The sequence below is a fragment of the Rothia sp. HMSC065D02 genome (assembly GCF_001815285.1).
GTDB lineage: Bacteria > Actinomycetota > Actinomycetes > Actinomycetales > Micrococcaceae > Rothia > Rothia dentocariosa.
The window spans coordinates 352,084-409,754 of the sequence record NZ_KV820092.1 but is presented as its reverse complement, the minus strand read 5'-3'; the positions used below and the strand labels follow the sequence as shown (position 1 = coordinate 409,754).

The 57,671-nt window shown below is 51.8% G+C and carries 48 protein-coding genes and 1 tRNA gene (2 of these 49 only partly in view); 11 read left to right on the top strand and 38 right to left on the bottom strand.

All coding sequences use genetic code 11. The features are described from left to right. Positions 1 to 281, bottom strand: partial view of a DUF6318 family protein gene (locus HMPREF3016_RS09255; protein WP_070448465.1) — the 5' portion only. The gene continues 460 nt to the left of window position 1, outside the view; 281 of the gene's 741 nt are visible here — the first part of the coding sequence; its start codon is at positions 279 to 281; its stop codon lies beyond the left edge, outside the window. 510 nt (positions 282 to 791) lie between these two features. Here HMPREF3016_RS09255 and HMPREF3016_RS11170 point away from each other — a divergent pair. After that, a complete protein-coding gene (locus HMPREF3016_RS11170; protein WP_004004779.1) occupies positions 792 to 962 on the top strand; it encodes a hypothetical protein in 171 nt (56 codons plus the stop codon). Positions 963 to 1,069: 107 nt separating this feature from the next. On the opposite strand, the gene HMPREF3016_RS09245 is transcribed toward HMPREF3016_RS11170, so the two are convergent. From HMPREF3016_RS09245 to HMPREF3016_RS09235, 3 genes are all read right to left on the bottom strand, one after another. After that, positions 1,070 to 1,393 (bottom strand): ArsR/SmtB family transcription factor, encoded by a 324-nt coding sequence (locus HMPREF3016_RS09245; protein WP_246828531.1) that lies wholly within the window; start codon positions 1,391 to 1,393, stop codon positions 1,070 to 1,072. Positions 1,394 to 1,782: 389 nt separating this feature from the next. Further along, positions 1,783 to 2,673, bottom strand: coding sequence for a fumarylacetoacetate hydrolase family protein (locus HMPREF3016_RS09240; protein ID WP_070741796.1), 891 nt, complete (start codon positions 2,671 to 2,673; stop codon positions 1,783 to 1,785). Positions 2,674 to 2,832: 159 nt separating this feature from the next. Further along, entirely contained in the window at positions 2,833 to 3,531 is a 699-nt protein-coding gene (locus HMPREF3016_RS09235) for a lipoate--protein ligase family protein (RefSeq protein ID WP_070524026.1), read from the bottom strand. A 252-nt stretch (positions 3,532 to 3,783) separates the two neighbouring features. Between HMPREF3016_RS09235 and HMPREF3016_RS09230 the strand changes: the two genes are divergently transcribed. Continuing rightward, positions 3,784 to 5,283, top strand: a complete 1,500-nt coding sequence (locus HMPREF3016_RS09230; protein WP_070741793.1) for an anion permease — start codon at positions 3,784 to 3,786, stop codon at positions 5,281 to 5,283. A gap of 339 nt (positions 5,284 to 5,622) precedes the next feature. Next, positions 5,623 to 7,098, top strand: coding sequence for a glycoside hydrolase family 1 protein (locus tag HMPREF3016_RS09225; protein WP_070741791.1), 1,476 nt, complete (start codon positions 5,623 to 5,625; stop codon positions 7,096 to 7,098). Between the two features lie 111 nt (positions 7,099 to 7,209). On the opposite strand, the gene HMPREF3016_RS09220 is transcribed toward HMPREF3016_RS09225, so the two are convergent. Then, positions 7,210 to 8,268: a GNAT family N-acetyltransferase gene (locus HMPREF3016_RS09220; RefSeq protein ID WP_070741788.1), complete on the bottom strand. Its 1,059-nt coding sequence runs from the start codon at positions 8,266 to 8,268 to the stop codon at positions 7,210 to 7,212. Further along, a complete protein-coding gene (gene uvrA / locus HMPREF3016_RS09215) occupies positions 8,265 to 11,153 on the bottom strand; it encodes an excinuclease ABC subunit UvrA (RefSeq protein WP_048752037.1) in 2,889 nt (962 codons plus the stop codon). The genes HMPREF3016_RS09220 and uvrA overlap by 4 nt, the downstream gene beginning before the upstream one ends. Positions 11,154 to 11,329: 176 nt before the next feature. Here uvrA and HMPREF3016_RS09210 point away from each other — a divergent pair, with 176 nt between their 5' ends. Continuing rightward, complete coding sequence (locus HMPREF3016_RS09210; protein WP_070742060.1) at positions 11,330 to 12,103, top strand: MBL fold metallo-hydrolase; 774 nt, start codon at positions 11,330 to 11,332, stop codon at positions 12,101 to 12,103. 612 nt (positions 12,104 to 12,715) lie between these two features. Here the strand turns inward: HMPREF3016_RS09210 and HMPREF3016_RS09205 are convergent. Continuing rightward, the gene (locus tag HMPREF3016_RS09205) at positions 12,716 to 14,428 is read right to left on the bottom strand and encodes a formate--tetrahydrofolate ligase (RefSeq protein WP_048755301.1); all 1,713 of its coding nucleotides are present in this window, start codon (positions 14,426 to 14,428) and stop codon (positions 12,716 to 12,718) included. A 227-nt stretch (positions 14,429 to 14,655) separates the two neighbouring features. Next, positions 14,656 to 15,702: a zinc-dependent alcohol dehydrogenase family protein gene (locus tag HMPREF3016_RS09200; RefSeq protein ID WP_048755300.1), complete on the bottom strand. Its 1,047-nt coding sequence runs from the start codon at positions 15,700 to 15,702 to the stop codon at positions 14,656 to 14,658. Between the two features lie 180 nt (positions 15,703 to 15,882). On the opposite strand from HMPREF3016_RS09200, the gene HMPREF3016_RS09195 reads away from it, so the two are divergent. Next, on the top strand, positions 15,883 to 16,263 hold the full coding sequence (locus HMPREF3016_RS09195; protein WP_048752873.1) for a MerR family transcriptional regulator: 381 nt from the start codon (positions 15,883 to 15,885) through the stop codon (positions 16,261 to 16,263). A 182-nt stretch (positions 16,264 to 16,445) separates the two neighbouring features. On the opposite strand, the gene HMPREF3016_RS09190 is transcribed toward HMPREF3016_RS09195, so the two are convergent. The 7 genes from HMPREF3016_RS09190 to HMPREF3016_RS09160 form a co-directional block, all read right to left on the bottom strand. After that, the gene (locus tag HMPREF3016_RS09190; protein WP_238382356.1) at positions 16,446 to 16,934 is read right to left on the bottom strand and encodes a CTP synthase; all 489 of its coding nucleotides are present in this window, start codon (positions 16,932 to 16,934) and stop codon (positions 16,446 to 16,448) included. A 230-nt stretch (positions 16,935 to 17,164) separates the two neighbouring features. After that, complete coding sequence (nrdF, locus tag HMPREF3016_RS09185; RefSeq protein WP_070741785.1) at positions 17,165 to 18,142, bottom strand: class 1b ribonucleoside-diphosphate reductase subunit beta; 978 nt, start codon at positions 18,140 to 18,142, stop codon at positions 17,165 to 17,167. A 126-nt stretch (positions 18,143 to 18,268) separates the two neighbouring features. After that, positions 18,269 to 20,449 (bottom strand): class 1b ribonucleoside-diphosphate reductase subunit alpha, encoded by a 2,181-nt coding sequence (gene nrdE / locus HMPREF3016_RS09180; protein WP_037230970.1) that lies wholly within the window; start codon positions 20,447 to 20,449, stop codon positions 18,269 to 18,271. Beyond that, the gene (gene nrdI, locus HMPREF3016_RS09175; protein WP_070741782.1) at positions 20,422 to 20,952 is read right to left on the bottom strand and encodes a class Ib ribonucleoside-diphosphate reductase assembly flavoprotein NrdI; all 531 of its coding nucleotides are present in this window, start codon (positions 20,950 to 20,952) and stop codon (positions 20,422 to 20,424) included. Before nrdI ends, nrdE begins: the two co-directional genes overlap by 28 nt. Before the next feature lie 69 nt (positions 20,953 to 21,021). Then, positions 21,022 to 21,249, bottom strand: coding sequence for a glutaredoxin-like protein NrdH (gene nrdH, locus HMPREF3016_RS09170; RefSeq protein ID WP_004004799.1), 228 nt, complete (start codon positions 21,247 to 21,249; stop codon positions 21,022 to 21,024). A 789-nt stretch (positions 21,250 to 22,038) separates the two neighbouring features. Further along, a complete protein-coding gene (locus HMPREF3016_RS09165; RefSeq protein ID WP_070741780.1) occupies positions 22,039 to 23,142 on the bottom strand; it encodes an App1 family protein in 1,104 nt (367 codons plus the stop codon). A 270-nt stretch (positions 23,143 to 23,412) separates the two neighbouring features. Beyond that, complete coding sequence (locus tag HMPREF3016_RS09160) at positions 23,413 to 23,904, bottom strand: hypothetical protein (RefSeq protein ID WP_048752876.1); 492 nt, start codon at positions 23,902 to 23,904, stop codon at positions 23,413 to 23,415. A gap of 144 nt (positions 23,905 to 24,048) precedes the next feature. On the opposite strand from HMPREF3016_RS09160, the gene HMPREF3016_RS09155 reads away from it, so the two are divergent. Continuing rightward, on the top strand, positions 24,049 to 25,005 hold the full coding sequence (locus HMPREF3016_RS09155; RefSeq protein WP_070627846.1) for a polysaccharide deacetylase family protein: 957 nt from the start codon (positions 24,049 to 24,051) through the stop codon (positions 25,003 to 25,005). A gap of 192 nt (positions 25,006 to 25,197) precedes the next feature. On the opposite strand, the gene HMPREF3016_RS09150 is transcribed toward HMPREF3016_RS09155, so the two are convergent. The 5 genes from HMPREF3016_RS09150 to HMPREF3016_RS09130 all read right to left on the bottom strand — a co-directional run bounded on the left by HMPREF3016_RS09150 (position 25,198) and on the right by HMPREF3016_RS09130 (position 29,546). Next, positions 25,198 to 25,845 (bottom strand): DsbA family oxidoreductase, encoded by a 648-nt coding sequence (locus HMPREF3016_RS09150; protein WP_070741777.1) that lies wholly within the window; start codon positions 25,843 to 25,845, stop codon positions 25,198 to 25,200. Positions 25,846 to 25,914: 69 nt separating this feature from the next. Then, positions 25,915 to 26,820, bottom strand: coding sequence for a polysaccharide deacetylase family protein (locus HMPREF3016_RS09145; protein WP_070627850.1), 906 nt, complete (start codon positions 26,818 to 26,820; stop codon positions 25,915 to 25,917). Positions 26,821 to 26,929: 109 nt separating this feature from the next. Then, positions 26,930 to 27,508, bottom strand: a complete 579-nt coding sequence (locus HMPREF3016_RS09140; protein WP_048752892.1) for an excalibur calcium-binding domain-containing protein — start codon at positions 27,506 to 27,508, stop codon at positions 26,930 to 26,932. A gap of 269 nt (positions 27,509 to 27,777) precedes the next feature. Continuing rightward, complete coding sequence (locus HMPREF3016_RS09135; RefSeq protein ID WP_048752882.1) at positions 27,778 to 28,245, bottom strand: P-loop NTPase family protein; 468 nt, start codon at positions 28,243 to 28,245, stop codon at positions 27,778 to 27,780. 23 nt (positions 28,246 to 28,268) lie between these two features. Then, entirely contained in the window at positions 28,269 to 29,546 is a 1,278-nt protein-coding gene (locus HMPREF3016_RS09130) for a glutaminase (protein WP_070741774.1), read from the bottom strand. A 306-nt stretch (positions 29,547 to 29,852) separates the two neighbouring features. On the opposite strand from HMPREF3016_RS09130, the gene HMPREF3016_RS09125 reads away from it, so the two are divergent. Further along, a complete protein-coding gene (locus HMPREF3016_RS09125; RefSeq protein ID WP_070697653.1) occupies positions 29,853 to 30,626 on the top strand; it encodes an SDR family NAD(P)-dependent oxidoreductase in 774 nt (257 codons plus the stop codon). A gap of 246 nt (positions 30,627 to 30,872) precedes the next feature. Here the strand turns inward: HMPREF3016_RS09125 and HMPREF3016_RS09120 are convergent. The 10 genes from HMPREF3016_RS09120 to HMPREF3016_RS09075 form a co-directional block, all read right to left on the bottom strand. Next, positions 30,873 to 30,945 (bottom strand) — tRNA-Ala (locus tag HMPREF3016_RS09120). A gap of 161 nt (positions 30,946 to 31,106) precedes the next feature. Further along, entirely contained in the window at positions 31,107 to 31,538 is a 432-nt protein-coding gene (gene rsfS / locus HMPREF3016_RS09115) for a ribosome silencing factor (protein WP_070534971.1), read from the bottom strand. Positions 31,539 to 31,609: 71 nt separating this feature from the next. Then, positions 31,610 to 33,568: a hypothetical protein gene (locus tag HMPREF3016_RS09110; protein WP_070741771.1), complete on the bottom strand. Its 1,959-nt coding sequence runs from the start codon at positions 33,566 to 33,568 to the stop codon at positions 31,610 to 31,612. Further along, positions 33,561 to 34,310 carry a nicotinate-nucleotide adenylyltransferase gene (gene nadD / locus HMPREF3016_RS09105; RefSeq protein WP_037230975.1) on the bottom strand — a complete coding sequence of 250 codons (750 nt, stop codon included), beginning with the start codon at positions 34,308 to 34,310 and terminating at the stop codon, positions 33,561 to 33,563. Before nadD ends, HMPREF3016_RS09110 begins: the two co-directional genes overlap by 8 nt. Positions 34,311 to 34,327: 17 nt before the next feature. Next, positions 34,328 to 34,558: a hypothetical protein gene (locus tag HMPREF3016_RS09100; protein WP_004004816.1), complete on the bottom strand. Its 231-nt coding sequence runs from the start codon at positions 34,556 to 34,558 to the stop codon at positions 34,328 to 34,330. A 142-nt stretch (positions 34,559 to 34,700) separates the two neighbouring features. Further along, positions 34,701 to 36,299 carry a GTPase ObgE gene (gene obgE, locus HMPREF3016_RS09095; protein ID WP_048751438.1) on the bottom strand — a complete coding sequence of 533 codons (1,599 nt, stop codon included), beginning with the start codon at positions 36,297 to 36,299 and terminating at the stop codon, positions 34,701 to 34,703. A gap of 159 nt (positions 36,300 to 36,458) precedes the next feature. Further along, complete coding sequence (gene rpmA / locus HMPREF3016_RS09090; protein ID WP_004004819.1) at positions 36,459 to 36,716, bottom strand: 50S ribosomal protein L27; 258 nt, start codon at positions 36,714 to 36,716, stop codon at positions 36,459 to 36,461. Between the two features lie 40 nt (positions 36,717 to 36,756). Further along, positions 36,757 to 37,068, bottom strand: coding sequence for a 50S ribosomal protein L21 (gene rplU / locus HMPREF3016_RS09085; protein WP_006887214.1), 312 nt, complete (start codon positions 37,066 to 37,068; stop codon positions 36,757 to 36,759). 400 nt (positions 37,069 to 37,468) lie between these two features. Continuing rightward, entirely contained in the window at positions 37,469 to 41,083 is a 3,615-nt protein-coding gene (locus tag HMPREF3016_RS09080; RefSeq protein WP_070741768.1) for an Rne/Rng family ribonuclease, read from the bottom strand. A gap of 470 nt (positions 41,084 to 41,553) precedes the next feature. After that, entirely contained in the window at positions 41,554 to 41,793 is a 240-nt protein-coding gene (locus HMPREF3016_RS09075) for a nucleoside-diphosphate sugar epimerase (RefSeq protein ID WP_238382412.1), read from the bottom strand. A 159-nt stretch (positions 41,794 to 41,952) separates the two neighbouring features. On the opposite strand from HMPREF3016_RS09075, the gene ndk reads away from it, so the two are divergent. Beyond that, positions 41,953 to 42,366, top strand: coding sequence for a nucleoside-diphosphate kinase (gene ndk / locus HMPREF3016_RS09070; protein WP_070697649.1), 414 nt, complete (start codon positions 41,953 to 41,955; stop codon positions 42,364 to 42,366). A gap of 79 nt (positions 42,367 to 42,445) precedes the next feature. On the opposite strand, the gene HMPREF3016_RS09065 is transcribed toward ndk, so the two are convergent. From HMPREF3016_RS09065 to ileS, 4 genes are all read right to left on the bottom strand, one after another. Beyond that, positions 42,446 to 43,120 carry a vitamin K epoxide reductase family protein gene (locus HMPREF3016_RS09065; RefSeq protein WP_070697648.1) on the bottom strand — a complete coding sequence of 225 codons (675 nt, stop codon included), beginning with the start codon at positions 43,118 to 43,120 and terminating at the stop codon, positions 42,446 to 42,448. Positions 43,121 to 43,320: 200 nt separating this feature from the next. Beyond that, positions 43,321 to 43,761 (bottom strand): DUF4233 domain-containing protein, encoded by a 441-nt coding sequence (locus HMPREF3016_RS09060; protein WP_239653040.1) that lies wholly within the window; start codon positions 43,759 to 43,761, stop codon positions 43,321 to 43,323. 24 nt (positions 43,762 to 43,785) lie between these two features. Beyond that, the gene (locus HMPREF3016_RS09055) at positions 43,786 to 45,354 is read right to left on the bottom strand and encodes a bifunctional folylpolyglutamate synthase/dihydrofolate synthase (RefSeq protein WP_070741762.1); all 1,569 of its coding nucleotides are present in this window, start codon (positions 45,352 to 45,354) and stop codon (positions 43,786 to 43,788) included. A 191-nt stretch (positions 45,355 to 45,545) separates the two neighbouring features. Further along, on the bottom strand, positions 45,546 to 48,893 hold the full coding sequence (ileS, locus tag HMPREF3016_RS09050) for an isoleucine--tRNA ligase (RefSeq protein ID WP_070741759.1): 3,348 nt from the start codon (positions 48,891 to 48,893) through the stop codon (positions 45,546 to 45,548). 1,054 nt (positions 48,894 to 49,947) lie between these two features. Here ileS and HMPREF3016_RS09045 point away from each other — a divergent pair. Then, positions 49,948 to 50,460 (top strand): DUF3995 domain-containing protein, encoded by a 513-nt coding sequence (locus tag HMPREF3016_RS09045; RefSeq protein ID WP_246828530.1) that lies wholly within the window; start codon positions 49,948 to 49,950, stop codon positions 50,458 to 50,460. Positions 50,461 to 50,721: 261 nt separating this feature from the next. Here HMPREF3016_RS09045 and HMPREF3016_RS09040 read toward each other — a convergent pair whose 3' ends face one another. Both HMPREF3016_RS09040 and nirD read right to left on the bottom strand, forming a co-directional pair. Continuing rightward, the gene (locus HMPREF3016_RS09040) at positions 50,722 to 51,525 is read right to left on the bottom strand and encodes a DUF6318 family protein (RefSeq protein WP_070741750.1); all 804 of its coding nucleotides are present in this window, start codon (positions 51,523 to 51,525) and stop codon (positions 50,722 to 50,724) included. 135 nt (positions 51,526 to 51,660) lie between these two features. Continuing rightward, a complete protein-coding gene (gene nirD, locus HMPREF3016_RS09035) occupies positions 51,661 to 52,002 on the bottom strand; it encodes a nitrite reductase small subunit NirD (protein ID WP_070448485.1) in 342 nt (113 codons plus the stop codon). Between the two features lie 516 nt (positions 52,003 to 52,518). Here nirD and nirB point away from each other — a divergent pair. Both nirB and cobA read left to right on the top strand, forming a co-directional pair. Further along, the gene (gene nirB / locus HMPREF3016_RS09030) at positions 52,519 to 55,206 is read left to right on the top strand and encodes a nitrite reductase large subunit NirB (RefSeq protein WP_070741747.1); all 2,688 of its coding nucleotides are present in this window, start codon (positions 52,519 to 52,521) and stop codon (positions 55,204 to 55,206) included. A gap of 10 nt (positions 55,207 to 55,216) precedes the next feature. Beyond that, positions 55,217 to 56,110 carry a uroporphyrinogen-III C-methyltransferase gene (gene cobA, locus HMPREF3016_RS09025; protein WP_070534422.1) on the top strand — a complete coding sequence of 298 codons (894 nt, stop codon included), beginning with the start codon at positions 55,217 to 55,219 and terminating at the stop codon, positions 56,108 to 56,110. Positions 56,111 to 56,247: 137 nt separating this feature from the next. On the opposite strand, the gene HMPREF3016_RS09020 is transcribed toward cobA, so the two are convergent. Further along, on the bottom strand, positions 56,248 to 57,009 hold the full coding sequence (locus HMPREF3016_RS09020; RefSeq protein ID WP_070534423.1) for a sirohydrochlorin chelatase: 762 nt from the start codon (positions 57,007 to 57,009) through the stop codon (positions 56,248 to 56,250). A gap of 178 nt (positions 57,010 to 57,187) precedes the next feature. Beyond that, positions 57,188 to 57,671 carry the end of an LPXTG cell wall anchor domain-containing protein gene (locus HMPREF3016_RS09015; protein WP_070741744.1) on the bottom strand. 1,298 nt of this gene lie beyond the right edge of the window, so the window shows 484 of its 1,782 coding nt (coding positions 1,299-1,782); the start codon falls outside the window, past its right edge; the stop codon is at positions 57,188 to 57,190.

Genomic DNA, 57,671 nt, shown 5'->3' with positions numbered 1-57,671 from the left:
ACATTCTGCGCAGGACCATACACATCAGCGGCACGAAATTCTCCATCTGGTGCTTTCGAGTTCCCCGAATAATGCGGCGGCACACTCGACGACGGCGATGGGCCATTACTGGATGAAGCAGAGGCAACGACAGTCGCAGAAGAGAAAGAACTCGAACTCTCAGTAGCCATTCCAGCAGGCTTCGAGTCCTCCCCACACGCAGATAGCAACACAGCAAACCCAGAAACGCCCAAAGCGCTCATAAGGGCACGACGAGACAAACCAGGGATACGAGTATTCATCGGTGAACACATCCTCAAAAAAATTGTGGCTGGGTGAATAAGATAAGACCAACTCTGAAAACCACACGTTCCATGCGCCATTCCTCCGATGGAACAGCTTATTCGCACGTACTAAATGGACTCAGAAGAAGTCATATCTATTACTCTACGATGATTCAAAATATTTAGCGATTCACCCGCGACATATATAACCATTTATCAATAAACAACTCTGTGGATTTTATTCAAAACATTAAAGATATTAGACTTTCGAGTTTACATTTAAAAACTCAACTTCCACGCAGAACCACTCTTAAGAATTGCACCCAAAAGACTATATTTAGATAACGCACACAATGACACACGCCCTATACACTCTGAATACAACAGAGACCCTTATACAAAACCCGCCCGGCGCCTCCTCATAGAGTACGCCGGGCGGGTTTATAGTCTAAAAATTGCTTATGCTGCGTGCTGGCATGTGGGGCATGCGCAGTCATCACATGCGCAGTTGGCGCAAGAATCATTGCAGTGTGCGCATTCGCAAACCGCATGGTTACAGGTCGGGCAGGTGCAGTTATCGCAGGTGCAGTTGACGCACAGGTCAGAGCAGTTGCCGCAGGAGCATACGTTGCACTCATCGTAGTGCCCTTCGTGCTCGCGGTGCGCGTGCCCGTCATGCAGGTAGTCTACGTGATCTAAGTGAATAACTGCCTGGTGACCGCATGAAGGCCCGTGGGTATGTGCGTGGCTTTCGGAATGACGGTGGGGTGCAACGGTGGTCATGATCTCTCCTCAGATAAACCGAGCTAATCGCCGGTGTGTTTCGTATGTTCGTGCACATCCTTCACAATGTGACTGATGTGGTGGTCTAACAATTTGTAGATAGTGGTTCTGCCGTGCTGCTCCCCTTCAACAACATGCGCCTCTCGAAGGATGCGCAAATGATGCGAGGCGAGCGGCTGCGAAATACCCAAGCAGGTATGCAGTTCGCTCACACTATGTGGACGCTCCACCAAATGGTGTGCAATCGCAAGTCTTAACGGATTAGCGAGTGCTGAGAAAATTGCTACGGATGCGCCGAATTCTTGATCCCAGTCTCGTGGTTCCGTCTGACCCGAACCGTTATCCATAAACATAATTTTATATAAACGCCTTTTTATAAGTCAATACGCTACAAACTTCTCACCAAATTGTGACATTAACGTACTGACTAGGCGTTTTCCTCCTTTACATGAAATATAGGCTGTCCCAAGACGTCACAGTCCTCTTAGACTATGTGCCCCATCGTTTCCGTTTATTCTCACTCTAGCAGGCTCCCTTCTCCGTCAAACCTTAGGTTACGTTTCCTAACACCCCCTTATCGCGCACAAAGGTTCAGGTCAACAAAAGTACCTGCATCCTCTCCTTTACATGGGTGAGGATGCAGGTACCTTAAATACAAAGCGGGGAACGAAAGCGCAGACCATACGGTACTGCACTTTTTTGCAGCGTTTACCCAGCCATCTGAATAAACCTTGTGTTATCCGCTATAAGGCTGCGAGCACCTATTACTGATAGCGCCAATTCCTTCAATGCGGGTTACGAGAGTCTGCTCAGGCTTAAGCCAGTTCCGTGGGTGCAACGAAAGCCCTACTCCGGCGGGAGTTCCGGTAGCGATGAGGTCGCCAGGTTCTAGGGTCATGAACTGCGAAATATATGAGATAAGCTGTGCAGAAGTAAAAATCATGTCAGAGGTATTACCGTGCTGACGTACCTCGCCGTCAACTTCGCAGGTAAGCTCTAATCCGCGAGTCGGGTCAAGTTCGTCCGTCGCAACAATATAGGGACCAAACGGTGTCATGCTATCCCAGTTTTTACCTTGAAACCATTCGCTAGTACGTCCCTGCCAGTCGCGCACCGAAACATCGTTAAGAATGGTGTACCCCAACAGTCCAGCGAGCGCATCTTTTTCATCTACCCGGCGCATCTTTTGCCCAATAACAAGGCAAAGTTCGACCTCCCAATCTATTTTTGTGCTTCCGGTTTCGTTTGCAGAAGGCATTTGAATTTCTTCGTTGGGGCCGATGAGCGCATTCGGATATTTCGTGAAGATGGTGGGATATTTTGGGATTTCGAGTCCCATTTCTTCGGCATGATCGCGGTAGTTGAGCCCGGCACAAAGGACTTTTCCAGGGCGGTCCAGCGGTCGTACGAAAGGTAGGGTATTCCAGAGTTCTTCGCCATGTCCTAGAGTTGTAGCACCGTTTTCGCGGAGGATGCTCACCGCGTTGGCAGGGTTGCCGAAGTTGGTGCGGTAACGGCTGTAGAACTGGAGTAGGGGTGAGAGTTTTGCGGGGAGTTCATAGATGGTTTCTTCGTGCATGCAGACGGCGCGGCGGCCTTTGTCGTCTTGGATTTGTCCCCAGCGCATATGCTCTCCTTGAGGTGTGAGGGCGGTCGTATTACCAGTCTACGGTGAACTTGTCTTTATTGTCTCGCTAGGGGTGCCGTGCAGCTGCATGGATTATGTGGGAACCGCCGGATGTCTTAGCTAGTCATAAGGCGGGAACGCCGCCTTGGTGCATAACGGCTATTTGAAGCCGTTCTGTGCATAAATCTCTAAAATCGCGTCTTCCAGGTCTTCCATGAGCAGAGCGGGGTTTGCGTCTTCGGCGGCACCTACAGTTGCAGGGTTAAGAGGCATGCCTAAAGCATCGTATACTCGCAAGGTAATCTCGCGTAGAGATGCCGAGTTATATACAACGATTCCGGTGCTGAACCACCAGCCACCCTGAATAACGCGCTGTGCGGTCCCCACAAGTTTGATGCGCTCCCCAGAGTGTTCGCCGCCTAGCCGAGCGTATACGGAGTATTCACCCGGGCAGTATTCTTGGGGGATTTCGCCGACTGCCGCATCCACCCCGACGAGTTGCAGGGCTTGGGCGTACATTTCTCCGAAAAGTTTGTAACGCAGGTTGTTGCCGGTTTTTGCGTCTTCGGCGGGCTGAAAATGATCGATGACGAGGCAGCCGGTGTGGTAGGCGGCCGCGTGACCGCCTACTTTACGCACGAGTATGTCGTACCCGAGATCACGGCACGCCTGCGCGGCAGCGGTAAATCCTGGATTGAGCTCATCGCGACGGCCGAAGGCGACGGTAGGGTTCGGTTGGTAGATGCGCAGGGTTGCGGGGCGTTTTCCCGCAGCGACCTCGCGCAGCATTGCCACGGTATCGTCGTGGTGCATCAGAAGTTCACCGGATTTTGGGCCTTGTTCACGAAGGATTTCCACGGATTTTATTCTACCGGGTTGGCCCATCATTCCCGACTGTTCAGCGAAAGTAAGGGAAACCAAAGCAGCCCTGTGTTTTTGCGGGCAAACCCTTTTCTGAAAGGTGAGTCTAGACGTAAACTTAAAACGTCTGAACGGTATTCCCACATAAACCATCAGATACCAACACATTCACAGCATAAGAACGCTGACGAAACCGTATGCACACTGCACGTGTGTGCCTATCAAGTTTCGTTTCAAAGGAGTACGGACATGAGCCAATCGTCCTCGACATCCGAGCCCGATGCCACCGCTCGCCATGAGCAATCGCAACCTCCCGAAAAACCCAAGCAGGCTAATACTGCTCTCATCGTCAAAGTTGCGGTGATTCTCGCCATTACTATAGCCATCTGGTTTATTCCCGTACCTCCAGGGGTGGAACCACGTGGCATGCATATGCTCGCTATCTTTGCCGGTACTATCCTAGGTCTTATCTTCCAGCCGCTGCCAACCCCATCAGTGGCGCTTATTGGTCTCGGCGCCGCAATGATCACCGGTACCATGAACGCTAAAGAAGAGGCGCTTAAAGGCTTCGGCAACGACTCAATCTGGATTATTGTTGCCGCGTTCTTTATTGCCGATGGGTTCCTCATTACCGGGCTAGGGAAGCGCATTGCCCTATTGTTTGTGCGCATGCTCGGTAAGTCTTCCCTCGGGCTTTCTTACGGCATGGCGATCACAGACCTCGTGCTTGCACCGGCGACTCCTTCAAATACGGCTCGCGCGGGTGGCGTGATTTACCCAATTATTCGCTCTCTTGCTGAGGTGAATGGCTCTACCAACGAGACCCCCGAGAAACGCCGCAAGCTAGGCTCTTATCTGCTCATGACTGAGGCGCAGGTCAATACCATCACTGCCGCAATGTTCGTGACAGCAATGGCTGGTAACCCGCTGGCTCAAAAATTTGCTCAAGAAAAAGGACTGCATCTGGACTGGGGCACCTGGGCGCTTGCCGCATTAGCCCCCGGTTTGGTCGCCCTTGCCGTTATGCCTTGGTTTATCTCGAAGGTATACCCGCCGACTATCAAGCACACCCCTGATGCTCCCGACCATGCGCGCAAAGAGCTTGCCGAGATGGGCCCCTTAAGCGTGCCGGAGTGGATTATGCTCGGTACCTTCGTACTGCTGTTAGCCCTATGGATTGGCGGCACGTCCTGGGGTATTAGCGCGACCAGTGCAGCCTTCTTCGGCATCGCAATTCTTCTCGTGACTAAGGTGCTCACCTGGAAAGATATGGCGAATAACTCCAGTGCTTGGTCCACCCTCATTTTCTTCGCGGTGCTTGTGGGCATGGCGGATCAGCTCAAGAAGCTCAAGGTTGTTGATTGGGTAGGCGATCGCGCCGCGCACAGCGTTGCGGGTATGTCCTGGCCGCTTGCCTTCGGCATTCTGATTCTGGTGTACTTCTACATTCACTACATGTTTGCTTCTAACACCGCGCAGATTGTCGCCCTCTATGCTGTATTCCTGGGGGCAGCAATTTCGGCGGGTACTCCCCCAATGTTCGCCGCACTTTTCCTCGGCTTTACCGGCAACCTTATCGGCGGTATCACTCACTATGCCTCTGGACCGGCAGGGGTGTACTACGGATCGGGGTATTTCAGTGTGGGTGAATGGTTCAAGCTGGGTTTCTTGTCTTCGCTCATAAATATGATTATTTGGGGTGTTGTGGGCACCGCGTGGCTATTCGCTCTCGGATACGCTACACCCTAGTGAGCGCTCGCTAAGCTCTTCCGGTCTATTCAGCCACATAAGCTCCGGGCGCTGAATCCTAGAAAAGGGTTCACGCCCGGGGCTTTTTATTTCTACCGACATTCTGCATGCTGCCTGCACACCCAAAAAGCGCCCGATACAGCGCGGCGTAAACAAAGCCGATACACCAGGGTTCTAGCGTTGAAACTTAAGCCATCTTCCGTAATCTTACTGCTCATCTCTGCAGGAATATGCGCTAAAACTGTTAGGGTTGTTGTACAACAACGGCGATGTGTTCTATCCGCCATATACGTATTCCCCATCTAAGCATTAACTGTCCGCCATCTACGGGAGAGCCCCATGCATCAAGACCAGCATTTCACGCATGACACCCAATCGCTGCCCATCATCAAACCCCACCTGCACGGTGCGTTTCCCCCAAATTTTCTGTGGGGAGGCGCTTCCGCAGCCAACCAGTGTGAAGGTGCCTGGGATGAAGGCGGCAAGGGTCCCAGTATTCAGGATGTACTCCCTCACGGAGGGCTGAGCCCACGAAGTGCCGCGCCCACACCCGATAACCTCAAACTTGAGGGCACCGATTTCTACCACCGCTACCCCGAAGACATCGCTCTCCTTGCGGAAATGGGGTTCAAAGTATTCCGGTTCTCCGTCGCTTGGTCACGTGTCTTCCCAAACGGTAACGAAACAGAACCAAATGAGGAAGGCCTCGCCTTCTACGACCGTGTGCTTGATGAACTTGAAAAATACGGCATCGAACCGCTCATCACTATCAGCCACTACGAAACACCGCTTTACCTTGCAGAACAATACAACGGCTGGGTAAGTCGCGATCTTATCGACTTCTACGAACGATACTGCCGGGTACTCTTTGAACGCTACGGCCACCGCGTAAAATACTGGCTCACCTTCAACGAAATCAATTCGGTGCTGCACCTACCGTTTATGTCTGGCGGTATTAACACCCCCAAAGAACAGCTGAGTGAGCAAGACCTTTACCAGGCAATTCATCATGAGCTTGTCGCCTCAGCGCGCGCTACCCGTGCTGCCCGTGAGCTCGTACCTCAAGCCCAGATTGGCTGCATGATTTTAGCAATGCCCACCTATCCGCTCACACCATCACCCCAGGATGCGCTCGCCACCCTGCACGCCGAACACGCGAACTTTGCCTTCGGCGACGTGCACGTTCGTGGAACCTACCCCGGATATTTCCTACGCATGCTCCACGAAAAAGGTATCGAGCTCAACATTACCGAACGAGATCGGGAAGACCTCAAAAATACGGTCGATTTTGTCTCGTTCAGCTACTACATGTCCACCTGTGCCAGCAGCGACCCAAGCCGCGGCGAAAGCAACGAAGGGAATATTCTCGGTGGAGTATCTAACCCAACATTGACCGCTTCCGAATGGGGATGGCAGATCGATCCTGTCGGGCTGCTTATTGTACTCAACCAGTACTGGGACCGCTGGCAGAAACCTCTTTTCATCGTCGAGAACGGCTTAGGCGCACGCGACGAACTTGTTGAGGTCGATGGTGAAATGACTGTGATCGATGATTACCGTATAGATTATCTGCGGGCACACCTGGAACAGGTGCGCGAAGCTATTGCCGACGGTGTGCAGCTACTCGGTTACACTACGTGGGGCTGTATCGACATGGTTTCAGCGTCTACAGCGCAGATGTCGAAACGCTACGGTTTCGTCTATGTAGATCGTAATGACGATGGTTCGGGATCGCTCTCCCGCTACCGTAAGAAGTCTTTTGAATGGTACCGTCGAGTGATCGCATCTAACGGTGCGGAGCTTGAGAACTCCTAGTAAATCTTGTGAGAAATGCAGGGTTGGTCTTCGGGTAAGTTTCCGAAAGACCACCCCCGTGTTGTGGGCGCTCACTGAAATTCTCTGACTCTCACCAAAAATTTACGAACCTTACGATGCTTCATCGAGCGGCATATCGTGCATGCTCGTTGAGACAAACTCCCACCATGTAGGGATGAATCCGGCTGCCAAAGCCACGCGCTGTGAGAGCACATGTGAAGGACTGGTTCCATAAAATGGAACACGCCCATCGGCAAGAACCATTCGGGAAAGTTCATATACAAGATGCGTAGCAAGCCCTCGTTGTCGTACCTGTGGCAGCACATCAATACCGATTTGACGCATCAGTGGCGAATCGTCGCTTGCACCCGCCATTGCTAAAGGATCTGCCAAAGCAGTGGCGGCGTCAGGGTCAAATGCGGCAAGGACCATAATATCGGGGCGACGATCGCTAAACCCTAAGGCGTTCGAATACCGTGGATCGCCACGAAAACGCTCGTACTGCTCGGGTTGAAGGAACTCTATTCGCACCGAGAATTCCGAAACCGCCGTATCATCTTCATCTGCCCCTAAAGCATCTGCCGAGGCGTTCGGTACTTTCGTCACCGTGTGAAGACTGCAAATATGTTGCCGTAAGGATTCGCGAAGCGCCCCGCTATCCACCCGGCGCATCATGCCGATTCCGGGTACCGCGCATTTAACCTCTTGCGCCGGAACATCCGGCGGAACCACAGATTCAAGCAGGTTGCGTGAAGGCGTGTAATATACGCTTGTTCCGCTCACCTGCTGGCTGTAAGGGGTCAAGAGTTCATTCAGCTGGCGTAACGGTGCATAATCGCCCAGCCAATTTGAGAGATCCCCACGCATATACTCAGTGGCCGTTTTCAAAACCCGGGGATACTTTGCGCAAAGCAACCCCACGCCCAGATAGTTACCTACCCGAAGTTCCCAGGTATCAGCGTTGCGGCGGCGGGATGCGCTCATCTCTTCCGCTGGAAGCTGCAGTGCACTCAAGACCTCAGCACCCAGATTCTGTGCTTGAGAGATAGCTCCCGCAGGTAAACAGAAATCTGCCTCTAACTGAGCAGCAAGAATATGGCGTACTCTGTCGAGAGTTGTTACAGCACCGCGCATTTGCGCTCGCGGATGATTACCTGAAATATGACTCACACCAAAAGTTCCTTGATGAAACGTCCGGTATGAGATTCCTCAACCTGTGCGACGTCTTCAGGCGTTCCTTCGGCGATTACGGTGCCTCCACCATCGCCACCCTCCGGACCCATATCAATAATCCAGTCGGCACATTTAATGACATCAAGGTTGTGTTCAATTGTGATAACGGTATTGCCCTTATCAACGAGAGACTGAAGCACAGTTAAGAGCTTACGGATATCCTCAAAATGCAGACCCGTTGTAGGCTCATCAAGCACATAGATCGAACGACCGTTAGAACGCTTCTGCAGCTCTGCGGCAAGTTTCACGCGCTGCGCCTCACCACCTGAAAGCGTGGTTGCGGGCTGCCCTAGACGAATGTAGCCAAGCCCCACATCAACCAGCGTGTTCAAGTGCCGAGCGATCGGGGTGAAGGCCGCAAAAAATTCTGCAGCTTCCTCCACCGGCATTTCAAGCACATCAGAAATAGTCTTACCTTTGTAATGCACTTCGAGGGTTTCGCGATTATAGCGTTTTCCCTGGCAGGTTTCACAGGGCACATACACATCCGGCAAGAAGTTCATCTCAATCTTGAGGGTACCGTCACCCGAGCATGCTTCGCATCGACCGCCTTTAACGTTGAACGAGAACCGCCCGGGCGTATATCCGCGCACTTTAGCCTCATTCGTCTCGGCAAAGAGCTTACGAATATGGTCGAACACGCCGGTGTATGTCGCAGGATTCGACCGCGGAGTACGCCCAATAGGCGATTGGTCAACGTGAATAACCTTATCCAGATGTTCCAGACCGTCTACCTTCTTGTGCCGTCCTGGAACCTGTTTTGCACCGTTGAGTTTATTCGCCAGTGAGGTATAGAGAATATCGTTCACGAGGGTTGATTTACCCGATCCCGATACGCCTGTGATCGCGGTAAAAACACCTAGGGGGAAGGTAACATCAACATTTTTGAGGTTGTTCTCGCGAGCTCCATAGACCTTTAACACACGTTTACGGTCATGTGGGCGGCGTTTCTTTGGAACTTCAATAGAGCGCCGACCCGCCATATAATCACCGGTTATCGACTTTTTATTGGACAAAAGTTCTTTGTAAGTGCCCGAATGGACGATTTCACCGCCGTGTTCGCCCGCACCTGGTCCGACATCAACAATCCAGTCGGCTTCCCGCATCGTGTCTTCGTCATGTTCCACTACGATGAGGGTGTTTCCCATATCGCGTAGCTTTGTCAAGGTATCGATTAGACGTCGGTTGTCGCGCTGGTGCAAACCTATAGAGGGCTCATCCAACACATAAAGCACGCCAACGAGCCCGGAGCCAATCTGGGTTGCCAGTCGTATGCGCTGGGCCTCACCGCCCGAAAGCGTGCCAGCAGAGCGTGATAACGTCAGGTAATCGAGCCCTACGTCCAAGAGGAATTGCAAGCGTGCATCAAGCTCTTTAAGTACCTGGTCGGCAATCTTAGCCTCACGAGGAGTCAGCTTTAGGGCGCGCATAAAATCTAAGGCGGTACGAAGTGGCATAGCGGTTACATCCGCAATGGATTTACCCTCAATTTTGACGCTGAGAATAGTAGGGTTCAGCCGCGCACCGTGACATACCGGGCATGCAACCTGACGCATATATTGTTCGTAGCGATCACGCGCAAAATCAGATTCAGTTTCTTGATGTTTACGCATGATATTGGCTTTAACACCCTCAAACCCGGAAGTATAGCGGCGTTCGCGTCCAAAACGGTTGCGGTACGAGACCTCAACTTTAAAATCTTTGCCCTCCAGAATTGCTTTGCGAACTTTGGCAGGAAGATCTTTCCACGGAGTGTTAAGATCAAATCCGAGCTCTTCGCCGAGACCTGCAAGAAGACGCAGCCAATACTCGGTGGTAGATTTTCCCTGCGACCACGGAGCAATAGCACCTTCACCCAGAGTCATGTCTGGGTTGGGTACTAAAAGATCTTCATCAACTTCAAGCCTGGAACCAATACCATCGCAAGCTTGGCATGCGCCGAAGGGCGAGTTGAAGGAGAAGGCACGCGGCTCAATAGTGTCCACCTGCAGGGGGTGATTGTTGGGGCAGGCAAGGTTTTCACTAAATGTTCGGGTGCGTTCGGGTGAATCTGCCTGTACATCTACGAATTCGATGAGCAAGCGGCCATCGGCTAGTCTGAGTGCGGTCTCCACGGAATCGGTCAGTCGCTGGTGAATACCCTCCTTAATCACGATACGATCTACCACAACGTCAATGGTGTGTTTGTATTGTTTCGCTAGTTTAGGAGGATCCGAGAGTTGAACTGTTTTTCCGTCCACCCGGGCACGCGAATAGCCCTGTGTCACCAAGTCTTTGAACAGATCAACAAACTCACCTTTGCGAGCTGATACCACGGGGGCAAGAACCTGCAAACGCGTACGTTCGGGGTATTCCAGCAGTGCATCGACAATCTGCTGCGGGGTTTGCTTGGTAATTTCTTCACCACAGACAGGGCAATGCGCACGTCCTACACGGGCCCACAGCAGGCGCATATAATCGTAAATCTCGGTGATGGTGCCTACCGTCGACCGCGGGTTTTTCGAAGTAGATTTCTGGTCGATAGAGACCGCTGGCGATAGCCCCTCAATAAAATCAACATCAGGCTTATCTACCTGCCCAAGGAACATACGTGCGTAGGAAGATAGTGATTCAACGTACCTGCGCTGTCCCTCTGCGAAGATGGTGTCAAAAGCAAGTGAAGATTTACCCGATCCCGATAGACCCGTAAAAACTACCATTGCGTCACGTGGAATCGTAAGATCAACATTTTTGAGGTTGTTCTCACGGGCACCCTGCACACGAATGCTACTCAAGTCGTTTGACTGCAAAGGGGTGGTTGCTGATCCAGCGCGGGGAGGCATCGAAAATCCTTTCGTCTATCTTCGAATCTACATTCTACGCTCTTTCGGCGGGGATAGCATGCTTTATGATGCAGGTTTGACTCGTGGCGAACTTTTTCCTGGTGACTTTCATTCCCGTTACCCCCTTATACCTGCCGCTAGAAACGGGATATACACCGCATCAGTACACTGGATATATGGCTACTTATCCCGAATCAACTCTTATCTTCGAAAATCCGGAATTTACGGTACGTGCCCTAAGCGTCTCAGACATGGATAACAGCGTCTACCTGATCACGATTCGCCATACTGGTGAGCAAATGCTGATCGATCCCGCTTATGATGCGGAAGCACTGTATACCTTCACGCTTGAGGCAATCATGCAGGACTGTCCAAACCTAGCCCTTACAGAAGAGAACGACCGCCGAGTGCGCATTCTCGAATCTGAAGAAGATTTCGAACCTATCCCCCGCCGTGCTCTTGGCGTGACGGGTATTATGGTCACCCATGGGCACTGGGACCACATTCGTGCTCTGCGCGAGCTTGAATCTCTCACCGGTGCCATTACTTATGCAGGATCCGCGGACGCCGAGGCCATTCGTGCGCAAGAAAATTTCACGGTCGAAAACGAGTTAAACGGCGGCGAAGTTTTTGATTTTTGCGATACAGAGCTGCAGGTGCGCGCTATTTCCGTTCCCGGGCATACTCCTGGATCCATCGTATATTCTGTGCAGACCACATGGGAAGATGACTCCCCTGCTACCTTGCTTTTCACCGGCGATGCGCTCTTCCCCGGCGGCGTAGGCAAGACCGATTCTCCCGCGCAGTTTGGCGAACTTTTCTCAAACGTTCTTGAAAAGCTCTTTGGAAACTTTGATGATGAAGCGATTGTGCTTCCGGGTCACGGGCGTTCCACAACATTAGGCACCGAGCGTCCGCACCTTGAAGAATGGGGTTCACGGGGCTGGTAGCCCAGTACATCCTGTAGGCTTTCTAGCAGCACAAGTCTGGTTAAACAAAACGACCGCGCTACCATAGCGCGGTCGTTTTATGACACCCGGGGGTATCTATCACTCACTCAAACACAAGCAACTCGAGGACAATTCATGAAACCTTCGATCACTTGATAACTCAAGTTTAGCCTACTTTTGGGTCGGTTTTCTACATGGTTTTCACTCTCCAAAAACCTTAGATAAGCTGAGCGCATATTTGTAACCATTCTGTTATTTTTACCCCGCATGAAAGCAGGGCATTTAAATACCAATCGAGATTTTATTGATTTTTGTATGGCGTAAATCACTAAAACTTTTTTCTGGAAGTTCCGCGTCATACAGCCATTTTTCAAGGTATACCCCTAAATAACAGTATTGTTAAACCCGCGTAATCATGCGGGTTCTATACACCAATTGGTCTGTTTGAATGGTTTTTTCGCAACACACACGAAATCGGTAAAAACTACCCCTCGGTACAGCCCGCGAAGACACAGAAAAGGTGCCGTGCGCATCCCAACATAACGAGGATGCCCACGGCACCTTATCAAGCTTGCCTTCGTCTTTTATGGGCGAAATATGACCCAGAAACCACTACGAAAGACCGATCATCGTACCGTTTTCATCAAAGCCAATACGCTCTGCAGCAGGGCTCTTGCTCAGACCGGGCATGGTGCGCATCGTGCCGCAAATAGCGTAAACATAACCGGCACCTGCGGCAAGACGAACCTCGCGCACAGGCAAAGTCCAGCCGGTGGGTGCACCCTTGAGGGAAGCATCAGAAGAGATCGACAGGTGGGTCTTTGCAATCACCACAGGTAGATGCGAATACCCCAGATCGGCAAAACGCTTAAGCTGCTTTGCCGCTGCGGGAGCAATCGAGATACCGTCTGCCCCGTAAACCTTAGTAGCAACCTTCTCAAGCTTAGTTTCGAGAGAATCCTCAAGATCATAGGTGTACTCCAGGTTCGAAACGTCGTCGCAAGCCTCAGCAACCACATTTGCCAGGTCAATCGTACCCTTGCCACCCTCAGCAACACCATGATGGATAGCTACGCGAGCGCCAGCCTCTTCGGCAATACGGCGAATAGCTTCATGCTCAGAATCGAAATCGGTGGGGAACGCGTTAATAGCCACCACCGGCTGCACACCGAAGTTACGCACAATCTCAATGTGCTTCTTCAGGTTAGTAGCCCCTGCTTCAACGTCGGCAGGGTTCTCTTCAAGCATGCCTTCGGGCAGAGGCTTGCCCGGTACGATCTTGTACAGCCCAGAGTGGGATTTGAGGGAACGTACGGTGACAACCAGCACAGCGGCATCAGGCTTCAGCCCTGAGATTCGGCATTTAACGTTAAAGAAACGTTCAGCACCCATATCTGCACCGAAACCTGCCTCAGTAATCACGTAGTCGGAGTATTCCAAGCCAACGTAGTCAGCGACAACTGAGGAGTTGCCGGTAGCGATGTTCCCGAAGGGTCCCGCGTGAATAAGTGCCGGAGTGTGTTCGAGAGTCTGAAGCAGGTTGGGGTTAATGGCATCCGCCAGAATAACAGCCATTGCGCCATCAGCCTTCAAATCGGCGGCGGTGACTGCCTCACCATCGTAGTTCAGACCGATAACAATCTTCGCCAAACGTTTGCGCAGGTCCTCAAAGGAGGTTGCCAGCGAAAGAATCACCATGATTTCAGAGGCACTGGTAATATCAAACCCGGTCTGTCGGGGCACGCCGTCAATACGCTCACCCAGACCGACTACGATGTTGCGCAGGGAGCGGTCGTTCATGTCGATAACGCGGCGCCACTCGATAGCACGGGGGTCGAGACGCAGGTCATTACCCTGGTGCAGGTGGTTATCGATCATGGCGGCCAAAAGGTTGTGGGCTGCGGTAACGGCGTGGAAATCACCGGTCAGATGCAGATTTAGCTTCTCCATGGGAACTATCTGCGAATAACCGCCGCCAGCGGCACCGCCTTTAATACCGAAGGTTGGTCCCATGGCAGGCTGGCGAAGCGCCAGCGCAGCTTTACGTCCGGTCTGGGCGAATCCCTGTGCTAGCGAGACAGAGGTTGCGGTCTTACCTTCGCCGAGCGGTGTGGGAGTTACAGCGGTAACGACAATGTACTTGGAACCGCGCTTTTGGGCGGTTTCTGCGTTGGTGCTTTCGTCGAGCAGGACCTTGGCAACATATTTACCGTAGGGCTCCAAACGATCTTCGCTGATGCCGTTCTCGGCGGCTATTTCGGTGATGGGCTTAAGCTCAGCAGCGAGAGCAATTTCGAGGTCGGAAGGGAAAGGCTTGTTCGTCATCATTGTCCTTAACAAGTAGAAACCAACAGTTCCATATCCCATTCTATGCTCTAGCTCACGGATTGTCGCCTAAATTTATATGTGAGATATACGGCGAGGAAAATATGCCATCTTGCGGAAGGTCTCTTGACACAATGTTCCCAGGTCAAAGACGAAGCAACTCCCACGCTCATGATTCAGTTGTTCATGCTCGCAGGAGTTTCTTCGCTCGACAGTAAATATAGTTACTACATCGTCAGCAGCACCTTGGTCGCGGTACGCTGATCCATTGCCTCATAGCCCTTGGGAGCTTCGTCGATGGGCAATACTAGATCGAAGACCTTACCGGGTTCAATCTCACCCTTGTAAATCAGGTCAATCAGGGTCGGCAGGTACTTGCGCACGGGGGCGGGGCCGCCCTCCAGGTGAACCTGCTTGAAGAAGAGATTATCGGTGCCGATGGCGCTGTCGTGCGGCACACCCACGAAGCCGATGTAGCCGCCGTGGCGCACGCAACCGAGTGCCTGGTCGAAGGACTGCTGGTTACCAACAGCCTCCGCGACGCCGTGTGCGCCCACACCGTCGGTGAGCTCCAGAACCTTGGCGATGCCCTCTTCGCCGCGCTCTTCCACGATGTGGGTTGCGCCGAATGCCTTAGCGAGCGCCTGACGTTCAGGGTTGCGGGACATGATGATGATCTTCTCCGCGCCGAGCTGCTTAGCGCCGATGACTGCGCTCAGGCCGACTGCACCGTCACCAACAACCACGATGGTCTTGCCGGGGCCTGCCTTCGCTGCATCTGCTGCGTACCAGCCAGTGCCGAGCACGTCGGACGCCGCCATCAGGTGCGGGATCTGCTCTTCGGTGGGGGTTGCGGGGGTCTTGACGAGGGTGCCGTCTGCGAAGGGTATGCGGGCGTATTCTGCCTGGGTGCCGTTGGAGCGCATACCGATGAAGGCGTCGCCTGCTGCGCTTGCCTTGAGGCAGCGGGAGGGGTAGCCTGCGGTGCAGATTTCGCACTCGCCGCAGGAGATGCAGAAGGAGCCTACGACGAAGTCGCCGGGGGCTACGGTGGTGACCTCGGAGCCGATTTCTACGACCTCGCCGATGTATTCGTGGCCCATTGATCTGTGGTCGACGGGCTCTGCGTCTGCGCCGCGGTAGGGCCACAGGTCGGAGCCGCAGATGCAGGATGCTGCGAGCTTGATGATGGCGTCGGTGGGTTCGAGCAAGGTCGGCTTCTCAACTTCGTTGACGACGACCTTACCGGGGGCTTCCATGATTACTGAACGCATTAGCTGTACTCACTTTCATGTAAATTCTTTAGGTTTTAACCAGTCGTTGTATTAGAGTACGCCCTTCGAGTTACTCGAAAGCAAGCACCATGGAAGATAAAAGCTATGTTATTCCACATCTATTTTTGAGAATAAAACTTAGTATCTTATACCTTTGGGGTGCCGTGAGATACTGGAATTATGAGTTACAGCGTCAAAGAAATCTCAGAAAAGCTTGACATAAGCCCGCATACGGTACGGTATTACAGCGACAAAGGCCTTATTCCCACTGTGCAACGAGATGAACATGGACGGCGTGTTTTCACCGAAGAATGCGTGGGGTGGTTTGAAACGATTCACTGCTTACGTGCATGCGGTATGAGCATTAACGATGTCAAAGCCTATGTAGACCTCAGCCGTCGTGGCGTGTCTACAGCATCGGAGCGTTTACACATTATCGAATATTACGCACACGTTGCCCGTCAGCAGCTACTTGATGCTCAGCGAAGGATTGATTTTGTGGACCGAAAAATTGCGTACTACCAAGATTTAATGGCGCAAGAGAATAAGAAGCATGCATAACCTAGCGCTCAATTTATTAGTGAATATCGAATATAAATCGGGGTACCTCACACCATTTTAGGTGAGGTACCCCGATCATTATTCCTCTCAGAGAGTATGTGTGAAAGACCCGTCTACCCAAGCTATCTTTTGATACTCTCTAGCATTGGATCTCGCCACCTTACACAGGCTGGATCTTCTTCTTATTCATGAAGGGTTACCTGCGATGCAGGAAGCTGCTGCACCTTCAAGGACGATGCAGGAGCATTGGTGTAAACCCTTACCTTAACGGTGCGCCCTTCCATGGTGCACTTATCGGGCGCTCCAAGCACGGAGCCCTCAACAGTGGCCACGTGGAGAGTACCGTTACTTTCAGCAGCTTCGGCACGTACATCAAAACAAGTTGCGGTACCGGTCGGTACGCTAAAGGTAATCTCATGATCACCCGTCACCTCATAATCCGACCAGTTAACAACATGTTCATGTTCCAAGGGGACGGAGTTCGAATCATGTACTGCCGGAGCTGAGATACCTGCATCCGAGCTAGTTGCCGGAGGAATGACCGGAACGAACGCCTGCACATAGGCAGAAGCTGCGGGGGCGGACAGCATCGAAGCGCCCAACGCGAGAGAGACGGCACCGACCCCGACCAAGGTGGCACGCCGAACGGCTGACAGCGTAGTCTTAAACATGAGCATCGCTCCTTTGCTCGACAATTGTTTGCACCTCCACCCTATAAGTTTTTAAATCTCAAGTGAAGAGTTACATAAAGATGACACACCCAAGATTTAAAAAAATTTTTACGAGTCTCCTAGACTCCCCTGAATTTGACGCACAAAACCCGTATATTCCCTATGTTTTCAAGGAAATATACGGGTTTCTTAAAGTTATATCTTCCTGATCTCAGGATCAGTTTTTGAGACTAAAAATCCCAGTCCTCATCCTCAGTGTTCACGGCTTTACCGATCACATAAGATGAGCCAGATCCCGAGAAGAAGTCGTGGTTCTCGTCGGCGTTGGGCGAAAGAGCCGATAAAATGGCAGGCGAAACATTGGTCACGCTCGCGGGGAACATCGCTTCATACCCCAGGTTCATGAGAGCCTTATTCGCGTTGTAGTGCAGGAACTTCTTAACGTCTTCGCTCCAGCCCACACCGTCATAGAGTGAATGCGTGTAAGCTACCTCATTCTCATACAATTCGTACAGCAGGTTGAAGGTGTACTCCTTAAGTTCTGCCTGCCGTTCCGGGCTCTCTTTTGCTAAACCACGTTGGAATTTATAGCCAATGTAGTAGCCGTGAACAGCCTCGTCACGAATAATCAGACGAATCAGATCGGCGGTATTCGTCAGTTTAGCGTGTGCCGACCAGTACATGGGCAAGTAGAACCCTGAGTAGAACAGGAAGGACTCCAGCAGCGTAGAGGCAACCTTCTTCTTGAGCGGATCATCCCCCGTGTAGTGTGCGAGAATAATCTTCGCTTTCTTCTGCAGGTGCTCATTTTCGGAAGCCCAACGGAAGGCATCGTCAATCTCTTTAGTCGAACTCAGAGTCGAGAAAATCGAAGAATACGACTTAGCGTGCACCGACTCCATGAAGGCAATATTGGTGTATACGGCCTCTTCGTGCGCAGTGACTGCATCCGGCAAAAGAGACACAGCACCAACGGTGCCCTGAATAGTATCCAGCAGAGTCAGCCCCGTAAAAACACGCATGGTCAACTCTTTTTCTTCTGCCGTCAAGGTCTTCCATGAGGGAACATCATTGCTCAGCGGAACCTTTTCAGGCAACCAAAAGTTACCGGTCAAACGGTCCCATACCTCAAGATCCTTATCATCTTCAAGACGGTTCCAGTTAATAGCCTCAATCGGGTGGTCGACGAGGTGCACTTTTTCACTCATGTGTATCTCCCAGATTGGATGTCACGCCCACACAGGCATGTAATATTTTCTAAGTTACCAAGCGAGTCTGTTTCGGGGTACAAGAAGAACCTCTTGCACCCCGAAACCCGTAAGATGCTGACTCATTTACAGCATGCAGGATACGCAGCCCTCAACTTCGGTGCCTTCAAGAGCCATCTGACGCAGGCGAATGTAGTAAATAGTCTTGATACCCTTACGCCATGCGTAAATCTGGGCACGGTTAATATCGCGAGTGGTCGCAGTATCTCGGAAGAAGAGAGTCAAAGACAGACCTTGATCCACATGCTGCGTTGCCACGGCATAGGTATCAATGATCTTCTCGTACCCAATTTCATAGGAATCTTGGAAGTATTCCAGGTTATCGTTCGTCATGAACGGTGCCGGGTAGTAGACACGCCCCAGCTTACCTTCCTTACGAATCTCAATCTTAGAAGCAATCGGGTGGATCGAAGAAGTCGAACCGTTGATATACGAGATAGACCCGGTGGGCGGAACGGCCTGCAAGTTCTGGTTGTACATGCCGTATTGGGCTACATCGGCGGCAAGTTGAATCCAATCTTCGCGGGTCGGAATATGATGCTTAGCAAACAGCTCACGCACCCGTTCGGTCTGCGGTTCCCATTCCTTCTCAATGTACTTGGCGAAGAACTCACCGTTAGCGTACTTTGAACTCTCAAACCCTTCAAAGGTCACGCCGCGCTCCTTGGCGATCTCCATGGAAGCACGAATAGCATGGTACGTCACCGTGTAGAAGTAAATATTGGTGAAGTCCAGACCTTCTTCGGAACCGTAGTAAACGTGCTCACGCGCCAGGTACCCGTGCAGGTTCATCTGCCCCAGACCGACCGCGTGGCTCATATCGTTACCGCGTTCGATAGACGGCACGGAACGAATATCGGATTGGTCGGAAACTGCGGTAAGCGAACGAATAGCGGTTTCAACGGTTTTCCCTAGGTCGTCACCGTCCATGGTCATTGCGATGTTGAGAGACCCAAGGTTGCACGAAATATCTTTCCCAATTTCGGCGTAGCTCAAATCGTCGTGGTAAATCGACGGCTTTGAAACCTGCAGAATCTCCGAGCAAAGGTTAGACATGATGATCTTGCCTTCGATCGGGTTAGACCGGTTAACCGTATCCTCAAACATCACGTAGGGATACCCAGACTCGAACTGCACCTCAGCAATAGTTTGGAAGAACTCGCGCGCGTTGATCTTGGTCTTGCGAATCCGCGAGTCATCCACCATTTCGTAGTACTTCTCAGAAACGTTGATATCTGAGAAAGCTACTCCGTAGATACGTTCTACATCGTAGGGCGAGAACAGATACATGTCTTCGTTACGCTTTGCCAGCTCGAAGGTGATATCAGGAATCACAACGCCCAAAGACAGGGTCTTAATGCGCACCTTCTCGTCCGCGTTTTCACGCTTAGTATCTAAGAAAGCATAAATATCGGGGTGATGCGCGTGCAGGTAAACCGCGCCTGCACCCTGACGAGCACCCAACTGATTTGCATATGAGAACGCATCCTCAAGGAGCTTCATCACAGGTATAACACCGGATGATTGGTTCTCAATCTTCTTGATGGGAGCCCCAGACTCACGTAGGTTCGTGAGGGCGAACGCAACACCACCTCCACGTTTTGAAAGCTGCAGGGCAGAGTTGATGGAACGGCCAATCGACTCCATATTGTCCTCAATACGCAGCAGGAAGCAGGAAACGAGCTCACCACGCTGCTTCTTACCAGCGTTCAGGAAGGTCGGGGTTGCGGGCTGAAAACGACCGGAAATGATCTCATCTACGATCTCTTCTGCAAGTTTTCCATTGCCTTCAGCAAGAAGCAGAGCCACCATGCATACACGATCCTCGAAACGCTCCAGGTAACGCTGACCGTCAAAGGTCTTGAGCGCGTAGGAAGTGTAGAACTTGAAGGCGCCTAGGAAGGTGGGAAAACGGAACTTGGCAGCATAGGCACGTTTGAAAAGAGACTTCACAAAGTCAAAACTGTACCGGTCGAAGAGTTCCGGCTCGTAGTACTGATTCTCAATCAGGTACTCGATTTTTTCTTCGAGATCGTGGAAGAAAACCGTGTTGTTATTAACATGCTGAAGAAAATACTGACGTGCGGCTTGACGGTCGGCGTCAAATTGGATCATGCCGTTTTCATCGTAGAGATTCAGCAAAGCGTTCAGCTCGTGGTAACTCATACCTTTGAACTTGTCAGGTACCGCTTTGGAGCTGTGTCCGGCACCGAGAGTCTCTAGCGCTGAAGGCAGTTTTGCGTCCAAAATTCTTCCAATCCTTTGTTTACTTTTTCGACATCTGAGGGGGTTCCCATAAGCTCGAACTTGAAGAGCAAGGGAACATCGCATTTCTTCGCCACAATATCTGCTGCGATTCCGAAGAGAGATCCGAAGTTTGTATTTCCCGATCCGATAACGCCGCGAAGCTGGCGACGGTTTTCTTCGTTATTCAGGAATTTGACGACCTGCGGGGGAACATTGCCTGCACCTTCAGGCTTCCCGTATGTGGGTACGCACAGCACAAAGGGTTCGTGCATAACGGGAGTCTCATCCTTAGTTCGCAGAGGAAGGCGCACGTTCCGTGCCCGTAGTTTCTCAACGAACTTATGAGTGTTGCCTGAAATTGAGGAGAAGTAGACAACGAGCGGCGAATCCTTACCCAACGAGCTTTGAGTCGCTCGGACCTCAGCGGCATCACGTGCCTGAAGAATAATCTTCTGAATCTCAGCGTTCTCATGCGTAGGATTTTGCGCGAGGGGGGTGCTCATATTTCTCCTTACTCCACGATCGAATACCCACGGAAATTCTGTGGGTTGAGTCGTGCTTGACGCTGCCGCCTATGCTAATGCAAGCGCGTTAATCTTGTCAGGCTGGAATCCTGACCAATGCTCTTCACCGGCGATGACGACCGGTGCCTGCATGTATCCGAGGGACTTAACCATCTCTAGCGCTCGGGAATCTTCCGTAATGTCTACTTTGTCGTAGTTGATGCCCTTGGCGTCTAGCGCCCGGTAGGTCATGTTGCACTGAACGCACTGCGGTTTGGTGTACACGGTAACTACCATCGGTTTTCTCCTTGTCAGCCCCCAGGCGGGGCGTAATTGCGTGAATACTTTGTGTGCAAGGCAGAGAATTCTTGTGCTCGATGAGACTTCCTTTAGCTCCAGAAGGCTGGAAGCATTTCGTCATCGGCCGCGCAAAGAATCGAGCCGGGTATTAATACTACATGTTGTGTCTGAAAATTTCTCTGACACAAGATGCTGTGGTGAGGTGTGGATGTTTTGTTCGAGAAACCCACACGCGAGCACAAGGACATTCAGTTTATCCACACCTCAGGAGAGTGTAATTCCGCTAATTATTGCGGACAATACAGAGTTATCCACATATCGGCTCTATGAGCGGAACGCGCATCGCTCTTTTAAACTGAAAATCTGTTCTGTTTTTTCAGGGCGAACAGGCCTTTGTGTGAGATTTCTGGCATTGTTTCCCTCTTGATTTTTAAGCTTTCATACCCATTCCTTGATTCTCTGCGGAACGAGGCTGAAAAACTCGACTGGAATCCACCTACATGCGTCGTGTTGGAAGTTTTTTATGGCTTTTGAGAGTATGGCAAAGATGTGATTAAGAAATTTTTGAAACATTCAGATGATCGGCGTGTTGTTGGGTTTTTGTGAAAGAAATCGTCAAACCCATTAAAACCCACATCTCGTATGAGGTCAGTACAGTTCGCCTGTGGATAAGCGTAATGATCTACTGTCTCAATAGTTGATCTTCCTCTGCCAGCCCTCAAGATGAGGTCAGCTCTTCCCCACGCTACAGAGAACAGCCATACAGATGTATAACCTAATACGTGTTTAGAGAAGTCCTCGGTCACGAAGCAGTCGGCTCAATGTATGCCCGTCATTCGCCTCCATCCACAATGGAGAATTTGTCATTTTTTGCGCTCTCTGATCGCTCCAGACCCGCCCAGAGGCGAGAACGCTCTCCCCCACCGTGAGGTTACGAATCATAATAGCGGCGACGTTCTGCGGGTAGCGCACCGCAAATCCGTTGTATATATCCGGGTCACGCTGTCCGTCGTCGCCGATAAGAATCCACCGCATCTGGGGAAATTCTTGGGCAAGTCGTTTTAGAGAGTTCACTTTGTGTTGGGACCCCGACCTAAACCAGCGGTCAGGAGTTGGCCCCCAGTCTGTTAATAGGAAGGTTCCACGCGGGTAGCCATTGCGGGTCAGAAAGCGACGCAGTGTCGGTGTGATATTCCAAGCGCCAGTGGAAAGATACATAAAAGGTGCCTGAGGATGTGCTCGATGAATGCGGTCCATGAGCACCGCCATGCCCGGGGTCGGAATGCGCGCGTGCTCATCCAGTACAAAAGAGTTCCACGCAGCGACAAGAGGACGCGGCAACATAGTCACCATAACGGTATCATCGACGTCTACGATAACCCCGATTTTCTGGGATTCCGGAACGATATAAACGTTAGTTTCAACGGCGCGGGAACCCGGTACATACATGATGACCTTATGCATTCCGGCCGGTAAGTCTAGGTCAAGGCGCACATCCAGCACTCCACCACGGTCGGTTTGTACCTCAAACGTATGCCCCGCAATAAGAATAGTCACATACACATCCGACATGGCAACGGTGGTAAAAGCCCGCCACCCGCGCGTCGGGTTATCGGTATCTTCGGTGCCTTCCACCACATGCAGGAGTTTTTCAAAAGCAGCCGTCTTATAGAGGGCACGCCCAAGAATACGCACCCACCCGGATTCAGTATCTGTGGCTACCCGTCCATATCCTTCAGAAGGCACCACAATAGGCTCACGCCCGTGAGCCACAGCTCGCTGTTCACGCCAACGATGCACGGCATCGCCCATACGATACCCTAGGTTAACGGCTTCACCTGCAACTTCGGTGACCACGCTGCGCAATTCTTGTGAGCCTAGATTCTCCATGCTTTCTAGTTTTCCATATCTTGCAATAAAACACCCTATTTTCAAGTTCGACTTCTAAAGCGTCCTCATCAATTAGTTTCATAGCCGCTCAACCTTTTTCTCAGGGGGGTATTCAGACGGGTTAAAGAGAAAAGGATCTCGGTTCCCCTCTACTGTGGAAACCGAGTCCTTCTCTTTCGTCGTTAGGGCTGCTACGGATTTAGTGTGTGCGATAGATCAGATACTCTCAGCCGATGAAGGAACAAGTATCAGTTCAGTGCTCACCACTTTCTAGTGATGCTCAGACTGCCCGGATTCTTCAGTATGCAGCTGGAATGGGCCTGAGCTGAGTTTTACCTGGCAGTACGCCGCGCCTTTACCTTCTGCTTGTTCTACGTGGTGCACAGGCTCTTCTTCGCCGGTAACTTTGATACCGCATTTCACTACGTCATTAGGGTTATCCGCATAAACAGCCACCTGAATAACCTTGCCAGCCAACTCATGGTTATCAGCCGAAGTCAGCCGATAGTAGTTAGTTTTCGCTTCTAGACTCTGCTCGGCCGAATTGATTTCTTGACCGTCTTGAAAGATCCGAAGCTTTCCAGTTTGAGCCTTGTAACCATTATGGTCACTGCCGTTTAGGACCTCGGCAGAGACGGTAATATCGCCGCGATTTCCATAGTCTGGAGCGGAATTCAGAGACAAACCGGGCACAACTTCTGCGGAGCACCCGGTGAGTAATGCAACCGAAGCGGCCGCAACGAGAGTAATTTTCTTGACCATATGTCCATGGTAACAGTAGGCTACAGGCGAAAACGCTAGATGATGCAAGGTTTCAGCATTGTATTCGTACTAGTCAAAATCTGACACTTTCGCAAAAGCGTCGATTGTCATCTCTTGAGCTAACCGCACGTTATCCTTAAGAGTATGTCGCACTCTCCTTCACGCCGTCTGCTTCTCGCTGGTTCTCTCGGTGCATTAGCACCGATTATTTTTGCCTCCACGCCCAAGACTATTAATGCGACTACTAGCGATTTTTCCTCTACCGCTCATGAAACACAGGATAATGTTCCTGAGTCGCTCACGTTCTCTCCCGCAGCGCCGCCAAAGCCGAATGAAGGTTTCAACGTAGCAACTATTGCGAAACAGCCGTGGTCTGCCCCTATGACCCGCCTGCCGGGTGAAGGACGTTATATAGCGTGGACCGTTGACGATGGAGTCAGCCCAGAAACAATTCGAGCCTACGCAGAATTTGCTGCGCGTACCGGTGTGCGCCTAACCTTCTTTGTCAATATGACCTATGTGGGGTTCACTCAAAATGTTGATGTGCTTAAGCCGCTAGTGCAAACCGGACAGCTTCAAATTGCAAACCACACCTTTAGTCACCCCGATTTAAAAACTCTCAAAGATGATCAGATTAAGCACGAACTAGAGAAGAACGAAGCTGAGATTCAAAGAGTTTTTGGGGTCTCGGCAAAGCCCTATTTTCGTCCGCCCTACGGCAGCTATGATGCGCGAGTGCTCAAAGTAGCCGCTAGCGTAGGATACACGCGCCCGGTGCTGTGGGAAGGAACTCTCGGAGATGAGGCCAAAACCTCAGCGCGTGTTATCTATATGCGATCGCTCAAATACGTTCTGCCGCAACGAATCCTGTTAGGGCATCTGAATTTCACGACCATTATTCCGCTTCTTGATCGTCTTGCTGGGCTAGTCGCCGAGCGTAAGCTCATCACGGTCACACTCAACGACTATTTTGATGGGCTAACCGAGGAAGAACGTAAGGCCTCCGAACCAAAACCCGAAGATAAGAAGGACGAAAAGAAAGAAGAACCAGCTTCCCCAGCTCCGGCCGCGGGATCTGGCCTTGGCACCACCGGAAATTAGAAACATACAGGATTTTAAGAAATATGTGCATCTTTGACCGTAGGTACAGCAAACAGTTAGAGAGGCACATGTTTTGATCTAGCATCATTTGCTTTGGTTGCCATAGGAACAGCCATGCTCACCGAATCCGCAGGTTGCCCCCCCCTGGAGGCATCAGAGCTTTGAGTCGTGTGGTCGTACGGGGCTCATAATTTAGGGCTTGTGAGTTTCAGCCCAAACCCGGTTGAGTCCTTCCAAAATTGCTGCAGGTGGTTGAGCCCCGTTAATAACCCACTGCGCCTCGATCAAAAAGAAGGGAACACTCGTAATACCCAATTCCTGTGCAAAACGTTCGTCAGCGCGCACATCCTCAGCATAGTGGTCGCCAGCGAGTATTTCATCAACTTGACGTGAATCGAGACCGATTTCAGCGGCGATCTTCCGAATGGACTCGTGTTTTTCAATGGAACGTCCCTGCGTAAAATATGCTTTTTTGAAAGCCTCTTGAGCTTCTGCGGCTTTTCCCTGTGCAGTTGCGTGATGAATAATACGGTGAGCATCAAAACTATTGCCGTACTTTGCGTTGCGCCAGTTAAAGTCCAAGCCTACTTCTTGGGCGCGCTCTGCTATTCCTTCTTGGGTAGCGATAGATTCCTCTAGGTTGAGAGAATATTTCGCGGCAATACGTTCAGCAAGCGGCAAAGCATTATCTTCCCGGGCATTTTGGTCGAGCTCAAAGCTATGCCAACGAACCTCTACCTCATCACGGTGCTCAAATTGGGCGAGAGCTATTTCAAAATTCCTCTTACCTAAATAGCAGAAAGGACAAACAATATCTGACCAAATATCTACACGCATCATGCACCTTTCAAGAGACTAACAATTACGCCGGTAAAACTCGCACAGCACTAATTTATCCCAGCGTACGTTCTACCCGTAATAGTCACGCAAGGTTACGGGGGTAAGATTCCGTTCGTCCAAAAGCATTTTGATCTTACCGAGCACTTCAATAACTCCGGGGTAGTTCAAATGACCAATGAGAATAGTCTGCGAGTTCGCATATTTTTCGGAATATGCGTATATTTCTTCGGCAGGTATGGGTGAAGAATCAGCTAAAGACCCGTACCAGAGAACCGCCCTGTCGAATCCTGCACCTGCCGCAGCCTCAAGCACACGAGAATCATAGTATCCGTATGGTGGGCGGTAATACGGTTTAGAAGACACGCCGAAAAGCCGCTGTATCTCTTCGTCATTTTTTGTTAATTCTTCGGCAATTCCTGCATCATCTAGCGTAGTCAACGCCGCATGCGACCACGTATGATTGCCGATTTGAATCTGCCCTGATTCTACCAACGGTTTAAGAACGTCTAGGTTCGGTTCAAAAGCGTTATATGACCCGTTGATAAAGAAGGTAAGCCGGGTTCCCGTTCGGGCGGCAAAATCTGCATAGGCGCGCACAACATCAGGGCTTTTCCCGTCATCAACGGTCCAAGCAATATAGTTCCCTGCACCTTCCAAAGCGGTTTGCGGTTCATCCCACGGGTGCGCCACCTCTATGGGATTTATCGACTCCGGCAAGGCCGCTTTCTGCTGGTCATCCTCTTCTGAGGAATCTAATGCTGGTGCCGAAGATGCAGAGGACGAATCTACCCATGATGCTGATTCCTCAATGCCCGCGACCTTTTCATCTCGTGTTACGGCATAAGGCACGCCTGCACCCAAAAGCGGGGTGAGCATACCTAAAACGGCCGCTCGGCGTGGTATACGGGTGAAACGATCCGCCGAATTACGATGTGGAGTTTCTTTGCTTGGACTCTGGTGTTTATATGGGTACATATACTTCTACCCTATCGTGCTCTCGTGCAGAGACATAGTGCTTTTACATAACTTATAAAGTTGGGTGGGAACATTCCCACCCAACTTTTTATAACGTAGCTATTAGGATTTATTTCTTTTTAGGTTCGCAAGCGATACCATCACCATCTGAATCAAGATGAGTTCCATACCCCGGCTGTCCACGATATAAAGGCGCAGCCCCTGCCGCCCGTACAGCAGCACAATTTTTGTAATAGACACCACCGCCGTTATTTACAGGCGCAGGCTGTTCTGGAACCGGGGCAATATGTCGCTGCTGCGCCGAAGTCTGTGCAGGCACGGGAGCAACAGGTTGCTGCTGCACGGGATCCTGTTGCTGTTGAACCGGAGAAGGTTGTTGAGCTGTCTCGGGTTGCGGGGCAGAAGTAGAGGCGTCATCAAGAGGTACCTCGACAACATCCTCATGCTGTTCAGCGTCAGCAGTGGCAGCTGGTTCTGGCGTTACTTCAGAAATAGTAGGAGAGGTAGTTGGAGTAGGGGTTGGTGACGGAGTTATGGAAGCCGTAGGGCTTGCAAAGGTGCTCGTAGAGGCCGTCGCAGAGATTGATGGGGATGAAGAAGGGGTTTGTTCTTTGCGGGCATTATTGCCGGAGCATCCGGTAAACAACACAGCACCAATAAGCGCCACCGCGACAATGTGGTTTCTCATATACATTTGTTCCTCATGAATGAGTGGTGAATAAATCCTCATGGAGAGCTACCATAGCTCTCTGTACTAGTTTAGCCTAAACTTATGGTCTCTAATTACTCCGTGTTTTTATATTTGAGAAATTCCCAATGGAGTCGTATCTTGACATATGTTTCTTAGAACAGGTTCATCATTATGAAGTTTTTATCTCTGAGTTATAACGAATGTCTTCTTCAGAAGATCTTCGGTTTTTCCCTAGAAGCCTCACAAAATTCAGCATAATATTCTTGCTATCGAAGGTTTTCGAGAAAATTATCGAGCTCGGCAGGAGCACAGAACCGGTATATATGGGCTTGTACTTCTGGATGCGCGCATGCCGCCATAATACGCGGCAAGCTGTCGCGCCTATAGCGCAGAATCCATTTCCAAAATTCTAGGTTCTCCGGGGAGCGCCGTAACGCACGCATACCGCATACGAGAGCGCTAAAGTCTAAGAGAATAACCGTGTCTGCCGCTTTGAGCCGTTCTAGTAGTTTGGTATCATACACGCCTAAATCACCGTCTATAATCCATTCAGGCTCAGAGATGATCTGCTGATGAATAACATTCCACTGATCTACTGGAGTAGGCGTAAGGTCTTCATCCCAGAAATACTGGTCTAGCTCGAAAACAGGTAGTTTATAGCGGGTAGCAAGATAGGAAGCCAGGGTACTTTTGCCGGCACCACCGCGGCCTAAAATAGCAATACGTTTCATCATGACACCTTATAAATTTTCAAAGACTAGTAGTATTCGAGTTCGTCAATGCTGCCCAATACGGCAACATCCATAGCTTTCAAGGCCTCAAGATTTGTAATAGTGTCATCTTGATCAATCAGATATACAGTGTATCCCTCGTGTCTCATTCTTCTCATAATTTCTAGAAGCATATGCTGGGCTACCTCATCCACAGAATAAACTCGGCTAATATCGAGTGCTATTCGTGTTCCCGTGTAGTGTGTATCAACAATTTCACGGATAACTCGCTCTGCACCGGCAAATCTAATTCTGCCCTGCAGTTGAATTACCTGGGTTATTTTCTCACCGGAGCCTATTCGGTAGTTAGCTCGTATTGCGGACCGAGCAACAGTGGGTATGTTCATAACGTGCATGCCCATATCTGAGGAAAACCGTTCGAAGAGAGATACACCGCGCACGCTGTTGCCGTGTACATCTAGGCGTGGTGAAAATGTTGCTAGTCCCAGCTGGCCCGGTACGGCGCCAATAATTCCCCCGCCTACCCCACTTTTAGCAGGAATTCCGACCTGCGTTGCCCAGTCCCCTGCCGCGTTGTACATACCGCAGGTGAACATAACACTCAGTACCTGGCGCACCACTGTCTTAGGGACTACCTGTTCCCCGGTAACGGGTTGAATTCCGTAGTTTGCCAGAGTTGCCGCCATCATCGCCAAATCCTGCACGGTTACCAGCAAAGAGCATTGACGGGTGTAGCCTTCGACTACGCCGGTGGGGTTCTCCGTGAGAATATCGTGACTGCGAAGCATATGAGCGATCGCTAGATTACGATGCGCGTGCTCGATTTCAGACGAGTACACCGCTTCATCAACATCAAGGGAGCGGCCAGCGAAGGCAGAGAGCCCAGAAATCACACGTTCCATACGCTCTGCCGGATTCATTGTTTCTGTACCGACTAAAGAATGCGTGGTAATTGCGCCGGCGTTAATCATGGGGTTTAGCGGACGACCAGAGCTATCTTCAAGGGAGATCTCGTTGAAGGGCTCCCCGGACGGTTCAACTCCCACTTTGTCTAAGACTCTCTCAAACCCGCGATCAGCAAGGGCTAAGGCATACACGAAAGGCTTTGAGATGGATTGAATGGTAAATAGCGAATCAGTATCGCCGGAAGCATAGAGTTCCCCATCGACCATAGCTATAGAGGCGCCAAGACGTTCAGGATCAACCTCGGCAAGTTCAGGAATATAATTCGCAAGTACACCCGTTCTATCGGCCGCAACGCTTTGGAGGACTTCGTCAAGGTAGCTCGGTATAGGTGAATGCATGAGTTCCCTCCTGACGGATGATATTTTCCTAGTACACGGCGTAAGGTTCTTGAGCGTAGAAACTTCATGCATCTTCGCGGTGGCAAGATTCCGCCCATTCCCTAGCTTCTTGAAGTTTAGCTTTTACGTCTTAAATACTCCAAATATGGCTTAACTATTCCATCTGTTCATAGGTGTATTCCCCTTTCCTCTTCTCAAGGGCTAGGGCAAATTCTGCTTTCAGGTAGTTTTTCGTGTCCTGCAGGTCTTTAGCACGACCGTATATTGTAGCTTTGACATTGATACGAAAATTACGAAAGGAGAATCATGGCTACATTAATTACTGGTGCTTCCTCGGGCATCGGAGAAGAATTTGCACGTCGCTACGCTGCCCAAAAACAAGATCTCGTACTCGTCGCGCGCAGCCAGGATAAGCTCAATAAGCTCGCCGAGGAGTTCAAGTCTCAGCATGGTATTCGAGTCACCGTCTTTGCTCTCGACCTATCCGAGCCCGATGCGGCTGAGCGGCTCTGGGAAGAAACGAACCGTGCCGGGTTAGAGATTGATGTGCTTGTCAATAATGCAGGGTTTGGAACCTCCGGTGACGTCGCTGATGAGAGCCCTGAGCGTCTGGAACAAGAAGTACGCCTTAACTGCCTCACGTTAACAGGTCTGACGGCTCGGTATCTGCCCGCCATGCGTGAACGCAAAAACGGAACCATCATCAACATTGCTTCGACTGCTGCCTTTCAGCCGCTGCCCCATATGGCGGTGTACGGCGCAACCAAAGCATTCGTACTTTCCTTTACTGAAGCGCTCTGGTCCGAAACCCGAAAAGACGGCATCCGTGTACTTGCGGTCTGTCCCGGCCCCACCGATACCTCATTCTTTGAAATCGCCGGTGAATCTGCAGCAGTCGGAAAAATACGCTCTGTCCATCAGCTGTTAGACAACACGTTGCGTATTCTAAAAACCACGAAACCCAGTTTTGTGGATGGAGTAGGGAACGCCATTGTGGCGCGATTTGTAACCCGTGTGGTGCCTAAGCGCTTCGTTATGACAATAGTCGATCGTGCACTTCAACATAGGAGCTCTCAATAAGATGCATACCCCCTCTCTTTCCTGGATGAAGGAGCATATTCTTTAAACTCTTTTTAGAATCTTAGCTAGGTTTTTAAATGTATTGTTCGGGGTAATCGCCATACCCCTCTTATCTCTTCGCACTATTATTTCGTGTAAGGGACAAATACTATTACGCGCCAAAGGTACATTCATGTGAAAGCACCATGTACTGTTAGAAAAAATAATAAAATACCGCCCAGTCCTTTCGGAGCAGACGGTCAATAGTGGAGATAAGGGGACTCGAACCCCTGACCCCCTGCATGCCATGCAGGTGCGCTACCAGCTGCGCCATATCCCCTCATGTAGTTTTGCATTGCCTTAGCAACAGAAAACATAATACACATCTTTCTGCTAGGCATGCAAGTTCTCGCACTGTGACAGACATAAAATGCAGAGCACCGCCGAAGATACCAAATTCTGGTATGCCTCAGCGGTGCCCCACATGATGCAACAAAATTGTTACTCGTCAGCAGGAACGACCCGAGATGCTTCCTCTTCGCTTTCGCCTTCTAGATCAAACGGAACTTCATGGGTAACACCTAGTTCAATACGCGGAGCCTGCGCCCACAAACGATCCAGAGCATAGAACTCGCGATCCTCTTCATGCTGAACATGCACTACGATGTCCCCAAAATCTAGGAGAATCCAACGACCAGATGCACGTCCTTCTCGGCGTACAGGCTTCAAATCAGCCTGTTCTCGAAGCGCATCCTCAATTTCATCAGCAACCGCATTGACGAGGCGCTCATTATGTGCCGAAACTACCAAGAAACCATCAATCAGCCCCATAGCGTCAGAAGCATCCACCGCAAAAAGCTGGGTTCCTTGTTTTTCTTCCGCCGCTCGGGCGGCAATGCGCAGAGCCTCACAAGAGGACTGTGCAGCAGTCATTTTTTCCTTTCTTGCCGCCAGGTTTCTCTGACAGACAGGCGCCAAAGCAAGCAAACGTTTAATGCCAATCGTTACCTTTGATTGGAAATAAACATGTACACACCCAGAATAGCTAGGATAATGCACCCGATAATTACAACCCAGGACAGCAGGGACAAGGACTTATTTTCGCTTGTCTCAATGGATTCGTACTTTGACACTGTTTCATCCGTATTCGTTGCAGGAACCTGTTTCATACTTGCAGTATTTCCAAGCCTACGAGGAGACTTAGCAGCGTTAACCTTCGCAATTGAGGAGGTCATCGCCTTTTCTGTACGTGCAGACACACGCTGTGCGAGTTCAGTTGCTTGGTCTGACGTCAGGTTCTTGCCATCGTTTAGAGCTTTATCAAAGCCTGGCTTATTCTTCGAAGGTGCAACAGGCTTTGCATCCTTATTCTGAGGCGATGGCTTAACAGCAGAGGTAGAACCTGTTGCCGGAGATTTAGCGGGTGTAGAATCAGACTTCTTCACCTGCGAGAGCGAACCAGTACGCGCGTTTACCTTCGGGGTGGCGCCTGTACGCTCGGAAACCTTCGGGGTCGAACCGGTACGATCGGAGACCTTTGACATCGAACCGGTACGAGTAGGTACCTTAGGCACAGACCCAGTACGCGAAGAAGATACCTGCGAGACAGAACCTGTACGGGTGTTCACCTTCGGGGTGGCGCCTGTACGCTCGGAAACCTTCGGGGTCGAACCGGTACGATCGGAGACCTTTGACATCGAACCGGTACGAGTAGGTACCTTAGGCACAGACCCAGTACGCGAAGAAGACACCCGCGATACAGACCCGGTACGCGGTGAGACCTTGGGGGTTGATCCGGTACGATCGGACACCTGCGATGGTGAATCTGCGCCCATCGGATTCTGTAAACGGACAGTATTCCAGGGGTTTACAACCTTCGGAGCTGCGTCTTTCTGCTCAGAAACCTTGGGGGTTGATCCGGTACGATCCGAGACCTTAGGCATAGATCCAGTACGGGCAGGAATCTTAGGAACGGTACCGGTTGCCGACGGCTGCCGTTTAGCAGAGCCGCTCTTTGCCGCTTTCTGCGCAGGAAGCGCACCAGTCTGAGCACGCTGCGCTGAGCTCTTTGCAGGGGCATCGCTTTGCGCCTTAGATGCCGAACCAGCTTGAGCGGATGCGCTATCTTGCTGAGATTTTTCGTCCAGAACCGACAGGTCAAGTCCCTGAGCATCCATCGCGCGGATGGGTGAAGGAAGGTTCAACGGCACAGGAGCAACATTAATGCGGTTCTCATCGGCTTCATTCTGCGCATCAGCTGTATGACGGCTTTGCTGAGCTTTAGAGTCACTGGGTTTTACCGTAGGCTGCGGTGCAGTTGCCGGGCGAGCCTGCGAGGAAACAGTTTGATCCTCTGTCTCAACGATCTCAGTATCTTCACCCTCGACAACAGGCTCATCACGCACCATGTACTGGTGCATCTTCGGGGAAGTATCAGGAGAAATAATCGGAATTGACGAGGTGAACGTCAAATCGTCTGCCTCCACATGGAGGGAATCCTGAAGCAGGGAATCTTCCGGCTGTGGCTGAGGAGCAGGCACCGGAGGCGCAGCAGGTGCAGCAGCTGGCGCAGGCTTATTAGCTTTAACCTCTTCCGGGCGAAGAGCACGCATAGTGCTGGTTAGCGGCTCAGGTTCATGCAGTTTCTCTTCATCATTCGCATTCAGCTTAATAGACCCCTGAGTAGCGAGTGCAGCAAAACGACGCTGTACTGCAAGAACGCGCGGATCTATATCGTGGGTATTTGCCAAAGACCCCATATTCTCAACAGGGTTAGGACGCTCGCCACGACCCATAGCGCGCAGATAGTTCGCCACGTCTTCGCGATAACGTGCTAGACGGCGCGGACCCATCACACGCGTGGGAGGCGGCACCTCAATGCCGTCCTCAGTCACGTATGTTTCGTAGAGGTACGCGTCTCCCTCGCTGTAGGGCTTCTCTTCTTTGCCCTTAGCTTCAGCCATGTAAAACCTCTTGTTCCATTACTTTGTCTTCACTAGTTGGTTGAATATCTGTTGAGTCTTTCTGGCGAGGCAGCCCGCCGCCGTAGTGCGTGGCAGCATCCTCAGGAGAATACAACCGATACTTATTGATGTACTGCACCACGCCATCAGGAACCAAATACCAGATAGGGGCACCCTTAGAGGCGCGTTGGCGAATATCGGTTGACGATATTGCCATCGCGGGAATTTCAAGTGTGGTAATCTGCCGTCCTTCGCCTAACGGAGGATCAAGCTCGTGTCCCGGACGGGTCACTCCCACAAAGTTAGCCAACTCCCACAGCTTATGAGCATTACGCCACGTCATGATCTGGCTAATCGCGTCTGCACCGGTGATGAAGAAAAGATCTGCATCGGGTCGCAGAGCACGTAGTTCATTAAGGGTATCAAAGGTATACGTTGCGCCGCCACGATCTATATCTATCCGGCTTACCGTAAATCGTGGATTAGATGCAGTCGCAATCACCGTCATAAGATAACGATGCTCGGGATCGCTCACGTGCCTCTCCCCCGTCTTTTGCCACGGCTGACCAGTCGGTACGAATACTACTTCGTCAAGATCAAACACCGCCGCAACCTCGCTGGCGGCTACTAAATGCCCGTGGTGAATAGGGTCAAAGGTGCCGCCCATAACTCCTAGACGTACACGCCCAGGAGTTCGCGACGGAATCGACTCAAGGCTGGGCCGCAGAGCTTGAAAAGTCACGATACTTTCCTTAGCGACTAGCGGTTATGCTTCTCGCTATAGCTACGCAGTGCCTGTGCTTCGTCACCCTCCATGAGCTCCGGTGTGTGATCGGGCCGTACAATACCGCGTCCGCTGTACGAGAGAGTAACAAGCAGCAGAACGGTAAATACGACGGCAGCAACGATGCCGTAAACATAGGTCGGGATGCCGTTAAGCATTCCCGCAGTGTGCTCAGCACCGTGAGCTGCTAGGACAACCGAGTTCATGTGTGTGCTTCCTTTCGATGGTTAAGCTACTCTCTATGCTACCGGTTAGGGGCGAAAATACGCGAAACGACGGGCCTATTTATGCGTGATAGTTGAGACATCTTCCACGTCGTCAGGCTGCCTAATTCCCCGGCTTACCGGGCTATTGCTTGGCCTCAGGCATATTAATACCTTCAGCTTTACCTTTTTCCTTGAGCTTACGGCGATATTCCACCGATTCAGTCCACACACCCGCAACGCGCTCTTGCTCAAGCTCGGCGCGAGCCTCTGCTTTTGCATCCATGCGTTCCTTATATTCCTCACGTTTTTGGGCTCGGGTGGGGCGAATAATCTCTTCGAGGCGAGAGTCAGTACCACGAGGGGAAGACAGAAGTTCAGCGCCGCCTACCATAGTGGGTTCCCAGTCAAAGACCACGGAGTTATCATTTTCACCGATAACCACGGCATCTCCGGCACGGGCACCGGATTTAAAGAGTTCGTCCTCAACCCCCAGTTTTGCCAGGCGATCCGCCAGGTAACCAACAGCTTCATCATTATTGAAATCGGTCTGCTGAATCCAACGCTCCGGTTTCTCCCCAATAACCCGAAAGAGCGGCTCCAAATTACGTTCTTCGCGGCGAATAATAAATTCTTGTTTTTTCTTGGAGCGGAAGCCCTGGGGGCGAATAACTGGGGCTTCAATCGTAGAATTATCTTCTTGAGTAACACGCTTCTGACGGTCTTCTTCCACAAGGTTTGCCATTGCAAAGATGAGCGGTTTAAGCCCTTCATGGGACGCCGTCGAAATTTCAAAAACTTTGTACCCCATGTTCTCAAATTCAGGTCGCACGAAATCGGCAAGTTCACGCGCTTCAGGCACATCAATTTTGTTGAGAACAATAATCTGGGGACGATCATTGAGCGGCACAGTTACCCCAGCGGTGGGGTCTACCGCATAGTTTTCTAGCTCACCACGAATAACTTCAAAGTCGCTGATGGGGTCACGCCCGGGTTCTAAAGTGGCACAGTCAATCACATGCACTAGTGCGGAGGAACGTTCAACGTGACGTAAGAAGCGGTGGCCAAGCCCTTTACCCTCGGAAGCTCCCTCAATCAGACCGGGAACATCCGCAACGGTGTACCGAACATCACCTGCCTGCACAACACCCAAGTTTGGGATAAGAGTGGTAAAAGGATAGTCAGCGATTTTAGGCCGAGCCGCAGAGATAGCAGCAATCAGCGAAGATTTACCGGCTGATGGGTACCCAACAAGCGCAATATCTGCAATGGATTTGAGTTCTAGGACAATATCGGTTTCTTCCCCCGGAATACCGAGGAGTGCGAAGCCGGGTGCTTTACGTTTAGTGGATGCTAACGCAGCGTTTCCAAGACCGCCCTGGCCACCTCGTGCAGCAGTATATTCGTCACCCACATGCAGCAGATCGGCAAGCACGTTGCCGTCACGATCTTTGACGACGGTTCCCTGAGGTACGGTAAGCACTAGGTCTTCGCCGTTGTAGCCGTGGTGCATATCGCCGCGGCCGATATCTCCATTGGGAGCGTGTTGGTGCGGGCTGTGATGATACTCCAATAGTGTGGTGGTTTGGTTATCAACACGCAAAATCACGTCCCCGCCGTTACCGCCGTTACCGCCGTTGGGGCCGCCGAGAGGCTTGAATTTTTCTCGACGTACAGAGACACATCCGTTGCCTCCGTGACCACCGGATACATGCAGGACCACGCGGTCCACGAATTCTGCCACGGGTGTTCTCCTTCTGGTAAATTCCTGGTTCGCACAAGCCTAAAATACACGAGATTGCTTGAGCTTGGCGAGGGGGCGCATCCTCAAGTAGATGCGGAAAATCTTATGGTAAGAGGGGGTAGACTTTCGCCTACCCCCTCTTCCTAGCGTGAGCGAGTTTTACTCAGCTGCTGCCAGGATGTTAACGACCTTGCGGCCCTTGCGGGTACCGAATTCGACGGTGCCTGCTGCCAGAGCGAACAGAGTATCGTCGCCACCGCGACCAACATTCAGGCCGGGGTGGAAATGGGTGCCGCGCTGACGAACAAGGATCTCGCCTGCATTGACGGTCTGACCGCCGAAGCGCTTAACACCGAGGTACTGGGGGTTCGAGTCACGACCGTTGCGGGTGGAGCTTGCGCCCTTCTTATGTGCCATTCTGTTTTCCTACCTTAAGGTTTGTATCCGGTGGTTAAGATTACGCGTTGATTGCGGTGATCTTAACGGTGGTCAGCTCAGCGCGGAAGCCCTGACGCTTCTTGTAACCGGTCTTGTTCTTGTACTTCTGAATAACGATCTTCGGACCGCGCAGGTCTTCAATCTTTTCAGCAGTTACCTTGGCGGAAGCCAGGGACTTTGCGTCAGCGGTGATCTTGTCACCGTCAACGAGCAGCAGTACGGGCAGCTCGATGGTGCTACCGGGTTCACCTGCAACACGGTCAAGGGTAATTTTGTCTCCGACAGAGACTTTTTCCTGGCGGCCGCCAGCGCGTACAATCGCGTATGCCACTTTGGGACTCACTTTTCTCGACATCTTGCTTCTTCGTATCTCACACGTGCAGACAGCCTGCGCTTTCATTGCTGTGCGCTCCACGTGTATCTCTCATGGTGAGTAATAAGATGTGGATGCGGCCCGCGCTCCTTGTGGGATTGCCCAGTTGGATGCGCGCTCGGTCTGCCGGTGGTGTCTTCCGGAAGTCCTCACTATGGGGGAAAACCAGAAGCGGTATCTCCCGCTGACCCTGCGTCGATAGGGCTTCACTGAGATAAATACCAATCGTTAAGGATACTGTATGCGCGGGGTCATGCGCAATTGTATCCCTAAACTATAAAATAACGTTGGCAATACAGCCTCTAGTCCTGCATTGCCAACGTTATATTCATCATCTGCGGCAAGGAATCATATACGGTTAGTCTTCCTTACCAAGCCGCTTAATATCTGCAGCAGAAACACCGATACCGAAGAGAGTCGGAGTCTCAGATTCGACGGGTGCTTTCGCATCTGCCACAGAAGCCGAAGCCACAACCGAACCGTGAGCCGACTCGGTGGCGTCCACCGTCACGACCTTCGACTGCGCTCCCGCCGACGAAGCGGCTCGACGGGAGCGACGTTTACGCGGTGCAGATGAAGCAGCTGGCGCAGCTATCTTCTGCTGAGAACCATCTTTATCGTTCTGAGTCTCAACCGAGTTAGAGGCAGACCCGCCGGGGGTAATCACACCGGACACACGCGGCGCGCTGCCAATAACACCACTTACACGGGAGGCCGAAGCTGACTCTTCCGCACGTTGCTCCTGCCCTCGACCTGAACGCTCCTTCTCAGAGGAACGGCGCGAACGGCGGCGCTTACGTGGGCTCTCGTGCACATCTTCAACCTGCAGATTCTCACGCTCGGCGCGAGGCGACTTCTGCTCTGCTGAAGACTCGTCACCCTGATTTGACTTAAATCCACCGCTCTCGCTGCGGGTAATGCGGCCAGCCTTCTGTGAGGCACGAGCCTTCGCCTCTCCAGCGCGGATAGCCTCCGAACGGGAAGACTCGCGGGTAAACCGAGCATCATGTTCTGGGTTCAAATCACGATCGAATGCCCCAGCAAGCTGTTCCAATGTGAAGTCACCCTGCTCACCAATCCAATCGGTCTCGGTTACCTCAGCAACCTTGTCCTCACGGGATGAGACTTCGCGGTGTGCCTTCGCTCCCGCTTTGATGCCTTGAATCTCCTGTTCCAGCGAAAGCTCGGCAGTTTCGGTACGACGAGAGCGCTTACGACGTTTACGCTTCTTACGGTTTGCTTGGTCCTCAGCTTCAAGCTCGTCAGCCGAGTGCGAGGCTGCAGCAATAGAGGCCATAGCGTTGCGGCGCTCTGCCTTCTTCTCGTCCTTCTCTGAGTCCACGCCCTCAGCGGCATCACGGGTATTATTGCGCGAAGCCGCTCGTGAACGCTTACGTTCGGTGCGCTCTTGACGGTGAATGAAATCGGAGGCACCGCCGGAACGTCCGCTTAACGGCTGATCGTGCACCAACAAACCGCGTCCACCGCATGAGTCACATTGCTCAGAGAAGACCTCAAGAAGACCTGTTCCCAAACGTTTACGGGTCATCTGCACAAGACCCAGCGAGGTTACTTCAGCAACCTGGTGCTTAGTGCGGTCACGCCCCAGGCACTCGATCAGACGACGCAGCACAAGATCACGGTTTGATTCAAGCACCATATCAATAAAGTCGATAACAATAATGCCGCCAATATCACGCAGACGCAGCTGACGCACGATCTCCTCTGCCGCCTCCAAGTTATTCTTGGTGACGGTCTCTTCAAGGTTACCGCCGCTACCGGTAAATTTACCGGTGTTAACATCTACCACGGTCATAGCTTCGGTACGGTCGATTACCAGGGAACCCCCCGAAGGAAGATATACCTTGCGGTCTAGTGCTTTCGCCAGCTGCTCATTAATGCGGTAATGGTCGAAAAGATCATCTTCGTCTTCCCACTTCTGCAGGCGTGAGAGCAGATCAGGGGCAACATAGGTCACGTAGGCCTCAATAGAGTCCCATGCGCTCTGGCCTTGCACGATCATAGAGGTGAAATCCTCGTTGAAGACATCGCGCACGGTCTTAATCATCAGGTCGGGTTCCTGATAAAGCATTTCAGGGGCAAGCACCTTGCGAGAATTCGCTTTTTCCTGAATCTCTTCCCACTGCGCGCGCAAGCGATTAATATCGTGGGTCAGCTCTTCTTCGGATGCGCCTTCCGCTGCAGTACGCACAATCACGCCTGCGCCATCGGGCAGCTTATCCTTCAAAATCTTTTTGAGACGCGCACGCTCAGTATCGGGGAGCTTACGTGAAATACCGGTCATTGAGCCACCGGGAACATACACCAGGAAGCGACCGGGAAGCGAAACCTGACTCGTCAAACGCGCACCCTTATGACCGATCGGATCTTTGGTCACCTGCACCAGCACGGAATCGCCCGGTTTAAGTGCATTCTCAATCTTGCGGGGTGCACCGTCAAGACCGGTAACATCCCAGTTCACTTCACCCGCATAGAGAACAGCGTTACGACCGCGCCCAATATCGACGAATGCTGCCTCCATGGACGGAAGAACATTCTGCACTTTGCCAAGGTAAACGTTCCCAATCAAGGAATCCTGCTGGGTTTTAGAGACAAAGTGCTCTGCCAGCACGCCGTCTTCGAGAACTCCAATCTGAATGCGCCCCTCTTTTTGGCGCACAAGCATCTGACGATCTACTGACTCGCGACGCGCCAAAAACTCTGCCTCGGTCACGATGTGACGACGGCGACCCAGCGACCGGGACTCGCGGCGACGCGCACGTTTAGCTTCAAGACGGGTAGAACCACGCACGCCAGTCACGGTGTCAGAAGCATGAGAATCTGCAAGGCGAGGAGTGCGGACCTTGGTAACGGTCTCGACCTCATCATCGGCGTTACCTTCAATTTCTATATCTTCGGTTCCACGACGGCGACGGCGACGGCGGTGACTCGTCACCTCAGCTTCAGCTGCTGCCTCTTCACGACGGCGCTCCATACGGTCGCGGCGCTCTTGTTCCAAACGCTCGGCACGCAAACGCTCACGCTCCACAGCGACCGCAGAAGCAAGCTCAGAAAGCTCAGTGGGTTCGGGCGAATAGAATAGAGGCATAGCGCCCGGGCGCACCGATTCGCGCAACTGCGCAATCTTCTCATTCTGTACGTCACGCAAAGTTTTTGCTGGCTCCGCCGTTTCCTCTTCGTCTGACTTTTCATCTTCGAATGTGCTGGCAGTGCTCTCTTCGTCTGTCGGCTCAGAAGTCTCAGCTTCATCCTCTTCAGCGTCGTAGGTCGCTTGAGGCTCAGAGTCTTCATCGTTCTCTGCCACTAATTCCTCTGACTGGATGGTATGAGGTTCTTCAGCTTCTTCGGTGTTTTCTTCCGAAGATATAATGGCTGTCTTATCTTCTTGAGCAGCTTCTTCAGTCTGGGCTTCTTCACGGCTATCAGAGACAGGCTCTGCTACCTCAGCCTGTTCGGCAAGTTCGGACACCTCAGTGTCCACTTCGGGAGAGGCAAGGTTTTCGGCAGAAGAATCGCGGGTTTCAGTTTTCTGAGATTTGGGTTGGGGCATAGTTTCATCAGCTGATGCTGCAGACTCGTTGGCTTGGGTAAAAAGAGTATCAAGAGTGTTCGCTACTTCTTCGGCAGAGGCCGCAGCCACAGTCTTCCTTGGTGCAGGGGCATGCTTAGCCTTCTGATTGCGTAAATCCGTTAACCCAGCCGCAACAGCGTCTTCGGGCGTGGGTTCAGCAACTTTCTTAGCGCGCGATGAGTTTTTACGACGCGATGCTGCCGATACTGCAGATTCACTACCCTTCAGGGAATCTGCCTGCTTTTCAACCCGGGTATTATTTTTTTCCTGATGAGTTCTCATCATCTCGCCGGAGATATCTTGTTTATCAGCGAGAGAGATCATGTCAGCAAGAACATCCATATTCATGCTAGATTGATGGGCGTTCTTTTCGTCAGCCATTCTTTTCTTTCTTCTTCCTTCAAGAATTTTACGCCGCATCGTAAAATTCTCTGCATCAACGCGTTAGCGTGTCATAAGCCTAGTTACCAAGAAATACGTGGCTCAAGCCTGCTCTTTGTGTCTGCCTTCGTTTGCTTCCGGGCGTACAAGACGGCGAGCACGAAGCCGACTTACTCCGCAAATACGGCGGATGCGTTTCTTCATGATGTTCTCGGCCAGTATGTTTAACCGAGATGTCACTAAGATGCCAATGCCTGGGGTCATCATCCGATAACGTCTTATCTGAACTTTTGCTATGACGGATGCGCGTGCACGTTCTCTCGATCAATATACTGGGTATCTTTTATGCGTGCGGGGCATAAAAACGTACCGCTCATCATTATACCGTGTGCAATCCAGAACACCCTATACATGCATAAAAAGCGCAACGTTGGTGTGACCAACATTGCGCTTATCACGAGAGTAAAAACCTAGCCGAGACCTAGTTCAGCATCACGTTTTTCGCGTGCTTTCTGCGCCAGTTTTGGGTTACTAGGCAGATACTCTGGCCCGGAACCTGTGGCAAAGGGAATACCGAGGATGAAAGCGAAAGGAGCTGCGATCAGTAAAATAACCCACACCATCGAGAACTTTCCTGCGGTCAGAAAGAGTAGCGCCGCCAAAAAAATTACTGCTGACGCCAGCATCAATGTTGTGCCAAAGCCTTTCACGGATTCTCCTCGGTGATTGAACAATAACGCTACGATTATACGCCTCTTCTTAAAAATTTCGATGGCGTAGCTTGACAGAAGCACACATGTCGGCGCCTCTTTCCCCTATGATATTGAACAACCGCCACAGAATGAACGCAAACAAGATAGAGGAAAATTATGACCGAAAAGACCCTAATTCTGATAAAGCCTGACGGTGTTGAACGCGGGCTTATTGGCGAGATTTTGAGCCGCTTTGAGACTAAGGGTTACGTGATTGAAGGACTGAAAATGCTTCAGCCCACCGAAGAACTTCTCGCCCAGCACTATGCTGAGCACGCAGGCAAGCCTTTCTATCGTTCCCTCGTGGATTTCATGGTTTCTGGTCCCGTGGTCGCCGCTGTTCTCAGCGGAGATCGTGTAATCGAGGGTGTACGTACAATGCTGGGGACCTCAGACCCAACGACGGCAGCACCGGGAACAATTCGTGGAGATTACGGACGTGATTGGGGTGAGGGTGTGCAAAAGAACCTGGTGCATGCCTCAGACTCCCCCGAATCTGCAGCCCGTGAGATTGCTCTTTGGATGTCTTAGAGTTGAAACCATATAACAGTGAGGGTGGGTCTTCCATAATCTTCTGGAAGGCCCACCCTCACTTTTTGTACTAGAAAAATTAGCGCATCATATTCATGATCACATCGAAGAAGCGGATCACAATAATCCCAAAGATGAGAATGAGCACCAAGGTGATAGTAAACCAGCTCCACGTACCGATACTCTCACGAATATTTTCAGGGGCAGGAATAACGCTATGAGAAATATTGCGTACCGTCACTTTTATGAACATGGTAATCGTCATAACCCACACGATCATACAGAAAAGGCATAGGGCGTTAATATGGAAGGTAGTCTCAAACCAGAGCCAGAAGACAAACGCCGTAGCGAGCGCTAAGCCGATGTTGGTGGCTACCCAGAACCATTTTTTGAAGGTAGCTCCTGCAAGCATGGAGGCGGCTATCGTCATAACGATGGAGAACCCTATGAGTCCGATGAAGGGGTTGGGGAATCCAAAGGCTTCAGCTTGCGGGGTACGCATCACGGTGCCGCAGTTAAGAAGGGCGTTGATGTCGCAGACCGAGGTATGCCCCGCATCCACGAAAATCTGAAGGCGCTCAAAAACAAGGGTTGCCGATGAAGCTAGGGCTATAGCTCCCGTCATAAAGAGCCAGATCGCTAAGGAACGCTCCGATCCTTCTGCCGTATCTCGCTCACGAGAGGAAACCTGGGAGTCTATAACATCTTTAGATAGTAGATCGTCGGTTTCCGATGTTTGCTCAACGGCACCCATGTGCTGCTCCTTTACATATACCTGTTTATCGGTGATAAGTGACGCATCATACCGCAGCCGCAGTATGATGCGTTAAACCCTTTGTAGCTATCCTAACGTGTTCGGCGCCTAGGGTTAAGTTTCTCGTCATAAAGACAGGGATTTTTATACCTATATCTTGGTGTTGCCCGCGATCATAGCGTAATCGCCTGTATCGCTGCTTACTCACTCTCATGTAAGTTTTTACGCTCCCATTCTTCTTGTTCGGCGGCGCGTATTTCGTTTTCGGCATCGATGCGGGTACCGGCGTGTAGCGCATACCACCAGCAGGCAACAAACGGGATTGTTACCACGAGCGAGAAGGGTAACGCAATGACTGAGGCAAGAAGCATGGTGCCTTGAAGCACCCAACCAGCCGAGTATCCCCACGGTTTCATCAGCTTAGCGGGTAGGAATATACACGCACCGGCAAGCACCAAACCTGCAACCCAGATTATAATTTTTACAGTGCTCGGATCGTTGAAATGAAGTCCGAAAACGGCTAGTGTGCCGAAGAAAATCGTGAATGCTTCGAGTACCAAAATGGTGGAAGCAAACATGACTTTCGTAGAACGTGGTTTCTTAACCGTCCCGGGCTTCCATTCCCGTTGAGCGCGTGTCATAAACTGCTTTTTTACCATATGGTCTTAGCTTTCCTCAGGATTATCGGTGCCGTCTGCCAGAGGTAGTCCCAATGAGTCTTCTAACGGGATTTCACGAGGTTCCTCCCCCGCCAGTTCAGCCATAATCTCGCCGAATAGTTCATCGGAATCGGTTTCTGCAGCCTCAGCGAGTTCTTCAGGCTCGGCGTTGCGCTGTGCAGTGGATTCTTGGGCGGGTTGGGCCAGCAGGGTACGCGCCTCCCCAATGACCGTGACCGATCCTGTGACCAACACACCAGCAGACTCCTGCTCAAAGAGGGCGTTCTCCATGGCGGTGGCAAGCGCCTCATCCAAGTGGTCACATACCGTAATAATGTTTTCATCGAAGCCGGCGTCGAGGGCAATCTCTTGAAGTTCTTCCGGGGCAATGGCTCGGGAAGAATCTGAGGCAGAAAGATACAACCGGAATGTGGCATCGGTTGAGTCTACGTATTCTTCACGAAGCACTTCAAAAATACCGAGAGCGTCTTTCTCGCCTAGAATACCGACGACTGCATGCACATGGGACAGTTCAAATGCCTCTTTAAAAGCCGTAGATGCGGCGCGCACCCCATGCGGGTTATGAGCGGCATCAAGCACCACCAAAGGCTCGCTACGAATCATCTCAAGTCGCCCTGGCGAACGTACCTGAGCAAATCCGGCGAGTACTACATCTCGCGCAAGGGCACGATCCCCACCGAAAAATACCTCGACTGCGGCAAGAGCTAATGATGCGTTCTGCCCCTGGTGCTCACCGTGTAGGGGGAGCTCAATATCAGGGTATTCTCCTGCTAAACCTCGGAGAGTCAAAAGCTGCCCGCCGACCGCGCGGTCACGCTCAACCACACCAAATTCAACACCTTCGAAGGCGTACTTGGCGTTTTGCTTACGAGCAGTATCAAGAAGTATGGTCGCTACTTCAGGGTCTTGCGCCGCAGAAATAAGGTATCCGTCGGGTTTAATAATCCCGGCTTTTTCCGTTGCAATCTCAGCCAGGGTATCCCCCAGCATATCGGTATGATCAAGGCCAACGGGTGCCACGACAGAGACAATACCGTCGGCTACATTCGTAGAATCCCATGAACCGCCGATCCCGACTTCTAGAATCACCACGTCCACGGGCTCATCGGCAAAAATAGCGAAAGCAAGCACAGTGATGGACTCAAAGAACGTAAGTTTTGGTTCTCCGCGTGCAGCAAATTCTTCGTCCACAAGAGTGAGGTATGGCAAAATTTCATCCCAAACGCGCACGAACGTGGCATCAGGCACCGGTTCACCGTTAATGCTGATGCGCTCGGTAACGCTTTCGAGATGCGGGCTCGTAAAACGCCCGGTGCGCAGATCATGAGCCAACAAAAGCGATTCAATCATGCGGGCGGTACTGGTTTTACCGTTAGTTCCGGTGATGTGGATGACCGGGGCGGCGCGGTGCACATCCCCGAGGATTTCAACGGCTCGGCGAACCGCATCCAGCCGGGGAGCCATCTTATTTTCGGGGGCGCGTGCCAGCAATTCACCGTAGACGCGTTCAACCCCTTCGGGGTCTGGGATTGCCGGGTAGCTCATCTCGCTCATAGTGTTCTTTCTTTGGATGGTATCAAGCTGTGCGGCACAGCGTCTTTACCAGGATTCTGCCTTATGTACAGATATATGTTTGGGTGTATAGCCGCCCCAGCATGGTACATACCGCGGTGTGTTATATGTGCTGGGGCGGCTTAGCGGCTATATTGTCCCTACTCTATGCTGTCGTCACAGGAGAACAGGTATTATGCCGCCTTCGCGACCGTAATGTTCAGGCTCTCGCCCTCCGTGAGGTCCAGGGAAACCGCCAGGGTCTCGCCAGTGACCAGTTCCTCGTGGGTGCGCAGAGCCTCCAGGGTGTCCTGCGGGGCACTCACCGTTAGGTCAATGCGGTCAGAGACATTCAGCCCGGCATCCTTACGGGCTTGCTGAATAGCGCGAATAGTATCGCGGGCAATACCTTCCGCCACAAGTTCATCGGTTAATTCGATGTTCAGCACTAGGAAACCGCCGGGCAGCACGGCTGCCGCTTCACGCTCGGTACCGTCATCCGAGGATGCTACCACGGTTACCAGCTCATATTCGCCGTCAACTAGTGCAAGCCCACCGTCGATGGCGTCGAAAGCAACGGTCACGGTACCGTCTTCGGCGATTGTCCAATCGCCAGATTTCGATGCCTTAATGGCTGTCTGAACCTGTTTACCAAGGCGAGGACCTGCGGCACGGGCATTCACCTTCAGCTGTTGCGAGATACCGTAGTCGGCAGGGTTAGCGTCTTGTGCATTCACGAGGATAACCTCACGCAGGTTCAGCTCGTCCTTCACAATCTTAGCGAAGTAATCGGCGCCCTTAGCACCGAATGCGGTTTCCAGCTGTGCGAACTGCTCGTCGGCAATGGCCGCCGTGAGCGATTGCAGAGGTTGACGCACACGGATCTTCTTCTCTTTACGCAGAGAAGACCCTACAGAGCATACCGCCCGTACGGTTTCCATGAGCGAAAGCAGCTCAGATTCATCAGCAAAGTCTTCAGCGATAGGCCAGTCGGCAAGATGTACCGAACGCTCGCCGGTCAGGCCACGGTAGATTTCTTCGGTCGTGAGAGGCAGAAGTGACGCCGCTACCTTTGATACCGTCACCAAAGCAGTGTATAGGGTATCGAAGGCATCGGGGTCTTCGTCAAAGAAGCGTTCACGCGAGCGGCGCACATACCAGTTGGTAAGAGCATCAGCATAAAGACGCAGATGCTCGCAGGCACTCCAGATATTGTAAGAGTCCATGTCCGCGGTAACCTGCTGTACCAGCTCCCGGGTTTTACCCAAAATAAAGCGATCCATCACATGCTGCGAATCGTACTTCACCTGTGCCGTATATCCCGCGCCTTTGTTGGCAGCATTCGCATAGAGAGCGAAAAAGTGATAGACGTTCCAGAGCGGAAGCATCACCTGTCGTACCCCTTCACGAATCCCCTGCTCGGTCACAATCAGGTTGCCGCCGCGCAGAATCGGCGATGACATGAGGAACCAGCGCATAGCGTCTGAGCCGTCGCGGTCAAGAACTTCAGAGACATCCGGGTAGTTGCGCAATGACTTTGACATTTTCTGCCCGTCAGAACCAAGCACGATGCCGTGGCTGACAACATTCTTGAAGGCAGGACGGTCAAATAGTGCGGTCGCCAAAATATGCAAAGTGTAGAACCAACCGCGGGTCTGACCAATATACTCAACGATGAAATCCGCCGGATAGTGGTTCTCGAACCAGTCCTTATTCTCGAAGGGATAGTGAACCTGCGCATACGGCATCGACCCGGAGTCAAACCATACGTCCAGCACGTCTTCGACGCGGCGCATCGTAGACTTACCCGTTGGATCATCAGGGTTTGGACGCGTCAGCTCATCAATATAGGGACGGTGCAGATCTGGCTTCCCCTCCTTGTTCAGCGGCAGACGACCGAAGTCAGCTTTGAGTTCTTCGAGCGATCCGTAAACATCAACACGAGGATAATTTGGATCGTCCGAAACCCAAACGGGAATAGGAGAACCCCAGAAACGGTTGCGCGAAATTGACCAGTCGCGAGCGTTCTCAACCCACTTACCAAACTGCCCGTACTTGACATTTTCGGGAATCCAGTTGATCTGCTCGTTCAGCTCAGACATGCGGTCTTTGAACTCGGTCACCTTCACATACCAAGAGGTAATAGCGCGGTAGATAAGAGGATTACGGCAGCGCCAGCAGTGTGGGTAGGAGTGCACATAGGATTTCTCCACGATGAGTGCACCATCTGCCTTGAGAGCATTAATAATGGTGCGGTTTGCCTCGAAAACCTGAACTCCGGCGATACCCGCAAGCGCGGTAGACCCCGAAGGGCTAGGCTGTCCGAATAGGGGAAGGAACTTGGCGCCTTCATCTACCGAAAGCACCACGGGAATATCGTAGGATTCACAAACTTTCTGGTCGTCTTCACCATAGGCGGGTGCCTGATGAACGATACCGGTACCATCGGTGGTACTTACGTAATCGGCAACGAGAATCTGCCATGAGGTTCCTGTGCCCCATTTCTCGGCATCGGCGAAGTAATCCCACAGTGGAGTGTAACGCACACCTTCGAGCTGGGAGCCGGTGTAGCGCGCTGTGATGGCGGCTGCCGCGTCCTCGGCGGGGCTCTCCCCTGCATACCCGAGGTCTTTCGCATAGGTTCCCAGCAGATCAGCGGCAATCAGGAAGCGCCGCCCGCTAAACTCCCTGGCACCGGGAACTACAACGTATTCAATGTCGGGTCCGACGGCGAGCGCCTGGTTGGTGGGTAAGGTCCAGGGAGTGGTGGTCCAGGCAAGCGCCTCAACGCCTGCCAATTCAGCGACAATATTTTTATTGGCAGCGAGCGAGTCGTCCAAGGCGAGGGCAAAAGCTACCGTGACGGTCTGATCCTGGCGATCCTGATAGACGTCGTCATCCATGCGCAGCTCATGGTTCGATAACGGGGTTTCGTCTTTCCAGCAGTACGGCAGAACACGGAACCCTTGGTACGTGAGCCCTTTATCGTAGAGACGCTTGAACGCCCAAATCACGGATTCCATGTACTCAACGTTGAGGGTCTTATAGTCGTTCTCGAAGTCCACCCAACGCGCCTGCCTGGTAACGTATTGTTCCCATTCGTTGGTGTATTTGAGCACGGAGGCGCGCGCGGCATCGTTGAAATTATCGATGCCCATCTCTAGGATTTCTTGTTTATCGGTCATGCCGAGCTGTTTCATGGCTTCAAGCTCGGCAGGCAGACCATGAGTGTCCCAGCCGAAGCGGCGTTCTACTTTATGCCCGCGCTGAGTTTGGTAACGTGCTACAAGGTCTTTCGCGTAACCTGTGAGCAGGTGCCCGTAGTGCGGCAGACCATTTGCAAATGGAGGGCCATCGTAGAAGACGAATTCGTTATCGCCGTGGGGCCCGGCTTCGCGGTTATCGATAGATGCTTGGAAGGTTCCGTCTTTCTTCCAATAGTCGAGTACAGCTTCTTCGAGCTTAGGGAATTTAGGTGATGCGCTTACACCGTAGCCTGAGGCTTCAAACGCGCTCACCTTGGGGTAGATATTTTCTGACATGCAGTGCGCCCTATTTCTGTTCAGATTCCCGCCATTGGGTACGTGAACCGCACCCTTTGCCGAGGATGGACAAACGGGTGCAAGGACGCCTTCATCGTGCGCCCCTCATGGAGCGTATATGCTGGCGCGGTACCACCTTGCTTACTGATACAGACAAACGCACCGACCTCCCCCGGGGCTATGAACTGTTCATCAGGAACGTTCTTACGCCCCCGGAGAGCGGCGCGTTGAGCGAGTATCAGTCGCTTATTAACAGCTGTATCGGGCTTAACCGTCCGGGTCTACTAAGACTGCATCTGTTCCGCTAAGGCGCCCCTCGCCGCAGCGAAAAGGTGGGGTCCCGCAGGTGCGGTCTGTTCTTCCGAATTGCTCGCCGGTGATCGCCGGGTCTTTGCAAACATCTACATTCTATGGGGTTTGCAGCTACGGGTGCAAGCTACAAAAAACCCAATTTTTACCCGCTTTCAGAACCTCTGTGACGCATCTCGGGCGTGTCATAAATGCATGTTTTTACAGATATACTCAATGTTTTCATGCACTTTCAGTTGAATATTAACCCTCGACACTAGATATTGGGGTCATTCTTGCCAGCATCCACTAAATATGCATTTTTACGTGCTCTGTCAACGAAAAAATTTTCGTTTATCTAGCGTTTATACAGCACATGGGACGTCCTGTTTCTCTGAAGAACACGCCCAGAATGCTGTGGGAAAGTTCACGGGTCTCCCCACATCGACTTCCTTCCTCAATGATGCACTTCTGACCTTCCGCACCAGTTCGGCGCCCCCTCTGAAATAAGGGGTTATTGAGTCTGAAAAACATAAATTTTTAACAGAAGCCCCTAGCCCCTGAATGCTCTGCTCGGGTAAGTGTAGCTCGCGTTCTTCATGTGCACGGCAAGCAGAGTCGTCTCGGTTGCTAATTCGGGAAGCCCCAGAATCTCGGAATTCTCCATAGAAAGCAATCCGTTATGTTCTATTAGCAATAACTTTTGGGGTTATGAAACAGAAAACATCTTTGCACAATATTTACACTTCCCTCTAGATAGGAAGAGGTGACGGATTTTAGACTGGATTACATGAAGAAAACCCGCACGCGATCCGCCGGAACACCGCTGTTTATTGGAGCCGCTATCGCAGGTTTATTGCACGCTGCACCCAGCTTTTACTGGATGTGCGGCGGGATGTGGCTGTTAGATACCGTGGGGCCGATGGCTGTCGAACTACAGCAAGAGGGTAACGTTCCGGTGCGGTTTTTACTGGCTGCCGTGTTTATCGCCAAAGTTACGGGCGCACTTGTGCCGCTTATAGACCATCTACGACCGCCTGCGCACGCATGGGTTCGCGTTGTTTCTTGGGTGGGCGTTTTAGTGCTTATAGGCTGGGGCGGCCGTGGAACTTTTGCGGGGTGGCAGCGTGTAGTAACTGGTCAAGCTTCCCTGGATAATCCAATCATCGCGGGGCACACCTACTTATGGAGTCCCCTTTTCCTCATTTGGGGACTGCTGCTGTGTGGGGCGTTATTCGTCTCGCGCGCTCGCCGCCAGAAAGTGCCGTCAACAGGCTAAAGACCACTCGGCATATGACGTTAAGAGATGTTGAAGGCATCTGCCACATCGCTACTACATATAACGTTTTGGGTAGAAATGGAGGATTAAATTCCCTCGGCAGAAAGCTTCTTAATGTATCCGGTTAGTTCAAGGAATGTACAGTCGAGGATTTTTACATAATTATTATCTTCTGGCTCCCCGAAAGTATTCGGGGAGCCAGAAGAATTTTTGAAAATTACTTTAGAGAGTTCTGCGGCTAAAACCGTAAGAGTAATGTAGCTAGGTAGCGGAGGAAGAACTGTTGCCACTTTCAACAAGCTGAGGATATTTTTGCTTCAGATAGGTATTGGTGACATACTTCCAGGACCCACCATCATAGATAGTCACCATATAGATGTTATCCGCTGTATCTGCTGGCTGGTCTGCCACTTCTTCCTTACTAAGGTGTGCTTTATAGGCTTCAAATTTTTCACCATAATTCCAAGCAACAGCCACGATATCGGATTCGAACACTACCGTAGGCCTTTTATCAAGAATCCAACACTTGAGGTCGTACCCTTCCATCCAGCCACCGCCGTTATAAATGTCGCGATACAAGTCAAATTGTGGTCGAAGATTCGGATCATCTTCATGGCTGAGTTTCTTCGCATATTCAGAATTTCCGGTAAGAACCGCGTACAGGAATGATGCCTCATAGGCGGCAAGAGCCTTATATGAGCCTTCCAGGGTCTTCTGGCGTATGGCATTCTCGTCAATATCAGGTTCGGGAACGTTCTTTGCAGGCTCGGTGTTGGTTGCGGGAGTATAACCGCCTTTATCTTTAGTCGGAAGTTTTATGTCTCCCACATATTTATTCCAGTCAGCAACGAACTTTGCGTACTCTTCCGGTGAGGTCGAGTCGCTGGGTGAACTTGTTGACGAAGCGCTAGAGCTTGAAGAGGATGAGCTGTTGCTCGGCGAGTTTTGAACACTCTTGACGGAGGGGGCGCATCCGGCGAGGGCTGCAATCCCAAAAGCCCCAAAACCAATAAGAGTAGCGCGACGTGAAGGAGTAGAGGTGAAAGTGGTGTATGGCGAATTCATTGGTTTTCTCTTTTCAGTATGCGTATGTTTTTGAGTGATTACTCTGCACCGTAACAACCGCGTCTGAAAAGACCCTGAACTTTCGTACCCACAACCTGAGAGTAGCCTAAAAGTTACAGAACAAAATTCTAAGAATTAGACCTGCAGGTAAATATCGCCGTCTCGCACTTCTAGAGGGTACACACCGATCGTATAGTCAGCGCCTGAGACACACTCACCCGTAGTGAGATCGTATACCTCTTTATAAAGAGGCGAGGCGATAGTTGAGTGCCCGTCTTTCTCTCCAACAATGCCGCGAGCAATCACAAGAGACTGACTATTAGGGTCACGATGATCGCATGCATAGTACCCATGCTTAGTTTTAAAGATTGCATACTGCTGACCTTTGACGAGGGCAACTTCGCCCCAATTTTCTTCGAGTTCACTTTCGGGACAGATGCGAACCCAGGAAGGTGCTACGGCGGCATTTTCAGCCATGACGGCTCTACCTTTCGACAGGTGCTATCTATGCAACCGGTCACAGTCAAGAGCTACATATCAAATCAGCATAGACAGAAGGCGGCATACGAGAGCACAAGTATTTCTTGTGTGTTCTATTTGGAGTCTACCCTATAAAAACCACAGATAAAAATATGACATACCTAAGCTACTAAAGGTCTGAAAAACCCTTAAAAACACAGCACTTTAGGGAGTTTAGGCTTACCTAAAACAACAATCCTTAGGGTCAAAAACACCCATTAATCCCTAGATATTTCAAGGAATTTCCTTAAAATTTTTCTCAAAAATACCGATTTTGGCACTTTCGTCGTATAGCCTCTGTGTAAGATAAAAACAGCGACTTTTTACAAGCAAGAATCTGCGCATAAAACAACATAATCCCACACTCTTGTTGTTCTGGCTCAAGGTTTGTTCCCGGTTTTCCTGCATTGCCGGTTCCTAGAGACAGGTCATTCTTTGCTGAAGTCGGTATACACACAACTAGGAAGGACAAATATGTCTCAGAACGGCCCTGGGAACACCGCCCGTAATATTCTGGTCGTCGGTGCAGGACCCGCAGCATGGCGTTTTGTACGCGCTTATCATGAAGGTGCCCAAGACGCTGGACGCGCCTCTGACACCATTACCGTTCTCAATGATGAACCGTATATTCCGTACGACCGCGTTGCTATCGAACAGCTTTTCAAAGATACCGACAAAGACCTTACCCTTGGCGACCCAGCGCTCTGGGACGAGTCCACGATCAACCTGGTTAACAATACCCGTGGCGAATCACTCAACCGTGACTCGCGCGTTGTTAAAGGTTCAGACGGCGTAGACTACCCCTACGATGTGCTTGTATTCGCTACCGGTTCAAGTGCGGTGCGCATTCCGATTCCTAACGCAGATTGCGCCCATGTATTCCGCACCGCAGACGATGTTAAAAACATGGTCTCCGAAGTTGAACGGTTGCAGACTAAACTTGGGCGCGCACCGCGCGGTATTGTTGTCGGCGGAGGCCTTCTCGGGCTGGAAGCCGCAGAAGGTCTCAAAGACCTTGGTGCCGAACCCACCATCCTTGATGTTGCCCCGTGGCTTCTCTCCGTGGAGGTCGATCAGGGCGGCGGTTACGCGGTCAACGCCCAGATCAAAGCAACCGGGATCGACATCGAAACCGGTGCGTTCATATCCGCTATCAACAAAGATGCCTCAGGCGAGGTTATTTCGGTCTCCGTAGCAGATTCCACCTCGGACGAAGCCGTTATTCACCAGATTGATGCAGACCTCGTGGTCTTCGCTGCAGGTATTCGCCCCAACGATGAGCTGGCACGCGCCGCTGGACTAGAGACTGGCGAACGCGGTGGTATACTCGTCAATAATGCATGCCACACAAGCGACGAGCATATCTGGGCTATCGGCGAAGTAGCCTGCGTACTTGGACGAACTTGGGGTCTGGTTGCCCCCGCCAACGCAATGGCGGATGCGGTCGCCAAGAATCTGCTCAACGGCAACGAAGATGCTCAGGTCGAAGAATTCGATATCGCCACGAAACTCAAATTCTCAGGCGTACAGGTTGCAGGCTTCGGTGACCGCCGCGGCACCACGGAAGGCTGCCTCGAAATTCTCTTCGCAGACCCCGCGCGCGGCATGTACCAGAAGATCGTGACCAGCGGCGACGCCAAGACTCTCCTCGGCGGCGTTTTTGTGGGAGACACCGCTCCTTTCGATTCCCTCAAGCCGCTGCTGGGACGAGAACTCCCGGCAGAGCCCAATGTGTATCTCACGGCGGCAGGTGGCGGCGACGGTATTCCCGATACAGAGCTGCCCGACGATGCCATTCTCTGCTCGTGCAACAACATTAGCTTCGGCGAAGTCCGTCAGGCAGTGGTTGACGGCAACCACGACGTACCTGCCCTAAAGGCATGCACCACGGCTGGCACCCAGTGCGGCTCCTGTGTGCCCATGCTACAGAAAACCCTCGAACAGCAGATGAAAAAGATGGGTATGACCGTCTCTAAGGCGCTGTGCGAACACTTCGATTTCTCCCGCGCAGAGCTTGCGGAAGCGGTACGCCTTACCAACCTCGACGACTTCGATTCGGTCATTGCACGCTTTGGGCACGGCGGCGACGGCTGTGCTATCTGCAAACCAACGGTCGCATCCATTCTTTCATCTTTCCGCAATTCCTACGTGCTCGATGCCGGTCGCGGCGGCCTACAGGAAACCAATGATCGTGCTCTGGCAAACATGCAGAAGAACGGTACCTATTCGGTTGTTCCACGCATACCCGCAGGCGAAATTCCCGCTAAGAAACTGGCCGTCATTGCTGCCGTTGCGGATGAGTTCAACCTCTACGTCAAGATCACCGGTGCGCAACGTATCGGTATGTTTGGCGCCCGATTGGAGCAGCTGCCCTACATTTGGGAGCGGCTGGTTGATGCTGGATTCGAGTCCGGTCAGGCATACGGCAAGTCGCTGCGTAACGTTAAATCCTGCCTCGGCTCAACCTGGTGCCGCTACGGTGTTCAAGACTCGGTGGGTATGGCCGTCGAGTTGGAGAATCGCTACCGCGGTCTGCGTTCACCCCACAAGTTCAAGTTTGGTGTCTCCGGCTGTAACCGTGAATGTGCTGAAGCACAGGGCAAAGACGTGGGCTTGATCGCCACCACCAACGGCTGGAACCTATACCTTGGTGGTAACGGCGGCGCGAACCCCGCGCATGGGCGCTTGTTCGTCAAGGATGCCTCCAGTGAAGAAGTTGTTCGTTACATCGACCGCTACCTCATGTACTACATCCGCACAGCGGATAAGCTACAGCGTACTGCCCGATGGCTCGAAGACCTTGACGAAGAGCACGGTGATGGTTTGGCTCATCTGCAATCCGTACTCATCGAAGATTCTTTGGGAGTCTGCGAGGATCTGGAACGAGATATGCAGCGCCACGTGGATTCTTACCAGGACGAATGGGCTGCCACACTCAAAGACGAACGCCGTCTGCGCCGCTTCCGCGCCTTCATCAACGAGCCCGATGGCAGCGATGAGGCAGCGCACATGTTTGTTCTTGAACGTGAGCAGATCCGCCCAGCAACACCCGAGGAAATTGCTGCCGCCGAGAAGGGCGAAGGCAATACCGTGCTGGTGACGGGAGCGAAAATCCCAGTCGGTCCACCCAGCGCGCATAATCCTGTTCCAGCGAACGCCTAAGGACCCGCCCATGTCACCTAAAATTCCGCCGTTTCCACCGCGCGAATTTGCGACGATAGATGAGGTTCTAGCCAATATTCCGGCGGGTGTTGCTCAAGACGCGCCCCTAGTTCCAAGCTCCCGGGCAGATGTACCCGGTAAGGTGTACATCGCCGGGGGCGGTCCCGGTGCTCTCGATTTGCTGACTCTACGTGCCGTTCGAGCGCTCGGTGAAGCCGATGTCGTGCTGCTAGATCATTTAGCTCCACAAGAGCTTGCCGAATACGCTCCAAACGCCCTGATCATTGACGTGGGCAAAGTACCCGGTAAGCATGCGGTGCCGCAGTCACGCATCCAGCAACTCATGATTGACTATGCACTCGCGGGCAAAACCGTGGTGCGGCTCAAAGGCGGCGATCCATATGTATACGGTCGCGGTGCTGAGGAGCTAGATGCTTGTTTTGCAGCCGGACTGGATGCTGAGGTTATTCCGGGCATTACTAGCGCTATTGCGGTGCCTGCCCGCGCTTCTATCCCCGTGACTCTGCGTAAAGTATCGTCGATCTTTACTGTAGTTTCGGGCCATTCGGGGCTTGATGAAACCGATATACAAGCTGTTGTTTCAACGTTGCGCGCTCATGGTACCGTGGTGCTTCTGATGGGTGTGCGTACTCTGCCGGATACTATCGAGCAGATAATGTTGCGCGGTGTTGAAAGCGATATGCCGTTGGCCACCATTGAGAAGGGCTTCACGGACCAAGAGCGCGTTATCGTCACGACCTTGCAGCAAGCTCCTCAAGACTGCCAAGACGTTAAATCACCTGCTATTACAGTCATTGGTGAGGTCGTCTATTATGCACGCGACGATCGGCATCAGTTCATCAGTCATGTACATGAACGGCTGCGTGAGCAATCCACGTCTTGAGTTCTCTGCCGCTCAGAAACTTGCTCCATAGTGGATTGATTATCCGCTAATTCTGGCGCATACAACGTGGCTTCCGTCTTCGTTTTCCTAGTTGTCGAAGGCGGAAGCCATTTTATATGCTTGACCGTATTTGAGTATTATTCGGTAGCGGCGACCAACGCCTCGTCAAGACGAGATAGAGCGCACTGAGCAATAATGCGTGCGGAGGCAATATCGTGAGAGGATACCAACGGTGCAGCCACTATAGTTGAAGCGCTAACCGCCTCGATATCACGTCTCATCTTTTTGGCAAAAAATCCATCTGCAAGCAGGTACGGGGACGCGAACCTTGGTTGCTCTTGACGAGCTATATCAATTATTGTCGGCTCAATTGCTGCGATAAAAGCGTTTCTGGTAGGTGTGTGAAGAACTTCTGCGAGCAAATCGGCGGCGCGCTGCATATCTGCTCGCCCATCTTGGCGGGATGAACCTGCAGCCCCTTGAACAATCGGTGGTGCGGCAGAACCGGTAGCTATTTTTTCATGCCATCCAATTTCCTCAAGCCGAGTTCGCTGAAGATGGGCAAGTCGCGCATCCGGCCCCAGAGAGGCAGCAATATGAATATCTTTAACTCCGCTGGTACGTGCAGCGCGCCTTAGATCAACCTGGGTGTGAAATCCTGTGGACAGTAGAACCGGCACAATAACACAAGGCTCGCCATCCGGTAAGGCTTGAGCGGCTTCATCTACACTCGGTGTCTGCACGTCTACATAAGCTTCGTGAACTTTATATTCTCGCCCGTCAGACGTGCTTCGTTCATGAAGTAGCTTTTGAAGCTCGGCGCGCACGAGGGCAATCGCTTGGCGCCCTTCTGAAGAGTCAGTACCGTGAGAGGTCGCAAGAATATTGAGAACAGACATAGCTCAAGTGTACGCGTCTGAAGAACCCGACTCACCTATAAAGGTAATTACCACCTTATAGAAGGGCATAAAGAATGGGTACCCGTACGATGCGGGCACCCATCCTTTGTACCTATTCACAACACACGGAATTCGTGTGCTTCCCTATGTGATAACCTGCGGACTACCGCAGAGGTTCTTATACGTTGTCTTTCTTACGACGACGAGCCGCAACGAGAGCGGTACCTGCCACCAGCGTTGAGCCGCCAAGCGTCGTGAAGAGTACAACACCGTCAGCACCGGTACGAGCCAGGTTACGCTTATTAGCTGAGGTCGTAGCTGCAGAGCTCAAGTTACTGTGCGCATTACCAGTATTGGCGTCCGGTTCAGCTTGTACTGCATCGCCTTCTGCAGATCCGTTCAGAGCAGCTGCACCGCCTTGTCCGCCGTTGTTGTGTCCAGCCTTCTTAGCGCCGGGGCGGGTTGCGGCGACGTTGGCATTGTTATCCTCACCACCGGGTGCCGGGTGCGAGTCATCAGAAACCATCGCTACTGTGTATGCCTGTACATGTTCTTCACCCTTGGGATTGCTAATCGCGACGATACCGTATGAGTACCCTGGACGCAGCTTTGCAGCTTCGACTTCCAGCTGTGCAGTGAAAGAACCATCAACAATTTCTGAG

Coding starts and splice junctions, on each gene's coding strand:
- nirD (WP_070448485.1), bottom strand. CDS start 52,002: ATGGCTGAAAATGCCGCCGTAGCACCTTCCTGGGTTCGCATCTGTCCC.
- HMPREF3016_RS09245 (WP_246828531.1), bottom strand. CDS start 1,393: ATGGATAACGGTTCGGGTCAGACGGAACCACGAGACTGGGATCAAGAA.
- HMPREF3016_RS09195 (WP_048752873.1), top strand. CDS start 15,883: ATGAGTTACAGCGTCAAAGAAATCTCAGAAAAGCTTGACATAAGCCCG.
- HMPREF3016_RS09190 (WP_238382356.1), bottom strand. CDS start 16,934: ATGTTTAAGACTACGCTGTCAGCCGTTCGGCGTGCCACCTTGGTCGGG.
- rpmA (WP_004004819.1), bottom strand. CDS start 36,716: ATGGCACATAAGAAGGGCGCAAGCTCCACCCGCAACGGTCGTGACTCG.
- HMPREF3016_RS09110 (WP_070741771.1), bottom strand. CDS start 33,568: ATGGCTGAAGCTAAGGGCAAAGAAGAGAAGCCCTACAGCGAGGGAGAC.
- uvrA (WP_048752037.1), bottom strand. CDS start 11,153: ATGCCTCCCCGCGCTGGATCAGCAACCACCCCTTTGCAGTCAAACGAC.
- HMPREF3016_RS09130 (WP_070741774.1), bottom strand. CDS start 29,546: ATGCATTCACCTATACCGAGCTACCTTGACGAAGTCCTCCAAAGCGTT.
- nrdF (WP_070741785.1), bottom strand. CDS start 18,142: ATGAGTGAAAAAGTGCACCTCGTCGACCACCCGATTGAGGCTATTAAC.
- HMPREF3016_RS09230 (WP_070741793.1), top strand. CDS start 3,784: ATGAGCCAATCGTCCTCGACATCCGAGCCCGATGCCACCGCTCGCCAT.
- ileS (WP_070741759.1), bottom strand. CDS start 48,893: ATGTCAGAAAATATCTACCCCAAGGTGAGCGCGTTTGAAGCCTCAGGC.
- HMPREF3016_RS09055 (WP_070741762.1), bottom strand. CDS start 45,354: ATGAGCGAGATGAGCTACCCGGCAATCCCAGACCCCGAAGGGGTTGAA.
- HMPREF3016_RS09100 (WP_004004816.1), bottom strand. CDS start 34,558: ATGAACTCGGTTGTCCTAGCAGCTCACGGTGCTGAGCACACTGCGGGA.
- HMPREF3016_RS09020 (WP_070534423.1), bottom strand. CDS start 57,009: ATGTCTGTTCTCAATATTCTTGCGACCTCTCACGGTACTGACTCTTCA.
- HMPREF3016_RS09155 (WP_070627846.1), top strand. CDS start 24,049: ATGTCGCACTCTCCTTCACGCCGTCTGCTTCTCGCTGGTTCTCTCGGT.
- nirB (WP_070741747.1), top strand. CDS start 52,519: ATGTCTCAGAACGGCCCTGGGAACACCGCCCGTAATATTCTGGTCGTC.
- HMPREF3016_RS09065 (WP_070697648.1), bottom strand. CDS start 43,120: ATGGGTGCCGTTGAGCAAACATCGGAAACCGACGATCTACTATCTAAA.
- HMPREF3016_RS09135 (WP_048752882.1), bottom strand. CDS start 28,245: ATGATGAAACGTATTGCTATTTTAGGCCGCGGTGGTGCCGGCAAAAGT.
- HMPREF3016_RS09140 (WP_048752892.1), bottom strand. CDS start 27,508: ATGAGAAACCACATTGTCGCGGTGGCGCTTATTGGTGCTGTGTTGTTT.
- HMPREF3016_RS09145 (WP_070627850.1), bottom strand. CDS start 26,820: ATGTACCCATATAAACACCAGAGTCCAAGCAAAGAAACTCCACATCGT.
- HMPREF3016_RS09210 (WP_070742060.1), top strand. CDS start 11,330: ATGGCTACTTATCCCGAATCAACTCTTATCTTCGAAAATCCGGAATTT.
- HMPREF3016_RS09125 (WP_070697653.1), top strand. CDS start 29,853: ATGGCTACATTAATTACTGGTGCTTCCTCGGGCATCGGAGAAGAATTT.
- rsfS (WP_070534971.1), bottom strand. CDS start 31,538: ATGACTGCTGCACAGTCCTCTTGTGAGGCTCTGCGCATTGCCGCCCGA.
- HMPREF3016_RS09200 (WP_048755300.1), bottom strand. CDS start 15,702: ATGCGTTCAGTAATCATGGAAGCCCCCGGTAAGGTCGTCGTCAACGAA.
- nrdI (WP_070741782.1), bottom strand. CDS start 20,952: ATGAGCACCCCCCTCGCGCAAAATCCTACGCATGAGAACGCTGAGATT.
- HMPREF3016_RS09080 (WP_070741768.1), bottom strand. CDS start 41,083: ATGGCTGACGAAAAGAACGCCCATCAATCTAGCATGAATATGGATGTT.
- ndk (WP_070697649.1), top strand. CDS start 41,953: ATGACCGAAAAGACCCTAATTCTGATAAAGCCTGACGGTGTTGAACGC.
- HMPREF3016_RS09165 (WP_070741780.1), bottom strand. CDS start 23,142: ATGGAGAATCTAGGCTCACAAGAATTGCGCAGCGTGGTCACCGAAGTT.
- nrdH (WP_004004799.1), bottom strand. CDS start 21,249: ATGGTAGTTACCGTGTACACCAAACCGCAGTGCGTTCAGTGCAACATG.
- HMPREF3016_RS09040 (WP_070741750.1), bottom strand. CDS start 51,525: ATGAATTCGCCATACACCACTTTCACCTCTACTCCTTCACGTCGCGCT.
- HMPREF3016_RS09225 (WP_070741791.1), top strand. CDS start 5,623: ATGCATCAAGACCAGCATTTCACGCATGACACCCAATCGCTGCCCATC.
- HMPREF3016_RS09060 (WP_239653040.1), bottom strand. CDS start 43,761: ATGACACGCGCTCAACGGGAATGGAAGCCCGGGACGGTTAAGAAACCA.
- HMPREF3016_RS09240 (WP_070741796.1), bottom strand. CDS start 2,673: ATGCGCTGGGGACAAATCCAAGACGACAAAGGCCGCCGCGCCGTCTGC.
- HMPREF3016_RS09150 (WP_070741777.1), bottom strand. CDS start 25,845: ATGATGCGTGTAGATATTTGGTCAGATATTGTTTGTCCTTTCTGCTAT.
- HMPREF3016_RS09205 (WP_048755301.1), bottom strand. CDS start 14,428: ATGACGAACAAGCCTTTCCCTTCCGACCTCGAAATTGCTCTCGCTGCT.
- HMPREF3016_RS09160 (WP_048752876.1), bottom strand. CDS start 23,904: ATGGTCAAGAAAATTACTCTCGTTGCGGCCGCTTCGGTTGCATTACTC.
- cobA (WP_070534422.1), top strand. CDS start 55,217: ATGTCACCTAAAATTCCGCCGTTTCCACCGCGCGAATTTGCGACGATA.